The following is a 54,749-nucleotide window of genomic DNA, read 5'->3' on the forward strand; positions in this document are numbered from 1 at the left end:
TAGGACGCCGCCGAACTTCTTTTACAGCTCTGGCTCTTGGGCACACCGCCCGAGAGCCAGAGCTTTTTTGCGTTGAGGTAGGGTCAGGGGGCATCGTTCGCACGTTTCCCACAGGAGGCCCCCGGGTGGAGGTCCAGGAGACCCGAGTCCAGACGGACCGGGTGCTCACCATCCCCAACATCCTCAGCATGGCGCGGCTCGCTGGCGTACCGCTCTTCCTGTGGCTGATTCTCAGGCCAGAGTTCGGAGGACCGGAGAGCGACGGCTGGGCTCTTCTGGTGCTGGCGCTGAGCGGGATCAGTGACTACCTGGACGGCAAGTTGGCGCGGCGCTGGAACCAGATCAGCAGCCTCGGCCGGCTCCTGGATCCCGCTGCAGACCGGCTCTACATTCTCTCGACTCTGGTCGGACTGACCTGGCGCGAGATTCTGCCGCTGTGGTTGACCGCCGTACTTCTTGCCCGAGAACTGGTTCTGCTGGTGATGGTGGGCATCCTCAGACGCCATGGCTATCCGCCGCCCCAGGTGAACTTCCTGGGCAAGGCGGCTACCTTCAACCTGATGTATGCCTTCCCGCTGCTCCTGCTCAGCGACGGAAGCGGGTGGCTCCCGACGCTTGCTGCTATTTTCGGATGGGCGTTCGCCGGATGGGGTACAACGCTGTATTGGTGGGCAGGAGTCCTCTACGTGGTTCAGGTCCGCCGCCTGGTTCGTGCGGACACCATGGCCGATTGACCCCGCCCAATGATGCGCCCCAGCGGCTCGATGGCCCGCGGCGGAAAAGTGCGGGACAATCTGGACGGGTGAAGTCGGCTAGACCGTCGTCTCTTCGAGGAGGACGCTTCCGACATGAAGGCCGTCGTGATGGCCGGAGGCGAAGGCACACGCCTTCGCCCCATGACCTCAAGCATGCCCAAACCGCTCCTGCCGGTGGCCAACCGGCCGATCATGGAGCACGTTCTGAGGCTGCTCAAAAGGCATGGGCTCAACGAGACCGTCGTAACTGTCCAGTTCCTGGCCTCGCTGGTCAAGAACTACTTCGGTGACGGTGAAGAGCTCGGAATGGAGCTCAGCTATGCCAACGAGGAGAAGCCACTCGGTACCGCCGGAAGCGTCAAGAACGCCGAAGAGGCGTTGAAGGACGATGCCTTCCTCGTTATCTCCGGCGATGCGCTGACCGACTTCGACCTCACCGAGCTGATCAATTTCCACAAGGAGAAGGGCGCGCTCGTCACCGTCTGTCTGACGCGTGTACCCAATCCGTTGGAATTCGGCATCACCATCGTCGACGAAGAGGGCAAGGTCGAGCGGTTCCTGGAGAAGCCGACCTGGGGTCAGGTCTTCTCGGACACCGTGAACACCGGCATCTACGTCATGGAGCCCGAGGTCTTCGACTATGTCGAGGCCGACGTTCCCGTCGACTGGTCAGGCGATGTCTTCCCGCAGTTGATGAAGGAAGGCAAGCCGATCTACGGGTATGTGGCGGAAGGCTACTGGGAGGACGTAGGCACCCACGAGAGCTACGTGAAGGCGCAGGCCGACGTCCTGGAGGGCAAGGTCGAGGTAGAACTCGACGGCTTCGAGATCTCTCCGGGCGTGTGGGTGGCGGAAGGCGCAGAGGTTCATCCGGACGCCGTTCTTCGGGGCCCTCTCTACATCGGGGACTACGCCAAGGTCGAGGCCGGGGCCGAAATCCGTGAGCACACGGTTGTCGGTTCGAACGTCGTCGTGAAGAGCGGGGCCTTTCTGCACAAGGCCGTTGTGCACGACAACGTGTACGTCGGGCAGCAGAGCAATCTGCGGGGCTGTGTCGTCGGGAAGAACACCGACATCATGCGTGCGGCGCGGATCGAGGACGGTGCCGTCATCGGCGACGAGTGCCTCGTCGGCGAAGAATCGATCATTCAGGGCAATGTGCGGGTCTACCCGTTCAAGACCATCGAGGCCGGCGCCTTCGTCAACACGTCGGTGATCTGGGAATCCAGGGGCCAGGCGCATCTCTTCGGCGCCCGGGGAGTCTCCGGAATCCTGAACGTGGAGATCACGCCGGAGCTGGCGGTCCGTCTGGCCGGGGCGTATGCGACGACCCTGAAGAAGGGCTCCACCGTCACCACTGCCCGAGACCACTCGCGTGGTGCGCGGGCGCTGAAGCGAGCGGTGATCTCCGCGCTCCAGGCCAGCGCCATCGACGTACGCGACCTGGAGAACGTACCGCTGCCCGTTGCCCGGCAGCAGACCGCGCGGGGCAGTGCGGGCGGGATCATGATCCGGACGTCGCCCGGAGTGCCGGATTCCGTGGACATCATGTTCTTCGACGGTCAGGGTGCCGATCTTTCGCAGGGCAGTCAGCGGAAGCTCGACCGGGTGTTCGCGCGGCAGGAGTACCGGCGTGCCTTCCCGGGTGAGATCGGGGATCTGCACTTCCCGGCCAGCGTCTTCGACTCGTACACCGGCTCGCTGCTGCGCAATGTCGACACGACCGGGATCGCCGAGTCCGGGCTCAAGGTCGTCGTCGACGCCTCCAACGGCAGTGCCGGGCTCGTTCTGCCCAGCTTGCTCGGGAAGCTCGGGGTGGACTCGCTGACCATCAATCCCGGTCTTGACGAGTCCAGGCCCACCGAGACGGCGGACGCGCGGCGGTCGGGGCTGGTGCGGCTGGGCGAGATCGTCGCGTCCGCGCGGGCCGCGTTCGGGGTGCGGTTCGATCCCGTGGGCGAGCGGCTCTCCCTCGTCGACGAGAAGGGGCGCATAGTCGAGGACGACCGGGCGCTGCTGGTCATGCTCGACCTGGTGGCCGCGGAGCGGCGCAGCGGACGTGTGGCGTTGCCGGTGACCACCACGAGGATCGCCGAGCAGGTGGCGGCGTACCACGGGACCCAGGTGGAGTGGACGACGACGTCCCCCGACGACCTGACGCGGGTCGGGCGGGACGAGACGACGATCTTCGGTGGGGACGGCAAGGGCGGCTTCATCGTTCCCGAGTTCAGCAGTGTCTTCGACGGTACGGCGGCTTTCGTACGGCTCATCGGGCTGGTGGCCCGGACGCAGCTCACCCTCAGCCAGATCGACGCGCGGATTCCGCGGGCGCACGTCCTCAAGCGCGATCTGGCGACTCCCTGGGCGGTCAAGGGGCTCGTCATGCGGCGGGTCGTCGAGGCGGCCGGAGACCGCTTCGTGGACACCACGGACGGCGTGCGGGTGGTGGAGACCGACGGGCGCTGGGTGATGGTCCTGCCGGATCCCGCCGAGGCGGTCACCCATCTGTGGGCCGAGGGCCCGGACGACGCCTCCGCGCAGGCCCTGCTGGACGAGTGGTCGGCGGTCGTGGACAGCGCCGGCCGCTGAAACACGGAGCACGCGCGCGTGCCGGACAAGTGTCCCCAAGGGGGCCTGTCCGGCACGCCGGTGGGGCCATTCGGAGGTAGGCGGCGCGACGTGCGACGATGTGCGGCATGCCGCAGCAGCCCCCCGTTCGGAGCACACCTACGCGCGCCTCGCGCCCGGACGCATCCATGTCGCTGCTCACCAACGTCATGGACCACAGCCTCGACGACGGCTATGCCGAGGCGGCCGCCCGGAAGCGGGCCGCGGGTGACGGTGGGCTGCCCAAGACGCTGCGGGCGAAGCTGGGGCTCGCCGCCGGACTGGTGCTGGCGGCCCTCGTCGTCACCGTCGGGGCGGCGCAGGCGCGCGTGGCGGCTCCCGTGGTCGCGAAGGAGCGCGAGGAACTGATCGACCGTATCGATCAGGAGACCGAGCTCGCGGACGGGCTGGCGGATGCCGTCGACGAGTTGCGGGACGACGTGAACGCGCGCCAGCGCGAGGCCCTCAAGGAGAGCGGGGGCAGCGAGCAGGGGGAGCTCGTGGGCATCCTGTCGGGTGCCGTCGAAGTCCATGGCCCGGGTGTGAAACTGGTCGTGGACGACGCCAAGCAGTCCGGTGGGGGCGGGAGCGGGGACCCGCGCGAGACCTCCGGTTTCTCCGACACCGGGCGGGTTCGCGACCGGGACATGCAGCGTGTGGTCAACGGGCTGTGGGAGTCCGGGGCCGAGGCCGTCTCCATCAACGGGCAGCGGCTGACGGCGTTGTCGGCGATCAGGGCCGCGGGCGACGCGATACTGGTCGACAACAAGCCGCTGGTACCGCCGTACACGGTGCTCGCGGTGGGGGACGGCGAGCGGCTGAGTACCCGGTTCCAGAACAGTGCCGACGGGCTGTATCTGGACGCCCTGCAGGACAGCTACGGCATCAGGACCGCCATCTCGGTGGAGGGCGACCTCCGGCTGCCCGCCGCGCCGAGTGTGACCGTACGTACAGCACAGCCGTACACCGAGAAAACCGAGAAGGGCACATCGTGATCGCCGTACTGGGCCTCGTCGTGGGAGTCGTGGCCGGCCTGTTGGTCCGGCCTGAGGTTCCGGCGGTCGTCGAGCCTTATCTGCCGATCGCCGTCGTGGCGGCGCTGGACGCCGTGTTCGGTGGTCTGCGGGCCATGCTCGACGGCATCTTCGACGACAAGGTCTTCGTCGTGTCGTTCCTGTCCAATGTGGTCGTGGCCGCGCTGATCGTCTTCCTGGGGGACAAGCTGGGCGTGGGGGCCCAGCTGTCCACCGGCGTGGTCGTCGTCCTGGGGATCCGCATCTTCTCGAACGCCGCGGCGATCCGTCGGCACGTCTTCCGGGCGTGAGGCCGATGAGCGACCAGGACGGGACGCCGGAGAGCCGGCTGCGCAAGGAACTGCCCGACGAGGTGCCGGCCGCGGCCGAGGAGACCACCGGGCCGGTAGCTGCCCCGAAGCCGCAGCCCGGGCCCGGGCTGAGCGGTCGTCAGCGGCTGGTGCAGGGGCTGTGGCCGCCGCGGGTGACCAGGGCCCAACTGATCGTCGCCCTGCTGCTGTTCGGCCTCGGCTTCGGCCTGGCCGTCCAGGTGGCCTCGAACAGCGAAGGGGACAGCGCCCTGCGCGGAGCACGTCAGGAGGATCTTGTCCGGATCCTCGATGAACTGGATGACCGTACTCAGCGTCTTGAGGACGAGAAGCAGGGCCTTGAGAAGCAGCGGGACGAGTTGGAGAACAGCTCGGACCAGGCCGAGGAAGCTCGCAGACAGACGGTCGAGAAGGAACGGCAACTCGGCATTCTGGCGGGCACGGTGGCCGCGCAGGGACCCGGCATCACGATGACCATCGAGGACACGAAGGGGACGGTCGAGGCGAGGATGCTGCTCGACGCCATTCAGGAGTTGCGTGCGGCCGGCGCGGAGGCGATCCAGGTGAATGGTGTGCGGGTCGTGGCCGGCACTTACCTGACGGACTCGGGCAACAGCGTGCGCGTCGACGGGAACAAGATCAACGCGCCGTATCGTTTCAAGGTCATCGGCAACCCGCAGGACCTGGAACCGGCGCTCAACATCCCTGGAGGCGTGGTGCAGACTCTCGAGAAGGAGCAGGCCACCGTGATTGTCGAGCGTTCCGACAAGATCGTCGTGGACGCCTTGCGGGCGGCGGAACGGCCTGACTACGCTCGGTCGTCCTCCCAGTGAGCCGGGGGTGCATGGGGGACGTCCGGCGAGGGCATGAGGTTGCGGGGGGTCGGCGCACCGAATGGGTGGTGCGTGGTGGAAACTGTCTGGTGGAGACGGACGTTGTCAGGATGTCCGGGTCGGCCGGTAGGTGCAGTCAGGGTTCGTCCTGCCCCACGGGCGGGTCTGTTTCAGTCAAGGGGAATCGCCCGTGAAGTTGTTTGCGAAGTTGTTCGGCAAGAGCGCGCGACAGGGGAGCGAAAACGCGACCGCCCGTCATCGCGCACAGCCTGACGCGGAGGGCCAGCGGCCGCTGTTCCGGGACCAGGTGGCTGGTCCGGGCGGTGACATTTCCGGAGGTCAGGGCGTGCCGTCTGTTGACCCTGCCCAGTCCGGAGGCATAGGTTTCGGGCAACCGTCAACCTCAAGTACGGGTGGAGGGTTCTCCGCCGACCCGTACGCGTCCAATGCCCCGGAGGGGCAGCCGCGGCAGGAGGATCCGTCCATGTCGGCCCTGGTGTGTACGAGGTGCGGTAACCGCAACGCGGAGAACAGCCGCTTCTGTTCCAACTGCGGTGCTCCGCTGCGGCCCGGTGCCGTGCCGGAGCGTCCGTCCGAGACGACGTCCACGATCTCCATCTCCGGCCTTGAGGCCTACGACGCCGAGGCCACCGGCCAGACGGCGATGCCGGCGCTCTCTCCCGAGGCACAGGCGGCCGTCGAGGCGCTGCCGCTGGGTTCCGCGCTTCTGGTGGTGCGCCGTGGACCGAACTCGGGCAGCCGCTTCCTGCTGGACGGTGACCTGACCACGGCCGGCCGTCATCCGCAGAGCGACATCTTCCTGGACGACGTCACGGTCTCCCGTCGGCACGTGGAGTTCCGTCGGAGTCCGGACGGTTCGTTCACGGTGGCGGACGTGGGCAGCCTGAACGGCACGTATGTCAACCGTGAGCGGATCGACCAGGTCGCCCTGTCGAATGGCGACGAGGTGCAGATCGGCAAGTACCGGCTGGTCTTCTACGCGAGCCAGCGGGGCTACTGACGCTCCCCCGGACCCGTTCCGGGCGGACCCCAGGGAAGGTCCATGCTTCAAACACCGAGCGGCGGTGCCGGGCACGGCACCGCCGCCCCGGACAGTGGGCTGATGAGCATCGGCACGGTGCTGAACGTGCTGCGGGACGAGTTCCCCGAAGTGACGATCTCCAAGATTCGCTTCCTGGAGTCGGAGGGCCTCATCGAGCCGCAGCGGACTCCTTCCGGGTACCGCAAGTTCAGCGCCAGGGACGTCGAGCGGCTCGGCCACGTCCTGAGAATGCAGCGGGACCACTATCTGCCGCTCAAGGTGATCCGCGAGCATCTGGACGCCATGGAGCGCGGTGAGGCCATTGCGCTGCCGACCGTGGGTCGGCAGCGCGACGGCGAGGCCGTCCCGGAGTTCTCCGAGGCGCAGACGGCGGCGCGCATCGGACGGGCCGAGTTGCTGGCCGCGGCCGAGATCGGCGAGCAGGAGCTCGAGGAGTGGGAGTCGTACGGACTCATCGCTCCGCTGCCGGACGGGGTGTACGACGCGGAGGCGGTCACCGTGGCCTCGCTCGTGGCCGAGCTGGGGCGCTTCGGGATCGAGCCGCGGCATCTGCGGGTGATGAAGGCCGCCGCCGACCGGGAGGCCGGGCTGGTGGACCAGGTGGTGGCCCCGCTGAGGCGCCACCGGAACCCGCAGACCAGGGCGCACGCCGAGGCGCGTACGAAGGAGCTGGCGGGGCTCACGGTGAAACTGCACGCCGCGTTGGTCAAGACCGCCCTCGGGGTGCGGCTGCCCTGAGTCGGGCTGTTCCTGGACGGCCGGACGGGCCGCGTTTCCTGCCCGACTACCCAAACGTCCCGGGCACGGCCTAGGGTTGCTGTGTGAACGAGCTCGATGTCGTAGGTGTCCGGGTCGAAATGCCCTCCAACCAACCGATCGTGCTCCTGCGTGAAGTGGGAGGCGACCGTTACCTCCCCATCTGGATCGGGCCGGGGGAGGCGACGGCGATCGCCTTCGCCCAGCAGGGCATGGCCCCCGCGCGACCGCTGACCCACGACCTGTTCAAGGACGTGCTGGAGGCCGTCGGCCAGGAGCTCACCGAAGTGCGCATCACTGACCTGCGTGAGGGCGTCTTCTACGCGGAGCTGGTCTTCGCCAGCGGCGTCGAGGTGAGCGCCCGTCCCTCCGATGCCATAGCGCTGGCCCTGCGCACCGGTACGCCGATCTACGGCAGCGACGGCGTGCTCGACGACGCGGGTATCGCGATCCCCGACGAGCAGGAGGACGAGGTGGAGAAGTTCCGCGAGTTCCTCGACCAGATCTCGCCCGAGGACTTCGGCACCAGCAGCCAGTGAGGGGCCGTCGGCGGACGATCGGCACGGGTGGTGTCGGTGGCTGACGTCGATTCGGTGCGGGTGGTCGCCGGCTGGGCGTTGGGTCGGCAATTGCCAGGGGCGAGTGAGAGCGTCCTGCGGCCCGGTCCGAGCGCATTCGGCTAGCCTTTCCCCGCGGTGGGATACGGGAAACCACTCCTAGGGTGATTATCACTCGGCGTGCCGAGTGTGGCGATCGTTGACGCACCCCTGGTGACTGCCTACCGTCGAGAAGGCAGGTCAAGGACGGAGGTCGGCGTGAGAAGCAGCGGCGACGGTACGGCGGGGGGTGCCCCCGGACGCGGTCTCGGGGCGAGCGGTCCGTACCCGCTTCACGGCAGCGCGGCCGACCATGCTCCGCAGCGACCGGCGGCCGTGCCGAGCAGCGGAGGGGCGACGTCCATGGCGTCCGAGCAGATCGGCTATCGCGGCCCGACGGCCTGCGCGGCCGCGGGCATCACCTACCGGCAGCTGGACTACTGGGCGCGCACCGGGCTCGTCGAGCCGAGCGTGCGGCCTGCGTACGGGTCGGGGACGCAGCGTCTGTACAGCTTTCGTGACGTCGTCGTTCTGAAGATCGTCAAGCGCTTCCTCGACACCGGTGTGTCGCTGCAGAACATTCGTACCGCGGTGCAGCATCTGCGGGAGCGCGGGTTTCGCGACCTGGAACGCATGACGCTGATGAGCGACGGCGCCACGGTCTACGAGTGCACCTCTCCCGACGAGGTCCACGCGCTGCTCCAGGGCGGGCAGGGGATCTTCGGGATCGCCGTCGGTGTGGTGTGGCGGGATGTCGAGAGTGCGCTGTCGCAACTGCACGGGGAGCGGATCGACACCGGGGAGACGCTCGTCGGGCGCAATCCGGCGGACGAGCTGGCGCGGCGGCGCAACCGGGCGGTCTGACAGCGGGCGCTCCTGGTCGTAGCAGGGGCATTGTCAGTGGCGTAGGGCAGCATCGGAGATGTGAGAAGCGCGCCGACGATCCTGCACCTCGACATGGATGCCTTCTTCGCCTCGGCGGAGCAGGCATCCAAGCCGAGCCTGCGGGGGAAGGCCGTCATCGTGGGCGGGCTGGGGCCCCGGGGTGTGGTGGCGACGGCGTCGTACGAGGCGCGGGTCTTCGGGGTGCATTCGGCGATGCCCATGGCGCAGGCGCGGCGGCTGGCGCCCAATGCCGCGTATCTCGTGCCGAGGTTCGGCTTCTACCGGTCGATCAGCGAGCAGGTGATGGGGCTGCTGCGGGAGCTGTCGCCGCTGGTGGAGCCGCTGAGCCTGGACGAGGCGTTCGTGGATCTGGAGGCCGGGGGCGCGGCCTGGGACGAGGAGTCCGCGCGGCTGGTGGGGGCGCGGCTGCGGGCCGACATACGGGCGGTCACGGGGCTCACCGGGTCCGTAGGGCTCGCTGCCTCCAAGATGCTGGCGAAGATCGCCTCTGAGCAGGCCAAACCGGATGGGCTCGTGGTGATCGAGCCGGGGACCGAGCGGGCGCTGCTCGGGCCGATGCCGGTGCGGACGCTGCCGGGGGTGGGGCCGGCTACGGGGGACCATCTGCGGCGGGCCGGGATCACCACGGTCGGGGAGATCGCCGAGGCGGGGGAGGACGAGCTCGTGCGGCTGCTCGGGAAGGCGCACGGGCACGCGTTGTACGCCATGGCGCTGGCGCACGACGAGCGGGCTGTGGTGGCCGAGCGGGAGACGAAGTCGGTGTCGGTGGAGGACACGTACGACGTGGACATCCACGATCGGGTTCGGGTGGGGCTTGAGGTGCAGCGGCTGGCGGATCGGTGTGTGCGGAGGTTGCGGGGGGCCGGGTTGTCGGGGCGGACCATCGTGCTGAAGGTGCGGCGGTACGACTTCTCCACCTTGACGCGGTCCGAGACGCTGCGGGGGCCGACGGATGATCCGGCGGTGGTGCGGGAGGCTGCGGCGCGGTTGCTGGAGGCGGTGGATACGACGGGAGGGGTGCGGCTGCTGGGGGTCGGGGTCAGTGGGCTGGCCGACTTCACGCAGGAGGACCTGTTTGCTCAGGCGGCGGGGGAGCGGGGGGTGGAGGGGTTCTTGGAGGAGGACGCTTCGGAGGTGGTTGCGGAGGAGCGGATGGGAGTGGGAGTGGGAGTGGGAGTGGGGGAGCGCCTGGAGGTGGCGGAGCGGCGGTGGGTGGCCGGGCACGATGTGCGGCATGCCGAGTATGGGCATGGGTGGGTGCAGGGGAGTGGGCTGGGGCGGGTGACGGTGAGGTTCGAGACGCCGGGGTCCGGGGTGGGGAGGGTGCGGACGTTTCGGGTTGACGACCCTGGGTTGGAGGTGGCGGATCCGTTGCCGTTGGTGTCGTTGAGGGGGGTTGCGGCGGGGGGTGGTGTGTGACTGAGGGGGTGGAGTGAGGTTTGGGTGCGCGGTGGGGGCGGGTGGGCGTTGGGGGTGGTGCGGGCCGGGTGGCGGTGGCGGGCCGGGGTGGTGCTGGCCGGGGGTGGGTCGCGCGGCCCGGCGCTGGCGGGGTGCCGCCTGCGCCCACCCGTGCCGCCCCAGGCGGCACGCATGCCCGCAGGCTTGGCGGCGTGGGCCGGCACCGTCTGCTGGGGTGGGCGTCGTGCCAGGTGGTGCGGGTGTTCGTGGTGGTGCGGGTGTCCGCAGGCTTGGTGGTGTGGGCCGGTGGCGGCTGTGTCGGCTCAGGTGGTGCGGGTGTTTGTGGGTGGGGTTAGGGTTCTGCGTCTTCTGTGCCTGCTACGTGGCCGAAGTTGTGGTCGGGGAGGGGTGGGGGTGGGGCTACGTCGAGGCCGTAGTGGTGGTAGAGCTGGAGTTCTTGTTCGGGGGAGAGGTGGCGGCCGACGCCGAAGTCGGGGGCGTCCTTGATCAGGGCGCGGTCGAAGGGGACGTGCAGGGTGCCCTCGACCAGTTCGCTGGGCTCCAGGGGGACGAACGCGTCCCTGCTGAACAGGCCGGTACGTATGGCCGCCCACTCCGGTACGCCGGTCGCGTCGTCGAGGTAGACCTCGTCGATCGTGCCGATCTTGGTGCCGTTGCGGTCGAACGCCTTGCGGCCGATCAGGTTGCGCGGATCGATGTCGGTCTGCACGGGCCCTCCACTTGGTCGCAACTCATCCGTAAGCACTACGAAAGAGCACATTCGGGCGCCTGGCCACTCGAACGCCTGGGCGTTGACCTCGCTGGTACGCTGACAGCGGCTGCTGACCCCGTGCGGGAGAGTCCTCCGGACCCCATCCGGAGGCGCCGAAGGAGCAAATCCTCCCCGGAATCTCTCAGGCCCACGTACCGCACGGACGAGGTCACTCTGGAAAGCAGGGCGGGTGTCGACGGCGTCCGCTCTCACCGACGGTGAAAGCCGGGTGCCCTTGCGCGACCCGGTGAAGCTCTCAGGTTGAGATGACAGAGGGGGAGGCCGTCCGGGTACCCGTGCCGTGGTGCCCCTCGAAGGTCGCGTCAGACCAGGAGGCCTCCGCAATGACCGCCCATCGTATTCCGCTCTCCGAGCTCGAACAGGGGATTCCCTTCGAGCAGCGTCACATCGGTCCTGATCACGAGGCGCGGGCCAAGATGCTGGCCCAGGTCGGGTACGGCTCGCTCGACGAGCTCACCGCCGCCGCCGTGCCGGATGTGATCAAGAACGCTGACGCGCTCGATCTGCCGGGTGCGCGCACCGAGGCCGAGGTGCTGGCCGAGCTGCGCTCGCTGGCCGACCGGAACCAGGTGCTCGACTCCATGATCGGACTCGGGTACTACGGGACCTTCACCCCGCCGGTCATCCTGCGCAACGTCATGGAGAACCCCGCCTGGTACACGGCCTACACGCCGTACCAGCCCGAGATCTCGCAGGGGCGCCTCGAAGCCCTGCTGAACTTCCAGACCACGGTTGCCGACCTGACCGGACTGCCGACCTCCGGCGCCTCGCTGCTCGACGAGGGCACCGCGGCTGCCGAGGCAATGGCGCTGTCCCGGCGCATGGGCAAGAACAAGAAGGGCCTCTTCCTGGTCGACGCGGACGTTCTGCCGCAGACCATCGCCGTGATCGAGACGCGGGCCGAGCCGACCGGCGTGGAGGTCGTCGTCGCCGACGTCAGCGGCGGCATCCCGGCGGAGATCGCCGCGCGTGAGATCAACGGCGTGCTCCTTCAGTACCCTGGCGCCTCCGGTGTCGTACGCGACCTCAAGCCCGTCATCGAGCAGGCCCACGAGCTGGGAGCGCTGGTGACCGTGGCCGCCGACCTGCTCGCGCTGACGCTGCTGACGTCGCCGGGCGAGCTCGGGGCGGACATCGCGGTCGGTACGACGCAGCGGTTCGGTGTGCCGATGGGCTTCGGCGGTCCGCACGCCGGCTACATGGCCGTACACGAGAAGTTCGCGCGCAGCCTGCCCGGGCGGCTGGTGGGCGTGTCCGTCGACGCCGACGGGAACCGGGCGTACCGGCTCGCGCTGCAGACGCGTGAGCAGCACATCCGTCGGGAGAAGGCGACCAGCAACATCTGCACCGCGCAGGTGCTGCTCGCCGTGATGGCCGGGATGTACGCCGTCTACCACGGGCCCGACGGGCTGAAGGCGATCGCCCGCAGGACCCACCGGTATGCCTCGATCCTCGCCGCGGGGCTCACCGCGGGCGGGGTGGAGGTCGTGCACGGCTCCTACTTCGACACGCTCACCGTGCGGGTTCCGGGGCGGGCCGCCGAGGTCGTCGCCGCTGCCCGGCAGAACGGGGTCAACCTGCACCTCGTCGACGCCGATCTGGTGTCCGTCGCCTGTGACGAGACCACCGGGCGGGCGCAGCTCGCGGCCGTGTGGAGTGCGTTCGGGGTCGAGGGGGACATCGAGGCGCTGGACGCCCGGGCCGAGGACGCGCTGCCGCGGGAGCTGCTGCGGGGGGACGAGATCCTGACGCACCCCGTCTTCCACCAGCACCGTTCCGAGACCGCCATGCTGCGCTACCTGCGCAAGCTCGCCGACCGCGACTACGCGCTCGACCGCGGCATGATCCCGCTGGGCTCGTGCACGATGAAGCTCAACGCGACGACCGAGATGGAGCCGGTGACCTGGCCCGAGTTCGGCCAGCTGCACCCCTTCGCGCCGGCCGAGCAGGCGCAGGGCTACCTCACGCTCATCCGCGAGCTGGAGGAACGTCTCGCCGAGGTGACCGGGTACGACAAGGTCAGCCTGCAGCCGAACGCCGGGTCGCAGGGTGAGCTCGCCGGCCTGCTCGCCGTACGCGGATACCACCGGGCCAACGGGGACGAGCAGCGGACCGTGTGTCTGATCCCGTCCTCCGCGCACGGCACGAACGCGGCGAGTGCCGTGATGGCCGGCATGAAGGTCGTCGTCGTGAAGACCGCCGAGGACGGCGAGATCGACGTGGACGACCTGCGGGCCAAGATCGAGCAGTACCGTGACGAGCTGGCGGTGCTGATGATCACGTACCCGTCCACGCACGGCGTGTTCGAGGAGCATGTCGCCGACATCTGCGCGCAGGTGCACGAGGCCGGCGGCCAGGTGTACGTCGACGGGGCCAACCTCAACGCCCTGGTGGGGCTGGCCAAGCCGGGTCACTTCGGCGGTGACGTCTCGCACCTGAACCTGCACAAGACCTTCTGCATCCCGCACGGCGGCGGCGGTCCGGGCGTCGGGCCGGTGGCGGTGCGCGGGCACCTCGCGCCGTACCTGCCGAACCACCCCATGCAGGAGGCCGCCGGCCCGGAGACGGGTGTGGGGCCGGTCTCGGCCGCGCCGTGGGGTTCCGCGGGGATCCTGCCCATCTCGTGGGCGTACGTCCGGCTCATGGGCGGCGAAGGGCTCAAGCGGGCCACGCAGGTGGCCGTGCTCAGCGCCAACTACATCGCCAAGCGGCTGGAGCCGCACTACCCGGTGCTCTACACCGGCCCCGGCGGGCTGGTCGCGCACGAGTGCATCATCGACCTGCGGCCGCTGACCAAGGCGACCGGGGTGAGCGTCGACGACGTCGCCAAGCGGCTCATCGACTACGGCTTCCACGCGCCGACGATGTCCTTCCCGGTGGCCGGCACGCTGATGATCGAGCCGACGGAGTCCGAGGATCTGGCGGAGCTGGACCGGTTCTGCGAGGCGATGATCGCCATCCGTGCGGAGATCGAGAAGGTCGGTTCCGGGGAGTGGGCCGCGGACGACAACCCGCTGCGGAACGCTCCGCACACCTCTGGCGCGCTGAGTGGGGAGTGGGAGCACGCGTACGGGCGTGACGTCGCCGTGTTCCCGGGTGGGGTTTCCGCCGCGGACAAGTACTGGCCGCCGGTGCGTCGGATCGACCAGGCGTTTGGTGACCGGAACCTTGTCTGTTCGTGCCCGCCGTTGGATGCGTACGAGGACTGAGTGAGCTGTAGCGCAGGGGGCTCCGCCGGATGGGCGGGGCCCCTTTCGTGTGTTACGGGGATGTCGTCGTCCTGGTTGCTGCTCGGTCGCGCCTTCGCGTCTTTACGCCGGGTAGGCGTGTGTCTGCGTTGCCTTGACCGTGGCCCACACCGAGGCGCCGGGGTGCAGGTCGAGTTCGGCGGCGGCGACCGTGGTGAGGTCTGCGGCGAGGGGGAGGTCGCCGGTGAGGTCGGCGCGGATCTGGTCGCCGTGGGTTTCCAGGCCGGCGACCTGGCACTGCCAGAGGTTGCGGGCGCTGGCGCCTGACGGGCGGTCGCGGAACAGGGTTACGGCGCTGGGGGGGAACGCGACGAAGACCGGGCCGGCGAGGTCTTCCGTGGTGGTGATGGCGGGGCCCGTGTCGAGGTGGACCGTGTGGCCGTCCGCCTGGCCCTTGTAGAGGTTCAGGCCGACGAGTTGGGCGATGTAGTCGGTGCGGGGGTGGCGGGCGATGTCCGCCGGGGTGCCTTCCTGGACGACTCTGCCGTCCTCGATGACGATCAGGCGGTCCGCCAGGACCATCGCGTCCAGGGGGTCGTGGGTGACGAGTACGGCGACGGCCTCGAACTCCGCGAGGTGGTGGCGGAGTTGGGCGCGGACTTCCAGGCGGGTGCGGGCGTCCAGGGCGGCGAGGGGCTCGTCGAGGAGGAGTAGGCGGGGGTGGGTGGCCAGGGCGCGGGCCAGGGCTACGCGTTGGGCCTGGCCGCCGGAGAGGTGGCGGGGTTTGGTGGTGGTGTGGTCGGCGAGGCCCATGCGGGTGAGCCAGGTGGTGGCCTGGGCGCGGGCCTCTGCCTTGGGGGTGCCGTGGCAGCGGGGGCCGAAGGCGACGTTGTCGAGGGCGGAGAGGTGGGGGAAGAGGAGGTAGTCCTGGAAGACGACGCCGACCGGGCGGGCCTCTGGGGGAGTGTGGTCGAGGGGGGTGCCGTCCAGGTGGAGGTGGCTGCCGGGGGAGAGGGGGATGAGGCCGGCGAGGGCGCGTAGGGCGGTGGTTTTGCCGGCGCCGTTGGGGCCGAGGAGGGCGAGGACGTCGCCGGGGGTGGCGGTGAGGGTGATGTCCAGGTGGAAGGTCTTTCGGTGGATGACCAGGTGGGTGTCCAGGCCTTGGGGGGTGGTCATGTGAGGTGTGTCCAGGGGTGGGGTGGGGTGTGGGGTGGGTTTGGGGTGGGGTAGGGCGGGGCGGTGGGGTGTGGTTGTGCTGGGGGTTGCGCGGTTCGGGGTGTGCGGGGGCCGCTGGTTGCGCCGGCGGGGGTGGGTGCGCAGCCCGGCGTGGCGGGGTGCCGCCTGCGCCCACCCGTGCCGCCCCAGGCGGCACGCATGCCCGCAGGCTGGGTGGGTGGGGTGGGGGATGGGGGCGCGCATGGCTGCAGGGTGGGTGGGGTGGTGCCTGGTTGTGTGGGGGTCATCTTGGGGTTAGCCAGCGGTCCCTGAGGGCTGCCAGGACTGTGATGGAGACGGCGAGGAGGACGAGGCTCAGGGCGATGGCTGCTGCGGGGTCGTTCTGGAGGGCCAGGTAGACCGCTAGGGGCATGGTTTGGGTGCGGCCGGGGAAGTTGCCGGCGAAGGTGATGGTCGCGCCGAACTCGCCGAGGGCGCGGGCCCAGGCCAGGACCGCGCCGGCTGCGATGCCGGGGGCGATCATGGGGAGGGTCACCCGGCGGAACGCGGTGAAGCGGGAGGCGCCGAGGGTGGTGGCTGCTTCCTCGTAGCGGGGGTCCGCGGCCCGTAGCGTGCCCTCCACGCTGATGACCAGGAACGGCATCGCCACGAAGGTCTCCGCCAGGATCACGCCCGCCGTGGTGAACGGCAGCGTGATGCCGAACCAGGAGTCCAGCCACTGGCCGACGACGCCGTTGCGGCCGAGGGCGAGGAGCAGGGCCACGCCTCCGACCACGGGCGGCAGGACCAGGGGCAGGGTGACCAGGGCGCGTACGAGACCTCGCCCGGGGAATTCCGTGCGGGCCAGCAGCCAGGCCAGGGGGACGCCGATCAGCAGGCTGAGCGCGGTCGCGGCCGTGGCGCAGACCAGCGACAGGCGCAGGGCCTCCCAGACCTCGGGGCTGGTCAGTTGGTCGGGCAGGGTGCGCCAGGGGGCGCGGACGAGCAGGGCGGCCAGGGGGAGCAGCAGGAAGGCCAGTCCCACGAGGGCGGGGAGGAGGAGGGGCAGGGGGACGGTTCGGGTCCGCCGGGCGGTGGGGGTCGGGCGGGTCATGGGCGGAGGAATCCGGACGCGGTCAGGACCTTCTGGCCCTCGGCGGACCGCACCAGCTCGATGAACGCCTCGGCCGCCGTCGGGTTGGGCGCGTTCCTGAGCTGAGCGATCGGGTAGTCGTTCACGGCCTCGGCCGACTCGGGGAAGTCCACGCCCTCCACCTTGTCACCCGCCGCCCTCACATCCGTCCGGTAGACGAGCGCGGCGTCGGCCTCCTTCAGCTCGACCTTGGTCAAGGCGCCCTTGACGTCCTGCTCGTAGGAGACCGGGGTGACGTCGAGGCCCGCGGTCCGAAGTGCCGTCCGGGCGGCAGCGCCGCACGGGACCGTCTCCTCGCAGAGGACGACCTTGAGCCCGGACTTGGTGAGGTCCTTCAGGGAGGAGATGCCGTCGGGGTTGCCCGGCAGAGTGGCGATCTGCAGCTCGTTGCGGGCGAAGGTGGCCGGCGTGCCGGTGACGTCTTCTGCGTCCGTGACGATCGCCATCGTCTTGGGGCTCGCCGCGGCGAACACGTCCGCCGGGGCGCCGCCGGTGATGTTCGCGGCGAGCGTGTCGCTGCCGCCGAAGCTGAACGTGACCTTGGTGCCGGGATGCTCCTTCTCGAACCGTGCGCCGAGCTTCGTGAAGCTCTCCTGGAGGGAGGCGGCGGCGAAGACGGTGACCGTGCCGGCGGACTCGGAGGATTCGGAGGACGAGGAGCAGGCGCTCAGCAGGAGCAGTACGGCGGCTCCGGCGCCGGTCGCCTGCAACGTCCGGCGGGTTCGGCGGGCGTAGCGGATCGTCACGGTGGTGCTCCCTCTGTCTCCCCGGCTGTCTCCCCGAGGCGGAGTCCGAGGCCGTCGCGCCTCCGCCCGTGCGCCGATCATTCTTGCGCATCTGCGAGGCGGAAGTCTTCTGTCTCATCGCACGAGCCAGTCAGAGGATGCGTGGATGTTTGTATGTGCGGAGCTGGCCTCGGGGTGGGTCAAGTGCGGTCGATATGTACGTTTGTCGACTTCACCCTCGCTGTGGCCTCCATGCCCACCTCCAGGCCCAGCTCCTCCACCGCCTCGCGGGTCAGCAGGGAGACGAGGCGGTGCGGGCCCGCCTGGATCTCGACCTGGGCCGCCACGTCGCCGAGCTTGATCGCGGTCACGATGCCGGGGAAGGCGTTGCGGACCGAAGTGTGCGGAGTTTCCTCGTCGGCGGCTCCCGACTTGGCGAGCTCGACCGAGAACGCGGCCAGGGCCCGGCCGTCGATGAGCCGCCGACCGCTGTCGTCGCGGTGGGTGGCCATCCGGCCCGCGTCCGCCCAGCGGCGGGCGGTGTCCGGGCTGACGCCGAGAAGTCGTGCGGCCTGGCCGATCGTGTAGGACTGCATGCCGATCACGATAGGTCGTCAGCCACGGGTGGGTGTGTGTCCGCTTCGTAATGTTCGCCGACGGAGTCGAATGTTTCGGTTGTTCTCCGGAAGGGCGGCGCCGCGGGGGCGCATGGCAGCCCCCTCGGGACGCTCAGTGACGGAGGGGGAGGCTAGCTCGGCGCGGTCCCCGCGTGCCTCGGGAGCGGCCCGGCCCGGGCGGTGCGTCGCCGCACACGCCGTAGCGCCGGGCCGCTCGGGACGGCCGGCGAAACCCCTGCCGCAGGCCTGCCGCCGCCACTCCCCGGCCGTCCCGACACGATCGTCTCCTTCGGCGGAACCCCCGAAGGCGCGGTCCGGTCGGCCGAACCCCGACGGGTGCTCCCCATCCGCTCGGGTGGTCGGCGGCTTCGTCGGTCGGGTGGGTGGAACGTGCGTCGCCGAAGGCGGCGCGGCCTTCGGTGGGTTCGTGTGCCGACGCGGGGCGCGGCGGTCGACCGGCCCAACTGGCGGATGCCGTGGATGAGTCGGTGGCGGATTCCCTGTGTACGAGGGGTTGCCACCCGTCAGGCGCTGTCTCTAGGGTGCGGCAGCAGCGAACCTTTCTGGATTCGTGGCGAAAGTTTCGAAATTCCCGCGTGGGCGGAGTGGACGCCGTCCCGTATCTCAAGGAGCGCATGATGGGCGACCCGGCACTGTCCCGCCGCGGCTTCCTGGCGGTCTCCGCCGCGGCCGGTCTCGGTATGACGGCACTGAGCGGCTGTGGCGGCGACTCGGACGAAGGGTCGTCCGACGGAACGACCACGATCGAATGGTGGAACATCACCACGACCCAGCCCTCGAAGGACGTCTGGGAGGCCCTGGCCAAGAAGTTCGAGGCCCAGAACCCCAAGGTCAAGGTCAAGATCGTTCAGCTGGAGAACGACGCCTACAAGTCGAAGATGACGGCGCTGACAGCCTCCGGCAAGCTCCCCGACATCTTCCACACCTGGGGCGGCGGCGTCCTCAAGCAGCAGGTGGACGCGGGCCTCGTCGAGGACCTCACGGACCGCACCAAGGACTGGTCCGACAGCCTGCTGCCGGTCACCAAGGAGCCGTACCTGATCGACGAGAAGCTCTACGGCATCCCGTTCGACATGGGCATGATCGGCTTCTGGTACAACAAGGCGCTCTTCAAGAAGGCGGGCATAGCCGAGCCCCCGACCACCTGGAGCGGCTTCCTCGACGCCGTCGGCAAGCTGAAGTCCGCCGGGACCACCCCGATCGCCCTGGCGGGCAAGGAGAAGTGGCCCGGCATGTACTACTGGGCCTACCTCGCGATGCGCACCGCCGGTGCCGAGGCCGTCCAGAAGGCCAGCGACGACAAGGACTTCACCGCCCCCGAGCTGGTCCAGGCCGGCGAGCACCTCCAGCAGCTGGTCGACCTCCAGCCGTTCCAGAAGGGCTTCCTCGGCGCCACCTACTCGGGCCCCACCGGCCAGGCCGCCGCCGTCGGCAACGGCAAGGCCGCGATGGAGCTGATGGGCCAGTGGGCGCCCATCGTCCAGGCGGACGTGGGCAAGGGGCTCGGGGACGACCTCGGGTTCTTCCCGTTCCCCGAGGTCGAGGGCGGAAAGGGCGCGATCACCGAGGTGTTCGGCGGGGGCGGCGGACACGCCCTGCGCAGGGACGCCCCGCAGGCGGCGGTGGACTTCCTGAAGTTCTTCTCCTCCGAGCCCACCGTCCTGGAACTGGTCAAGAAGACCAGCGTGCTGCCGGTCCTGCCGTCCGCCGAGAACGCCATCACCGACCCCAACATCAAGGCCGTACAGGCGCAGTTGAAGGCCGCCACCGGCTTCCAGCTCTACCTCGACCAGGCGTACGCGCCCGCCGTCGGCCAGGAGGTCAACGACAGCGTCGCCGCGCTCATCGCCGGCTCCAAGTCGGCCGAGCAGGTCACCGCGTCGATCACCAAGGTCGCGAAGGAAGAGCAGTAGTCGCCGATGACCTCCACCTCGCTCAAGGACAAACGGAGCGGTCCCGGCCCCGACCTCTCGCCCCCGCCCGCCGACGCGGCGCGGGGGCGGGCCAGGCGGCGGGCGCTCAACTGGCTGACGGCGGTCGCCTTCCAGGTGCCGGCGCTGGTGCTGTTCGGCGTCCTGGTGCTGCTGCCGGTCCTGTTCGCGCTGTACGCCGCCTTCTTCCGGTGGGGCGGCTTCGGCATGCCCTCGGACTTCATCGGCTTCGAGAACTTCACCCGGCTCCTGGACGACCCGGTCTTCCTCGGGGACCTGTGGCGCTGTCTGCTCCTGGTCGTGCTGTCGCTGGCGCTGCAACTGCCGTTCGCGCTCGCCATGGCCGTCGCCCTCAACCAGCGCATGCGCGGCCGGGCCGTGTACCGGATGCTCTTCTTCGCGCCGTACGTGCTCTCCGAAGCCATCACCGGCGTGTTGTTCAGCATGATCTTCGCGCCGGGCGACGGCCTCGCCGACGAGATCCTCGACGGCGTCGGCCTCAGCGGTCTGGGCGGTGAGTGGTTCGCCGATCCCGACATGGTGATGGCGACCCTCTTCCTGGTCATGACCTGGAAGTACTTCGGCTTCCACATGATGCTCTACCTGGCCGGACTCCAGGCCATTCCGAAGGAACTGCACGAGGCCGCGCTGATCGACGGCGCCGGACCCTGGCAGCGCTTCCGCAACGTCACCCTGCCGCTGCTCGCGCCCACCCTGCGGATCAGCGTGTTCCTGTCCGTCATCGGCGCGATCCAGCTCTTCGACCTGGTGTGGGTGGTCACCGCGGGCGGCCCCGACCACCACTCCGAAACCATGGCCGTGACCATGTTCCAGTACGGCTTCAAGCGCTACCAGGTCGGCTACGCCAGCGCGATCAGCGTGGCCATGTTCCTCATCTGCCTCGTCTTCGCCCTGGCCTACCAGCGGTTCGTGCTCCGCCGCGACCTGGAAGGCGCGACCACCACCATGCGGGGAGGCAGCAAGTGACGATCCGACGGAACAACCGAGGGCGCACGCTGCCGCTGCACCTCCTGCTGATCACGGTCGGCGCGCTGATGGGCGTACCCCTGCTCTACGCGGTCATCTCCGGCTTCAAGTCCACCGACCAGCTCTCCAGCAACCCCATCGGGCTGCCCGACCCGTGGGTGACCGGCAACTACACCGCCATCCTCGCCGACGGGGACTTCTGGCGGATGGTCGGCAACAGCACCCTGATCGCGGTGGCCACCACGGTGCTCGTCGTCGCGGCCTCCGCGCTCGCCGCCTTCTCCTTCGCGCGGTTCGCCTTCCGGGGGCGGGAGGTGCTGTTCACCGTGTTCACGATCGGGCTGATGTTCCCCTTCGCGGTGGCGGCCCTGCCGCTGTTCCTGCTGCTGCGTTCGATGGACCTGCTGGACAACCCGCTCGGGGTGATCCTGCCGCAGGCCGCCTTCGGACTGCCGATGACGATCATCATCCTGCGGGGCTTCTTCCGGCAGATCCCCGGCGAGCTGGAGGAGGCGGCCACCCTCGACGGCTGCGGGCCGCTCGGGTTCTTCTGGCGGGTGCTGCTGCCCATGGCGCGCCCCGCGCTCGGCACGGTCTCGGTGCTCGCCGTGGTCACCAGCTGGAACAACTTCTTCCTGCCGCTGCTCGTGTTCAACGAGCCCACCTGGTGGACCATCCCGATCGGCGTCCAGCAGTTCCAGGGCCAGTACTCGCAGGACGTGGCCCGCGTCTTCGCCTACCTCGTCCTCGCCATGGTCCCCGCCCTGGCCTTCTACTCCGTCGCCGAGCGCCAGCTCGTCGGCGGCCTCACCGCCGGCGCCACCAAGGGATGACCCGCGCCCGCGGACGTACGGCTCGCCCACTGTTCTCTGTTTCGTGAGGAGTCGCACCATGCGCAAGAACCGTCTCAGACTGGCCGGCGTCCTGGCCGCCGTGCTGGTCGCCGTCACGGCTCCGGCCGTGCAGGCCAAGGACGAGCCGCCCACGCTCGCCGAACTCGCCCAGCGCCACGGCCGCTACTTCGGCAGCGCCACCGACAACCCCGAGCTGACCGACGCCCCCTATGTGTCGCTCCTCGGCAGCGAGTTCGACCAGATCACCCCCGGCAACGGCATGAAGTGGTACGCCACCGAGCCCCAGCAGGGTGTCTTCGACTTCTCCGCCGGCGACGAGGTCGTCAACCTCGCCCGCGCCAACCACCAGAAGGTCCGCGGCCACACCCTGGTCTGGCACAGCCAGCTGCCCGACTGGCTGACCAGCCGCGAATGGAAACCGCGCGAGCTGCGGGCCGTGCTGAAGAAGCACATCCAGACCGAGGTGCGGCACTACCGCGGCAAGGTCTTCGCCTGGGACGTCGTCAACGAGGCCTTCAACGAGGACGGCACCTACCGGGAGACGATCTTCTACAAGACGCTCGGCCCCGGCTACATCGCCGACGCACTGCGCTGGGCCCACCAGGCCGACCCGCGCGTGAAGCTGTACCTCAACGACTACAACATCGAGGCGATCGGCCCGAAGAGCGATGCCTACTACAAGCTCGCCAAGAAGCTGAAGGCCCAGGGCGTGCCGCTGCACGGCATCGGTCTCCAGGCCCACCTCGCCCTCCAGTACGGCTATCCGACCACACTGGAGGACAACCTCCGCCGCTTCTCCCGGCTCGGCCTGGACACCGCGCTGACCGAGGTCGACATCCGCATGTACCTGCCGGCGGACGAGGAGAAGCTCGCCACCCAGGCCGAGTGGTACCGCGACGTGACCAAGGCCTGCCTCGCGGTGCGCCGGTGCGTCGGAATCACCCTGTGGGACTACACGGACAAGTACTCGTGGATCCCGGCGTTCTTCGAGGGCGAGGGCGCAGCCCTGCCCTGGGACGAGGAGCTCAGGCCGAAGCCTGCGTACTACGCGATCCGGGACGCGCTGAAGTAGGGCTCACCGCACGGCTGGTGGTGCGGTGCTCGCCCGCACCACCAGTTCGGTGCCCAGCTCCACCCGCGGTGAGTCCGGCCGTTCCCCGGCGGCCAGCCGCAGGACCGTGCGGACGGCGAGCTTGCCCATGTCCGCGAGCGGCTGGCGCACGGTGGTCAGCGGCGGCGCCGACCAGCGGACCTCCGGAAGATCGTCGAAGCCGACCACGCTCATGTCCTCCGGCACCCTGAGACCCCGCCGGCGCAGCGCCTCGATCGCGCCGAGCGCCATCTGGTCGCTGGCCGCGAACACGGCGGTCGGCGGCTCGGGCAGGTCCAGCAGCGCCGTACAGCCCGTGCACCCGGACTCGGGGCGGAAGTCGCCGGGCACCACCAGGGAGTCGTCCACCGTGATGCCCGCGCCCTCCAGGGCCGCCCGGTAGCCGTCGAAGCGGGCCCGCGAGCACAGCAGCCGCGGCGGCCCCGCGATCAGGCCGATCCTGCGGTGGCCGAGGGCCAGCAGATGCTGGGTGGCGGCCAGCCCGCCGGCCCAGTTCGCGGCGCCGATCGTGGGTACGTCGAGCACGGGGGAGCCCGCCGGGTCGACCACCACCAGCGGTACGCCCAGCGCCCGCAACTCCTCGTGCAGGCCCGGCTCCAGCGCCGAGGTGACGAGGACGACCCCGTCGGAGGCGCGCGCCCGGAGATTGCGCATCCACTCCCGGGCGTCGCCCGACCGCCCGTGGATCGCCGACACCACGATGCCGACGCCGGCCGCGTGCGCCACCTCCTCCACCCCGCGGATGATCTCCACCGCCCAGGGGCTGTCGAGGTCGTTGAAGACGAGGTCGAGGAGGGCGGCGCTCTGCCCGGAGCCCGCGGGGCGCCTGCGGTAGCCGTGCAGGCGCAGCAGTTCCTCGACGCGCGCCCGGGTCTTGGGCGACACGTCGGACCTGCCGTTGACCACCCGTGACACGGTCGGCACCGAGACGCCGGCCTGGCGCGCGATCTCCGTGATGGTGACCTTGCCCCCGGGATCGGTCTCCTGTGCTGTCAACTCCCCACCTCCGTCGACCTGCTGTCGAAAACTTCCAGAAGTCTTCCGGAAAGTGGGGGGTGGTGGGAAGTCCGTCCGGACATGCGTCGGGGCCGGTGCGCAGAGCGGGTCTGCGAGCCGGCCCCTGATTCACCGGGCGGCTCGACGGGCCGCCCGGACGGCCTGCTTAGGCCGCGGTCACCACCTGGTCGGCGCCCAGCGGGCGGTGCGGGGCGATGATCCGGCCGTCGGGCAGCAGCTCACCGGTGTCCTCGAAGAGGAGAACGCCGTTGCACAGCAGACTCCATCCCTGCTCCGGGTGGTGCGCCATGAGGCGCGCGGACTCCCGGTCGGCGGAGGCTGCGGACGGACACGGTGGCTGGTGCTGGCACATGGGTGGGATCTTCCGCTCTGATGTGATGTTCATGGCCTGCCCCCGTTGTGATAAGTCGGCTCGAACCCAGTGTTGCCCTACGGGCGTCAATCCGCAGGGATTTCGGAGCACCGCTTCTCACAGGTTGAGGACGCATCACCCGCGCGGACGGTTCAGTCCAACCGCACTGTCACTTCGGATGGTTCGGGATGGCCGGATGGGGCTAGTCCGTACCGGCCAAAGGCTCGTGGGAGCGCTTTTGTGCTCGTACGAGCGGAGCGTACGAGCGGCTCGTGCGGGTGGACAGTGTCGTACCCCGCGACCGGGGCCTCCGGCGGCGGGGTACGGGGTGGCGCGAGGGGCTTCAGGCCGGTGAGCCGAGGAGTCGTGCCGGGGTCACCCGGAGCGTGAGTACCGGGAGCAGGTCGGCGGCCCGGTGCGGCCGGTGGGCGGCGATGCCGGGCGGGGCCGGGGCCAGGGGGACGAGCAGGTCGGTGGGTGCGGGATGGCCGGTGGTGGCGTCGGCGGCGCAGTCGCCGTGCAGCCACAGCGTGAGCATGTACAGGCCGGGGATGGACAGCAGGCGCGGCTGGTAGGGCTGTGCCATCGTCTCGGCCTGGCGCAGCGCGCGCTCGGTGGAGGCGATGTAGGGGCCCTCGAAGAAGTGCGAGAACGCCCAGCCGTCGGGGGTCAGCCGGGTCTCGGCGGCGGCCACGGCGCGGTCGCCGCAGCGGATCAGGAAACGCCAGCCGGCCAGCCGGGCGGCGGAGGGGCTCGTCGCGGTGATGTCGTCCAGGACATGTACCGGCAGTGGCAGTTCGGGTGTGGCGGGTCCCTGGGGGGTGCGCAGGGAGGGGGTTCGGGCCTCGCGGACCGCGGTGGGAGACCCGAGTGCGGTGAGGACGGAGCGCAGTGCGGGGGCGGGAGCCGGGGGGACATGCAGCGGCATGGTGGGTCGCCTCTCTCATTCGACAGGCACGGTGGCGCGAGGGCGGGGCGGACGGCGCTGTCAGCTCGCGGGGGTGCAGAGGTGATGGTCGAGGCCCGGGAACGTGGGTGCGCGTGAGGCCTGCCGCACGTCATCTCCTACGGCAGGTTCTCCGAACGGGCATCAACCTTCTGCCTTGTTCGCGGAGTTTATACGACAAGTGTTCAGTCGGTGTTTCGTCTAGCCGTTTCCGGCCCACTCGGCAAGGGCGTATTCGGTCGGCGACACGCGGGAATCATCCCGATTCCGGGCGGGCGGGGAGGTGGTGACCTCGGAAAATGCGCGAGGCGCGGTCGGCCAATTCTCGTCGGCGTTTTTCACGAGATCGTGCACCACTCGAAACGGCGTTGTGCTCCATGCCCGGCGAATGTGCCGCCGGTCACGTGCCACAGCGTAGCGGGCGACTGGTCCGTCCGGGACGTTATCGATCGCTTCGGCTGGGCATCATCCCATCCGGACCCGGGACGCCGGCGGCCGGATCGCCGGTCCGCCCATTCGAGGAGGGACACTTCGATGGGGGAGAAGGTCGTGGCAGGCCGGTTCGACCTGTCCGATCGGCAGCTCTACCGGGACAAGCTCCGGCAGTGCCTGACGGGCCTGGAGCGACTCCTGGCGCAGCAGCGGTTCGATCGCCCCAAGAATCTCATGGGGCTCGAGATCGAATTGAATCTCGCCGGAGCCGACGGCATGCCGAGAATGTTGAATGCACAGGTTCTCGAGCGGATCGCGAGTCGCGATTTCCAAACAGAACTCGCCATGTTCAATCTGGAAGTGAACATAGCCCCACACCGGCTGGGTGGTCGGGTATTCGACCGGCTCGCCGAGGAACTCCGCACCTCCTTGGCATATGCCGACCGGAAAGCCGGGGAGCTGGACGCGGGAATCATGATGATCGGCATTCTGCCGACGCTCGACCGGGACGACCTGGTCTCCTCCAACCTCTCCGCCGTCGACCGCTACACGCTGCTCAACGACCAGATCGTCGCGGCCCGCGGCGAGGACTTCGTGCTCGACATAGCCGGTGTGGAGCACCTCAACTGCACCTCGAAGTCCATAGCGCCCGAGGCGGCCTGTACCTCCGTCCAACTGCACCTCCAGGTCACCCCGGCCCGCTTCGCCGACGTCTGGAACGCCGCGCAGGCCGTCGCCGCCGCCCAGGTCGCGGTCGGCGCCAACTCGCCCTTCCTGTTCGGCCGGGAGCTGTGGCGTGAGTCCCGGCCCCCGCTGTTCCAGCAGTCCACCGACACCCGCCCGCCCGAGCTCCAGGCCCAGGGGGTACGCCCGCGCACCTGGTTCGGGGAACGGTGGGTGTCCTCCGTGTACGACCTCTTCGAGGAGAACCTGCGCTACTTCCCGGCCCTGCTGCCGATCTGCGGCGACGAGGACCCGCTGCGGGTGATCGACGAGGGCGGTGTCCCCACGCTCGCCGAACTCGTCCTGCACAACGGCACCGTCTACCGCTGGAACCGCCCGGTCTACGGCATCGCCGACGGCGTCCCGCACCTGCGCGTCGAGAACCGCGTCCTGCCCGCGGGCCCCACCGTCACGGACGTCGTCGCCAACGCGGCCTTCTACTACGGCGTCGTCCGCGCCCTCGCCGAGGAGCCGCGCCCGGTGTGGACCCGGCTGCCGTTCGAGGCGGCCGCCGCCAACTTCGACGCCGCCTGCCGGTACGGCATCGACGCCCGACTGCGGTGGCCCCGGCGCGGTCGGCACGGCGGTACGGCGGAGGTCGACGCCGTGAGCCTGGTGCGCGAGGAGCTGCTGCCGCTGGCCGAGGCCGGCCTGGACGCCTGGGGCGTCGAGCCCGCCGACCGGGACCTCTACCTGGGTGTGATCGAGGAGCGGTGCCGCCGCCGCTCCAACGGTGCCTCCTGGCAGTCCGCGACCTTCCGCCGTCTCCTGGAACAGGGGCTGTCCCGCCAGGCCGCCCTGGCCGCCACGACCCGGCGCTACCGCGAGCTGATGCACCAGGGCGAGCCGGTCCACACCTGGCCGGTGGGGCTGCCGGAGCCGGTGCCGCTGGGGTGAGGGGGCGCGGCTCGGCGCGTCGGTCCGGTCGGGGCTGTTTGGGGTTCGTGCGGGGGTGGGGGTGTGGCCGGGTGTGCCGGTTTGGTTGGGGCCGCCTGGGGGTTCGTGCGGGGGTGAGGGTGTGGCCCGGTGCGCCGGTTCGGTCGGGGCTGTTTGGGGTTCGTGCGGGGGTGGGGGCGTGGCCGGGTGTGCCAGTTCGGTCGGGGCTGCCTGGGGGTTCGTGCGGGGGTGAGAGTGTGGTCCGGTGTGCCGGTCCGGTCTGGGCAGCTGCGTATGTGCGCGGGGGCGTCTGCCTCGATCGCATCGCCCGGGTGTCCGTACGGGGGTCGCTGCCGCCCGCCTCATACTGGTCGGGCAAGCTGTGACGTCCGTGACGGTGGTGCCCCTCCAGGTCGGCCCCCTGTCACAGAGGATCTTCGTGAGTTCTGTCGGGCCCCTGGCGGGGCGAGGACGGGGCCGGATTTCTCAACTGGAGGCAGGTGTGCAGGCGGAGGCGGGCCCGGCGGCCGGATCTTATCCGCAGGAGCGGCCCTCGCGGCGGATCCTCCGTGACGAGACGCTGCTCGTCCTGGGGCTCTCGCTGGGGGCGAGCGGTGTGTCCGCCCTGATCAGTTTTGTCGGATCGGTGACCAAGCCAGGAGGCCTCAAGGACCAGGCGGCCACCCTCAACGCCTCGGCCGCGCCCGGGCGCCCCTGGCTGGATCTGGCCTGGCAGCTCTTCGGGATCAGTACGGCGCTGATCCCCGTGCTCCTCGTCGCGCACTTCCTGCGGCGCGAGAACCAGAGCCTGCGGACCCTCGGCTTCGACCGCACCCGGCCCTGGCCGGACCTCGGCCGCGGCGCGGCGATCGCCGCAGTCATCGGCAGCTCCGGCATCGCCTTCTACCTGGCCGCACGGGGCCTCGGCTTCAACCTGACGGTGGTGCCCGAGGCGCTGCCCGAGGTCTGGTGGAAGTACCCCGTCCTGATCCTGTCCGCGCTGCAGAACTCGATCCTCGAAGAGGTCATCGTCGTCGGCTATCTGCTGCGCCGGCTCGACCAGTTGGGCTGGACGCCCGGCGCCGCGCTGCTGGGCAGTTCCGTGCTGCGCGGCTCGTACCACCTCTACCAGGGCATCGGCGGCTTCATCGGCAACATGGTGATGGGCGTGGTGTTCGTCTACCTCTACCGCCGCTGGGGCCGGGTGGGCCCCCTGGTGGTGGCGCACTCGCTGCTCGACATCGGCGCCTTCGTGGGCTACGCGCTGCTGGCCGGCAAGGTGGGGTGGCTGCCGACGGCGTGACCGGTGGGGCAGGGGGCGTACGGCGTCGTCGTACGCCCCTTTTCGTGCCCCTGGGTACTCAGGCCGTCAGCTCTCCGTCGATGACCGTCACCGCGCGGCCGCTCAGCAGGGTGCGGTCGCCGCGCAGCTCGGTGTGGACCCGGCCGGAGCGCGGGGAGGCCTGGAGTCCGGTGAGCTCGGCGCGGCCGAGGCGCTCGGACCAGAACGGGGCCAGCGCGGTGTGGGCGCTGCCCGTGACCGGGTCCTCGTCGATGCCGACGTTGGGGAAGAAGCAGCGGGAGACGAAGTCGTAGCCCCGGGAGGGGCCCTCGGCGCGGGCGGTGGCGATGATGCCGCGTTCGGAGAAGGCGCCGAGTGCCTTGTGGTCCGGTGTCAGGGCGTGGACCGTCTTCTCGTCGGCGAGCTCGACCAGCAGGTCACCCACGTTCGGGCCGGTGTCGAAGGCGGACAGCGGCCGGGCGCCCAGCGCGTCGGCGACTCCGGCCGGGACCGGGGCCGGGGTCAGCGGGGCCGTCGGGAAGTCCAGGGTGAAGGAGCCGTCGGCGCGGGGCGTGGCGACGAGCACTCCGCTTCGGGTGGCGAACCGCACCGGGCCCTCATGGGCGCCGGTGACGTGCAGGACATGGGCAGTGGCGAGCGTGGCATGGCCGCACATCGCCACCTCGGTGGCGGGCGTGAACCAGCGCAGCGCCCAGTCGGCCTCCGAGTCCTCGGACAGCCGGTGGGCGAACGCGGTCTCGGCGTGATTGACCTCCATGGCCACCTTCTGGAGCCAGTCGTCCGCCGGGAAGGCGTCGAGGAGGAGGACTCCGGCCGGGTTCCCGGAGAACGGGCGATCGGTGAAGGCGTCGACGATTCGGATGCGCATGGCCCGACGGTAGAGGGCCGGGAAAGTCGCAGGCCAAGGCCAATGGGGAGGGTCTGGACCGACTTGGTCGGGCGGTCGCTCCGGTCTGACTCTTGCCGTACGACGTATTCCGATATATCGTTGAGGCATCGCGACTGATCAACGACTGAATGGAGTGATGGCGATGCGTAGCCATGGATTCGAACGTGGACACGGTGGTGCCGGTCGTCAGGGCCGTGGTGGTTTCGACGGGCGGCGTGGTGCCTTCGGGCCGTTCGGGCCCGGTGGGCCCGGTTTCGGCGGGCCGGGCTTCGGGCCGGGCTGGGGCCCCAGGGGGCGCGGAGGGCCCAGGGGGAGGGCGCGGCGCGGAGACGTACGTGCCTCGATCCTCGCCCTGCTCAAGGACCGGCCGATGCACGGGTACGAGATGATCCAGGAGATCGCCGAGCGCAGCGGCGGGGCGTGGAAGCCCAGCCCCGGCTCGGTGTACCCCACGCTGCAGCTGCTGGAGGACGAGGGGCTGATCATCAGTGAGAGCGAGGGCGGCAAGAAGCTGTTCTCGCTCACCGAGGCCGGGCGCGCGGCGGCCGACGAGGGGCCCGAGGCGCCCTGGGAGGAGGCCTCGCGCGGGGTCGACTGGGAGGCCGTGAACGACATACGGCAGGCCGGCTTCGGTCTGACGGAGGCCTTCGGCCAGGTCTGGAAGACCGGCAGCAAGGAGCAGCGCGAGAAGGCGCTCGCCGTCGTCAACGAGGCCCGCAAGAAGCTGTACCTGATCCTCGCCGACGAGGACTGACGGCCCGGCGCCCCGCGGATCACTCCGCGGGGCGCCTTCGTCGTACCGCCGTCAGGTCACCAGTGCGGCCAGTTTGCGCAGCGACTCGTTCAGGGCCGCCGTCCCCGAGTCCTTGAGGCGGCCTGCCATCAGGGATACCGCGGCGCCGGTGAACTCGCCGTCGATGCGGACGGTCGTGGCGTCGCCGTCCGGTGTCAGGGTGTAGCGCGTGGCGACGCTCACGGCCATGGGGCCCTTGCCGCGCAGGGCCATCACCCGGGCCGGCTCCAGCTCCTCGATCGTCCACTCGACCTCGGCCGGGAAGCCCATCAGCTTCATGTTCTCCTGGAAGGTGCCGCCCACTTCGAGGGCCGTCGGGCCGCCCTGCGGGAAGCTGGTGTGGGTCGCGTTCCACTCGCCGTACGCAGACCAGTCCGTGAGCTGTGCCCACACCTTGTCGGCCGGTGCCCCGATACGTGCCTCCGCGCTGACTTCGGCCATGCGACCACCTCTTCGTCTCGGGCTGTGGTGTCGCGGAACGTAGCCGCAGCGCCCGGAACATTCAATACTGATGAACCGTCAGGAAGGGTGGGTCCGCGAGTGGGCCGGCGTCCTCAGCCGACGAGGTGTATCACTGCCGCATCGAACAGGTCCCACGCGCGCGGGAAGGTGCTCTCGTCGTGGCAGTGCCAGGCGTCCCAGAACAGGTCGGCGGGCAGTGCGTCCTCCGGGGCATAGACCCGGTAGACGTACTGTCTGCCGTCGACGGCCGGTAACGCCACCAGCCAGCACCTGCTCTCCATACCCGTGTTGGACGGACGAGGGCGGCCCACGGTTGCGCGCGGGGCGCGTGGCAAGTGGGCGCGCGCCCCGGGGAGAAAACGGCGTGATCTCCTCCCCAAGGAGGAGATTCCGGCCCGTCGGGTCCACTCTGTGTGGGACGCGAGAATGCATCCCTCCGGGGATGACCCGGCGGCAAGAGGCTGATGAGGTGGGGATGTGCAACCCCGTATCCCCCGCCAGCCGGCCCGTGACCAGGTCGGACGGCGCCCGGAAGACGATGCCAGGCTCAGTGCCGAGCTGGCAGCGGTGATCTCCGGCGCGCGCCGCCGTGCGGTGCGGGACGCGGACCGTCAGATCGACACGGCCCATCTGCTGCACTCCCTGCTGGAGTACGACCCCGAGGTGCGTGCCGTGTTCGACGGTGCCCCGCAGATCGCCCGGCTGCTCGGCTATCTCGTCCAGCGCAGCATCGGCTACGGGCTGCGGTGGCAGAGCAGCGTCGAGGACTCGGGGGCCGTGCCCGTGGTGACCGAGGTCGAGGGGTTCTCGCCGCTGGCCGCGGGGGCGATGGAGTACGCCTGCGAGCGCGCCGCACACCGGGGTGACGAGTCCGCCCGCGGGGTCGACCTGCTCGCCGCGATCGTCGTGGACAAGGAGGCGCGGGCGGTGGAGGTGCTCGCCCGCGCCGGGATCGACCCGGGCGAGGTGTTCGAGCGCGTCGACAGGCGGCCCGACGAACGGGTGGAGCCCGGCTGCTGAGCCTGGCGAGCGCGTGTGGCTGCAGGGCGTGCCGGACGGGTGGAGCCTGGCGAGCGTGTGCGGCTGCGTGGCGTGGCGGGCGGGTGGAGCCTGGCTGCTGAGCCTGGCGAGCGTGTGCGGCTGACGGGTGTGACGTGCGCGTGGCGCCCCGCTGCTGAGCGGGCCCGGTGTCGTCCAGCCGGTGAGACAGGTGTCATTGGGGGTGACGGTCATGTCGTCCCCTGTCATCATGTGCCGGTGCGTACGTCAGAGAGCAGTCAGGGCGGCCGGGGAAGGGGCATGGGGCTCGGCCTCGCCCTGGTCTCCGCGCTCGCCTTCGGTGGGTCCGGTGTCGCGGCCAAGCCACTGATCGAGGCGGGGCTCGACCCGCTGCACGTGGTGTGGCTCAGGGTGGCCGGCGCGGCCCTGGTGATGCTGCCGCTCGCCGTGCGTCACCGCGCCCTGCTGCGCCGCCGTCCCGCGCTGCTCGCCGGGTTCGGACTGCTCGGCGTGGCCGGCGTCCAGGCCTTCTACTTCGCTTCCATCTCCCGCATCCCGGTAGGCGTCGCGCTGCTCGTCGAGTACCTCGCTCCGGCGCTGGTGCTCGGCTGGGTGCGGTTCGTGCAGCGGCGGCCGGTGACCCGTGCCGCCGCTCTCGGGGTGGTCCTCGCGGTCGGCGGCCTCGCCTGTGTCGTCGAGGTCTGGTCCGGCCTCGGCTTCGACGCCCTCGGCCTGCTGCTCGCCCTCGGCGCCGCCTGCTGCCAGGTCGGCTACTTCGTCCTGTCCGACCAGGGCAGCGACGCGGCCGACGAGGCGCCGGACCCGCTCGGCGTCATCGCCTACGGCCTGCTCGTCGGCGCCGCCGTGCTGACCGTCGTGGCCCGCCCCTGGACCATGGACCGGTCCGTCCTCACCGCCACCGTCGACATGAACGGCACCCCGGTCGCGGCCGGAGCGCTGCTGGCCTGGATCGTGCTCGTCGCCACGGTCCTCGCCTACGTCACCGGCGTGGTCTCGGTGCGCCGGCTCTCTCCGCAGGTCGCGGGCGTCGTCGCCTGCCTGGAGGCGGTCATCGCGACCGTGCTCGCCTGGGTGCTGCTCGGCGAGCACCTGTCGGCACCGCAGATCATCGGCGGCGCGGTCGTCCTCCTCGGCGCCCTCATCGCCCAGTCCACGGCCCCCTCCAAAGGGGCGGCGGAGCCGGTCGCGAGCGGTGCCGGGAGTGCCGGGGAAAAGGAGTTGTCCGTCCGTGGCACCGCGTCCTAGGGTCGCGATCATGCACGCGTACACGCTCGTCCTTCCGCCGCCGGCCGCCTAGGCGGGCGTCCGGTCGTCACCCCGGCATGCCGCCGGGGTGACCGGTGCTGCCCGCAGACGCAGTCCGCGGACCCCGCCGAGCGGGCGTCCTTCCGATCTTCTGCGTATCTGCGGAGAGAACGCGTGTCGCACACTTCTTCCGGCCTGCCCATCGGGCGAGGCCTCCTCTGTCTGATCGTCGCCGGTGTCGCCTGGGGCACCGCGGGCGCGGCCGCCTCCCTGGTCTACCGGACCAGTGACATGGGGCCCGTCGCCCTTTCCTTCTGGCGCTGCGCGACCGGACTCGCGCTGCTGCTCGCCGTCCACCTGCTGCGACCGCGTACGGTCGCGGCCCGGCCGGCGCCGCGCGGCCGGCGGCTCCGGCGGGCGGGCGCCACGGGCGTCGGGCTGGCCGTCTTCCAGACGTCCTACTTCGCCGCCGTCGAGGTCACCGGCCTCGCGGTGGCCACCGTCGTCACCCTCGGCGCCGGTCCCGTGCTCATCACGCTGGGCGCCCGGCTCACCCTCGGGGAGCGGCTCGGGCGGGGCGGCCTGGCCGCCGTCGCCGGAGCGCTCGCCGGACTGGCCGTCCTCGTGCTCGGCGGCGGGGGCGCGACCGTGCGCCCGTTCGGCGTGCTGCTCGCGCTGGTCTCGGCAGCCGGATACTCCGTCATGACCCTGCTCGCCCGCCACTGGGGCGGTGACGGCGACGTCTCCGGGGCGACGGTGGGGGCGTTCGCGGTCACCAGCCTGTGCCTGCTGCCGTTCGCGCTGGCCGAGGGGCTGCTGCCGCAGACCGCGGAACCGCTCCGGCTGGTGGGGCTGCTGGCCTACATCGCGGCCGTGCCCACGGCGCTCGCCTACGCCCTCTACTTCGCGGGCGCCGCGGTCGTACGGTCCGCCACGGTCTCGGTGATCATGCTGCTGGAGCCCGTCGCCGCGGCGGGGCTCGCCGTCGTCCTGCTCGGTGAACGACTGACCGCCGCCACGCTGGCCGGCACCCTGCTGATGCTGGGGTCGGTCGCCGGGCTGGCGGCGGCGGAGACGCGCCGCGCGGGGCAGCTCACAGTGTCCTGACGAGGTACTCGGGGACCTCGGTGCCCGGGGCGAGGCCGGCGTCGGCGACGGGTGCGTCGTAGCCCTTGCGCAGGGGGACGACGCCGGCCCAGTGCGGGAGCGCGAGGTCCTCGGGCTCGTCGTTGACGCCGCCGGTGCGGAGCTTGGCGGAGACCTCGTCGAGGTCGAGGCGGATGACGGCGGTGGCGGCCAGTTCCTTCTTGTTGGCGGGCCGGGAGTCCGCGGAGCGGCCCGGTACGACGTGGTCGACCAGGGCGTCCAGGGCGATCCGCTTCTCCTCGGGGTCCGTCACCTGGTGGGCGACGCCGTGCACGACCACCGACCGGTAGTTGATCGAGTGGTGGAAGGCGGAGCGGGCCAGGATCAGCGCGTCGACGTGCGTGACGGTCAGGCAGACCGGCAGCCCCGGGTCGGCCTGGCCCGTCATCCGCAGCGGGCGCGAGCCGGTCGAGCCGTGGACGTAGAGGCGGTCGTCGACCCGGGCGAACAGCGTCGGCAGTACCACCGGCGCGCCATCCCGGACGAAGCCGAGATGGCAGACGTAGGCCTCGTCGAGTATCGAGTGCACCAGATCCTTGTCGTAGGCGGCCCGCTCGGCGGCGCGGGTGGGGACCGTGCGGTCGGTCGGCGTGTAGGTGGCGGGCTGTGACGTCGGTTGCCGGGTCTCCTGCATTGCACTCTCCATTGCACTAGTGCATACTCTTGTTTGTGCTAGGAGGATATCGGATCACAGGTCGGCGCGCTGCGGAGATTTCGGCGAGCGTCGAGGCGGCGGTGGGGTCGGGCGAGCTGGCGCCCGGGCAACTGCTGCCGCCCATGCGGGAGTTGGCGGTCGAGCTGGGAGTGAACCCCAACACCGTCGCCGCCGCGTACCGCATCCTGCGCGAGCGCGGGGTCATCGAGACCGCCGGGCGGCGGGGCAGCCGGGTGCGGCCCCGGCCCGCGACCACCGGGCGCGAGTACGTCAGGGTCGACGTGCCCGAGGGAGTGCGCGACGTGGCCGACGGCAACCCGGACCCGGCGTTGCTGCCGCCGCTGGCCGGGGTGTTCGCGGCCGCGGCGGAGGAAGCCGACCGGCATCCGGTGCTCTACGGCGACGAACCCGTGGACCCCGCGCTGGCCCGTATCGCGCGGGCCGAACTGGACGCGGACGGTGTGCCGGACGGACCCCTCGCCGTCTCCTCCGGCTCGCTCGACGCCATAGAACGCGTCCTCGCCGCCCATCTGAAGCCAGGTGACACCGTCGCCGTCGAGGATCCCGGCTGGGGCAGTGTCCTCGACCTGATCCCGGCCCTCGGCCTGCGCGTCGCCCCCGTCGGCGTCGACGACGACGGACCGCTTCCCGACGACGTCCGCCGCGCCCTCGACGCCGGGGCGCGCGCCCTGATCGTCACCGACCGGGCGCAGAACCCGACCGGCGCCGCGGTGAGCGCCCCACGCGCGCGCGTGCTGCGATCCGTCCTGCGCGAACACCCCGACACCCTGCTCATCGAGGACGATCACGGTCACGCGATCGTCGACCAGCCCCTGCACCCGCTGGCCGGCACCACCCGCCACTGGGCCTTCACCCGCTCCGCCGCCAAGGCCTACGGCCCCGACCTGCGGCTCGCCGTGCTCACCGGCGACGCCGTCACGCTCGACCGGGTGCGCGGCCGGCAGCGGCTCGGGCCCGGCTGGGTGAGCCGGATCGTCCAGCGCGCGCTGGTGCGGCTGTGGAGCGAGGGTGCGGTCGACGCGAAGGCGGTGGCCGCGGCGTACGGCCGACGCCGCGACCTGCTGATCGACGCGCTCGCCGCGCGGGGGATCGAGGCCCGGGGGCGCAGCGGCATGAACGTGTGGATCCCGGTCCCGGACGAGACGGGGGCCGTCGCGCGGCTGCTGCACGCGGGGTGGGCGGTGGCGCCGGGGGCCCGCTTCCGGATGGGGGCACGGCCCGGCATCCGCGTCACCGTCTCGACGCTCACCGAGGGGGAGACGGTTGCCCTGGCGGACGCGGTGGCCGCTGCGGCGAGGCCGGTGCCGGGGCGTGGTGGGGTGTAGGGAGGCGGGTTTGATTTTCCGACCCGCCGCGCGTTGCGGGGGCCGACGATCCGGGTCCGGATTTCCGACCCGCGTCCAGCTGGGCGTCAGCTCAGCGGTCAGCGGCTAGGTACTGCGCTGCAAGATCCGCGCGCCCTCCGCGGGGCCGTCGTGCCCCGGTGCGCCGCTGCCGCGCTCCCGCGGCCGGAGCTGCGTCAGTGCCGCTCCCGCCAGGACGATCGCCGCGCCTACCGGTGTCGACCAGGTCAGGGACTCGCCCAGCAGGGTCACGCCCGCGGCTGTCGCGATGACGGGGATGAAGTAGGTGACCATCTGGGCCGTCGTCGGGCCGACCTCGGCGACCAGGCCGTACTGGAGGAGTACGGCGAAGCCGGTGCCGAGGGCGCCCAGGGCGGTGACGGCGAGCAGGGGCAGGAGTGGGAAGGCGGTGGGGACGGAGGTGAAGAGCGGGGTGACGACGGCCAGTTGGAGCGTGGCGAGCAGCAACTGGGCCCCGGTCAGGGACAGGTGCGAGCGCCCGGACCCGGCGAGGGTGCGGCGGACGTAGATCCAGCCGATCGGGTAGCTGAGCGAGGCCAGCAGGGCCATGCCCGTGCCCCTGGCGTCGAGGCCGGTGAAGCCCTGCCAGGCGCCGAGCACCGTCAGGACGCCGAGGAAGCCCAGGCCGAGGCCGGCGACCCGCAGCCGGGTGGGCCGGTCCTCCGAGAGGGCGACGAGGGACAGGGCCATGCCCCACAGGGGTGAGGTCGCGTTGCAGATGCCCGCGAGCGTCGACGGGATCGTCAGCTCCGCGTAGGCGAACAGCGAGAACGGCAGGGCGTTCAGCAGGAACGCGGCGACCGTCAGATGCGCCCAGGTGCGCGTCCCGCGCGGGAGCCGCTCCCGCTTCACCGCCATCGCCACCGCCAGCACCGCCGTACCGAACAGCAGTCGGCCGAGGGTGACCTGGAACGGGGCGTAGCCCTCGGTGCCCACCTTGATGAGCAGGAAGCTGAAGCCCCAGATCAGGGAGAGGGCGGCGAAGCGCAGGCGCCAGTCGAGCGCCGCGCGGGGAGCGGTGGCGGTGGTCATGGGATCACCTTGCGGCCCCACAACTTCGTAGCACAAGCGAGAATTCTCGAGCCATATCTCGTAGCATTGCTTACATGTTGAACCTGGAGCGCCTGCGCACCCTGGACGCCCTCGCCCGGCACGGCTCGGTCAGCGGCGCGGCCGAAGGGCTGCACGTCACGACGTCCGCCGTCTCCCAGCAGATGTCCAAGCTGGAGCGCGAGGTCGGCCAGCAGCTCCTCGCCAAGAACGGCCGGGGCGTGCGCCTCACGGACGCAGGCCGGCTGCTCGCCGAGCACGCGGCGCGGATCCTGTCCCAGGTCGAGCTGGCACAGTCCGATCTGGAGGCGCAGCGCGGGCAGGTGGCCGGCGAGCTGAGACTGTCGGCCTTCCCGACCGCCGCGCGCGGACTGTTCCCTACGGCCCTGGCCGCGCTGCGCGCTCAGCACCCGGCGCTGCGGCTGCGCTCGTGCGAACTGGAACCGGAGAACGGCGTCGCCGGAGTGGTGCGCGGCGATCTCGACCTCGCCGTGGTGCTCGACTGGTACAACAAGCCGATGCCGCTGCCGGACGGCCTGGTCAAGGCACCCCTCCTGGACGACCCCGCCGACGTGGCGATGCCGGTCGGCCACCGGTTCGCGGGCCGGGACGAAGTGGACCTCGCCGAGTTCGCCGAGGACGAGTGGATCACCTGGGGCCAGGGCGAGTTCTGCCACGAGTGGCTGATGTTCACGCTGCGCTCCAAGGGCATCGAACCGATCGTCGGCCACCGCGCCGCCGAGACCCACACCCAGCTCGGCCTGGTCGCCGCGGGCCTCGGCGTCTGCGTCGTCCCGCTGCTCGGCCGTCACCCGATGCCCGCCGAGGTCGTCACCGTGCCGCTCAAGCAGCGGGTGCGGCGGCATGTGTACGTCGTCTGGCGCGCGGACGCCGACCGCCGCCCCTCGATCCGGGCGGCGGTGAAGGCGCTGCGGGCGGCGGGGGAGCGGGTCGGGGCCAGGGGGTGAGGGGGCGGGAAGACGGCCGTCCACATGCCTCGTGGTCCCCCGGGACACGTCCTACAGGGGCGCCAGCTTCCTGAAGTCCCAGGACACGACCTTGGTGGGGGTCAGCCGCAGCCAGGCGTGCCGGCCGTCGTGCGGCATCTCCTCCAGGCCGAAGTTCTTGCGGGCGAACAGCGTCTCCGGGACGTCGAGTTCGGCGCACAGCTCCCCGGTGCGGGGGCACTCGCCCACGAACTCGACGGTCCCCGACAGCTCGACGCCGCGCAGCTCGTCGTACTGCTCACCGCTGTCGATCGCGACCGCCACCCGGGGGTCGCGCCGCAGGTCCGCCCAGCGTTTGCTGCGCACCACCGAGTACAGCCAGAGCGAGCTCCCGTCCCAGGCGAACCACAGGGCGCTCACGTGCGGTGAGCCGTCCGCGGACACCGTGGCCAGCCGACAGGTGCGCTGGGTGGTCAGAAACTCGTCCAGTTCGCCGGGTGTCATCATGATCTTCCGGCCCCGGCGCTGAGTGGCGGTCATACGGCCCCCTCTTCTCCCACGTCGTGCCAGAGAAGGGCCTCCCCGATGAGGAGATCCTCTGACATCACGTCAGAAAAGGATGGGTCGTCTTCCGCCGTCGCGCAATGGTGGCTAGTCTCGCCCGCCCCACACCGTCGGCGCCCAGGGGGGAACCATGCCGTCGAACGACCAGCTCAGCGAGCTCCTCCGCCCGGACCGCACCGTGCTGCTCACCGTCGAGTGCCAGCAGGGCGTCGTCGGACCGGACGCCGCCCTGCCCGAACTCGCCCGGCAGGCCCGCTCCTCGGGCGCCCTGGCCAACGTCGCCCGGCTGGTGGAGGTGGCCCACCGGACCGGTGTGCAGGTCGTCCACGCCGTCGCCGAGCGCCGCCCCGACGGACGCGGCGCGAACCGCAACGCCCGCCTGTTCCGCGCCGCCGAACGGCTCCCCGTCCGGCAGCTCTCCGGCACCACCGCGGTCCGCGTCGCCGCGCCCATCGAGGTCACCGGGGAGGACTTCGTCGTACGACGGCTGCACGGGCTGTCGCCGATCCAGGGCACCGACGTCGACGCCCTGCTGCGCAACCTGGGCTGCCGCACGCTGGTCGTGACCGGGGTCTCGGCCAACGTGGCGATCCCGAACGCCGTGTTCGACGCCGTGAACCGCGGCTACACCGTGGTCGTGCCCACGGACGCCATAGCCGGGGTTCCCGCCGAGTACACCTCCGCGATGATCCGGCACACGCTCGCCCTGGTCGCCACCCTGGTCACCACCGACGAGGCGATCGGCGCGCTGAGGCGGTCGCGCGGCCGGGTCGGCCCGGCGTGATCGGGCTCAGGCAGGCGTGGTCAGGTGAGCGTGATCGAGTCCCCGTCCACGGTGACCTCGCGCGCGGGGAGCGGTTTGGGCGCGGGACCGCCCTGCACGCTGCCGTCCGCGATCGAGAACCTGCTCTTGTGGCACGGGCAGGTGATGGCACCGTCGGAGACGCCCGTGACCGGGCATCCCTGGTGGGTGCACTCGTAGGAGAAGGCCTTGAACGTGCCCTGCGTCGGCTGGGTGACCACCACCTTGTGGTCCTTGAGCACCTTGCCGCCGCCCTCGGGGATGTCCGAGGTCTTCGCGACGACGGTCCCGGCGGACGCGGAGGGGGAGTCGTCCTCCGACCCGCACGCGTTCAGCCCGAAGGAGAGTCCCACGGCGCCGACTGCCGCCACGACGGTACGGCGGCTCGGGGTTGCGACGGGCTGGGGCGATTCGCTGGTCATGCGGGCCTTCCCTTCCATGTTCGACTCACGCCCACAGGTACGGGCGCCGCGCCTGTGCCGTTCAGACGGCCGCTAACCTGGGGCGATGCTGAGGGAAGTCATCGCGACCCGTTTCATCACGCCCCTGCGTGAGGGCGGCTCGCTGCCGGGGCTGGTCGAGGCGGACGACTTCGGGACCTACGTCCTGAAGTTCACCGGCGCCGGACAGGGCCGCAAGACGCTGATCGCCGAGGTAGTCTGCGGTGAACTCGCCCGCCGCCTGGGGTTCCGGATGCCGCGGCTGGTGACGGTCGCGCTCGATCCGGTGCTGGGCCTCGGCGAACCCGAGCAGCAGGTGCAGGACCTGCTGCGCGCCAGCGGCGGCACCAACCTCGGCATGCACTTCCTGTCCGGCGCGCTCGGCTTCGACCCGCTGGCCTTCACCGTGAGCGGTACGGAGGCCGGGCGGATCGTCTGGTTCGACGCGCTGGTGAACAACGTCGACCGTTCCTGGCGCAACCCCAACCTGCTGATGGTCCAGGGGGAGTTGTGGCTCATCGACCACGGCGCCACGATGATCTGGCACCACAACTGGCCCGGCGCCGAGGCCTCCGCGGCCCGTCCCTACGACGCATCCGACCACGCCCTTGCTTCCTTCGGGCCCGATGTCGCGGCGGCCGCCGCAGAGTTGGCGCCCCTCGTCACCGAGGACCTCCTCGCCGAGGTCACCGCCGAGATCCCGGACGACTGGCTCGCGGGCGAGCCCGGCTTCGAGAACCCGGACGACCTTCGCCGGGCCTACGCGCGCCCGCTGCTGGCCCGGGCCGCCGTCATCCACGAACGCATCGAGGGGACCAAGTGAGCGACGACCGCCATTTCATCAAGGGCGGACCGGGGGACCGCGAGGTCTTCGAGTACGCCGTCCTGCGCGTCGTACCCCGCGTGGAGCGCGGCGAGTGCATCAACGCCGGGGTGCTGGTCTACTGCCGAGCCCGGGCCTACGTCGGTGCCCGCACCCACCTGGACGAGGCGCGCCTGCTGGCCCTCGACCCCGACGCGGACCTGCCCGGCGTACGCGCGGCCCTCGACGCGGTCCAGCGAGTCTGCTCGGGCGGCGCCACCGCGGGTCAGGCCGCCTCGGACGACGCCGGCCGCCGCTTCCGCTGGCTCATCGCCCCCCGCTCCACGATCGTGCAGCCCGGCCCGGTCCACACCGGCCTGACGACCGACCCGGCGGCCGAGACGGAACGGCTGCTGGGGCTGCTGGTGCGGTGAGTCAGACGCGGCGGCGCCTCAGCGCGTAGCCGGCGGCGCCCGCGGTGCCGAGGACGAAGGCCGCCCCGACCCCGGTCTCCCAGTCGCTCGGTCCGGAGGACGACGATCCGCCGAGCCCGCCTCGGACGCCGAGCGTCGGGGTGACGGCGGAGGGGGTGGACGTGCCGGTCGCGGCGCCGCGCCGGGGCAGCCACTCGCAGGCGATGCCGTCGTCCGGGCCCCGGTCCTCGTCGAGCCGGTGCGGGTCGCCGGGTGTCGCCTCGTACACGGCCTGCGCCTCCTCCTGGTAGGTGAAGTCGACGCAGTCCAGGTCCTGGGCGTGCGCGGTGCCGGCCAGGGGCAGGGCGGTGGCTGCGGCGATCAGTATGCCGAGGGCGCCGGTGCGGCGGTGCATGGGTTCCCCCTTGGGCTGTCGGGCGGCTCGCGGTCCGACGCTATGGGCCGTACGGCCGTAGGAACGCGCGGGGATGAGCTGATGGGGTGACTCCGGGGGCGGCCGCCGTTCGGGGAATGGATCACATGCGTGCGGTGTGCCGTTGACACCGCGTGCCAGGGCTTCTAGCGTCACGTCTGCTGAAGGTACTAAGCGGTCGCTCATCTGGGGGCGAGCCGCTGGGCCGCACCCCAAGGGCGAGGAGAAGCAGCCATGTCCAGCACTGAGCAGAGGGTCGCCGTAGTCACCGGCGGAGCGCGCGGAATCGGTGCCGCCACCGCCGTACGCCTGGCCGCCGAGGGCCGCGCGGTCGCCGTGATCGACCTCGACGAGGCCGCCTGCAAGGACACTGTGGAGAAGATCACCGCGGCCGGCGGCAAGGCCCTCGCGGTCGGCTGCGACGTCTCCGACGAGGCGCAGGTCGAGGCGGCCGTGGCGCGGATCGCCGCGGAGCTCGGCGGGCCCACCATCCTTGTCAACAACGCGGGCGTGCTCCGCGACAACCTCCTGTTCAAGATGAGCGCCTCCGACTGGGACACCGTCATGAACGTCCACCTGCGCGGCGCCTTCCTGATGTCCAAGGCCTGTCAGAAGCACATGGTCGACGCCGGCTTCGGCCGGATCGTCAACCTGTCCTCCTCCTCCGCCCTCGGCAACCGCGGCCAGGCCAACTACTCCGCCGCCAAGGCCGGCATGCAGGGCTTCACCAAGACCCTCGCCATCGAGCTCGGCAAGTTCGGCGTCACCGCCAACGCCGTCGCCCCCGGCTTCATCGCCACCGACATGACGGCCGCCACCGCCGAGCGCGTCGGCATGGGCTTCGACGACTTCAAGGCCGCGGCCGCCACCCAGATCCCCGTCCAGCGCGTCGGGGAGCCGGACGACATCGCCAACGCCGTCGCCTTCTTCACCGGCGAGGCCGCCGGATTCGTCTCCGGCCAGGTGCTGTACGTCGCCGGCGGACCGCTCGACTAGAGGATCACGGACATGACTGAACTGCCTGAACTCTCCGGCAAGGTCGCCCTCGTCACGGGCGCCAGCCGCGGCATCGGCTACGGCGTCGCCGAGGCGCTGGTCGCCCGCGGTGACCGGGTCTGCATCACCGGCCGCAACGAGGACGCCCTCAAGGAGGCCGTCGAGGCACTCGGCGCCGACCGGGTCATCGGCGTCGCCGGCAAGGCCCACGACGAGGCCCACCAGGCCGTCGCCGTGGAGCGCACCATGGAGGCCTTCGGCCGCGTCGACTTCCTGGTCAACAACGCCGGAACCAACCCGGTGTTCGGCCCGATCGCCGACCTGGACCTGGGCGTCGCCCGCAAGGTGTTCGAGACCAACGTGATCTCGGCGCTCGGCTTCGCGCAGAAGACCTGGCACGCCTGGCAGAAGGACAACGGCGGTGCGATCGTGAACATCGCCTCCGTCGCGGGCATCGCGCCCTCGCCCTTCATCGCCGCCTACGGCGTGAGCAAGGCCGCCCTGATCAACCTGACCGCGCAGCTCGCGCACGAGTTCGCGCCCACGGTGCGGGTCAACGCGATCGCCCCGGCCGTCGTGAAGACCAAGTTCGCCCAGGCGCTGTACGAGGGCCGGGAGGCGGAGGCGGCGGCCGCCTACCCGCTGGGCCGTCTCGGGGTGCCGTCGGACATCGGCGGCGCCGCCGCGTTCCTCACGTCCGAGCAGTCCGCGTGGGTCACCGGCCAGACGCTCGTCGTCGACGGCGGTATCTTCCTCAACGCCGGCGTCGGCTGACCCGCCGAGCCCCGTCGGCTGACCCGCCGAGCCCCGCCGCGGGCGTCGTCGCGCAGCACGCGGCGACGCCCGTTTTGCCCTGTACAGAAGAGCCTTGCGCGTCCATAGAGACGCAGATCACACGGTGCTGACAACGTAGTCACGGTTTATCGATCAAGTGCCGCCGTGAGACACCGGTTCAATTCGCGAAGCTCTGCGGTATGGTCTGCCGACCCTTGGTATGGCAGATCGAGGAGCGTGCGCGTGTTCAACCGGATCCGACGCCTGCGGCAGGTGGCGGCCATCGCGTCCATATCGTCCCTGATGGCGGGATGCGGAATCCTCTCTTCGGAATCCTCCGAGGGGGAGGGGCCGATCGTCGTGGGGACGACCAGCGCGCCGAGCACGCTGGATCCCGCGGCCTCCTGGGACAGCTCCTGGGAACTGTTCCGCAACATCTACCAGACGCTGCTCAGTTACCCCTCGGGCGCGACCAAGCCCGAGCCCGACGCCGCCGAGAGCTGCAAGTTCACGGACAGCTCCAGCACCGTGTACCGCTGCGAACTGCGCGAAGGGCTGGAGTTCTCCAACGGCAGCGCCCTCGACGCCGAGGCCGTGAAGCACTCGATCGACCGGATCCTCAAGATCGACGTCAACGGCGGCCCGGCCGGTCTGCTGGGCAGCCTCGACAAGATCGAGGCGCCGAGCGAGCGCGAGGTCGTCTTCCGCCTCAACAGGCCGGACGCGACCTTCCCGTTCGTGCTCGCCACGCCCGCCATGTCGATCGTCGACCCGGCCGGCTACCCGATGGACTCCCTGCGCGAGGACGGCGCGGTCGTCGGCTCCGGGCCCTACACGCTGGCGTCGTACAAGGAGGGCGAGAAGGCCGAACTCCTGCGCAACGACAAGTACAAGGGCTACGCCGAGCGCAAGAACAGCGCCGTGACCATCCGCTACTTCGACGACTCGGCCACCATGGTCAGCGCGCTGCGCCGGCACGAGCTCGACGTCGCCTTCCGCGGCCTGGCCGCCGACGACATCCTCGATCTCCAGACGCGCGAGGCGCGCAAGGAGTTCCAGCTGATCGAGAGCGCCAGCACGCAGATCAGCTACCTGGTGTTCAACCCGAAGGACCCGTGGGCCGCCAAGCCCGCCGTCCGCAAGGCCGTCGCCCAGATCGTCGACCGTCCGGCCATCGCGCACAAGGTCTACAAGGACACGGTCGAGCCGCTGTACTCCATGGTCCCGAAGGGCCTGACCGGCCACACCACGGGCTTCTTCGACGACTTCGGCGAGCCCAGCCCCGACAAGGCCGCCGAGATCCTCACCAAGGCCGGCATCACCGAACCCGTTCCGCTCCAGCTCTGGTACACCACGGACCGCTACGGCTCCGAGACGAAGGCGGAGTTCGAGGAGATCAAGAAGCAGCTGGAGGCCTCCGGCCTGTTCGAGATCACCCTCAAGAGCCGCCCCTGGAAGACGTACGTGACGGGCTACCAGAAGGGCGAGTACCCGGTGTTCGGCCGCGGCTGGGCACCCGACTTCCCGGACGCCGACAACTTCATCGCGCCCTTCGTCGGCAACCAGAACGCCCTCGGCACGCCCTACCCGGCGCCCGAGATCACCGGCAGCATCCTGCCCCGCTCCCGCCAGGAGAGCGACCGCTCCAACGTGGAGAAGGACTTCGAGGAGGCCCAGCAGATCCTCGTCGACGACGCGCGGCTGCTGCCGCTGTGGCAGGGCCGGCAGTTCGTGGCGGCGGACAACGACGTCTCCGGCGCCGAGCGGGCCCTGGACCCGTCGACGATCATGATGATGGGCGAGTTCTACCGCAAGACCAGCTGGTAGCCCTTCCGAGTCCCTCCGTGCGGCCGGCGACGACCGGCAGCGACCACCGGCCCGGCCCTTCGCCGGGCCGGTTGTCAGTGGTCGCCGGTAGGTTCTGTGGTCAGGAAGCGACCGCACGTCGTAGTGACCCAGATCGTAAGGAAGTTGACGTGACCGACATCGCCATGCTGCCCGAGTCCTGGCGCGGGGTTCTGGGCGACGAGCTCCAGCAGCCCTACTTCAAGGAGCTGACGGAGTTCGTCGAGGAGGAGCGAGCGAAGGGTCCCGTCTACCCTCCGCGCGAGGAGGTCTTCGCCGCGCTGGACGCGACGCCCTACGACAAGGTGAAGGTCCTGATCCTCGGCCAGGACCCGTACCACGGCGAGGGCCAGGGGCACGGCCTGTGCTTCTCGGTCCGCCCGGGCGTGAAGACCCCGCCCTCGCTGCGCAACATCTACAAGGAGATGCAGGCGGAACTCGACCTGCCCGTCCCGGACAACGGCTATCTGATGCCATGGGCCCAGCAGGGCGTCCTGCTGCTCAACGCGGTGCTCACGGTCCGCTCCGGCGAGGCCAACTCCCACAAGGGCAAGGGCTGGGAGAAGTTCACCGACGCGGTGATCAGGGCCGTGGCGAGCCGTCCCGACCCGGCGGTCTTCGTGCTGTGGGGCAACTACGCGCAGAAGAAGCTCCCCCTGATCGACGAGACGCGGCACGTGGTGGTCAAGGGCGCGCATCCCTCCCCGCTGTCGGCCAAGAAGTTCTTCGGCTCCCGCCCGTTCACGCAGATCAACGAGGCGGTGGCGCGGCAGGGCCACGAGCCGATCGACTGGCGCATCCCGAACCTGGGCTGACCTGGAGCGGGGGCCGGTCCGGCGGGTCGGCCCCGCCTCGCGGCGATTGTCCGTGCCTGCGGTTAGCGTCGGGGGTGAAGCGGGCGAGAGTGCGGAGGGCGCGGTGGCGGAGCGACAGGGGCAGACGGTGCCGGATGCCGTACTGACACGGATCGGGCAGGTGGTCATGCTGCATCACGCGGGGGACCGCGAGGAGGCCCGGCACCGCTTCCTGGATCTTTGGGCGGAGATCGGCGAGCACGGCCACCCGCTGCACCGCTGCACCCTGGCCCACTACCTGGCCGACACCCAGGACGACCCCTCGGACGAACTGGCCTGGGACCTGCGGGCGTTGACGGCCGCGGAGGAGCTGACCGGCGACCGGCCCGCCGAGCGGGAAGGGGCACTCGCGGTGCGCGCGCTGTACCCCTCGCTGCATCTCAATCTCGCCGCCGACTATGTGAAGCTGGGCCGTTCCGAGGCCGCCCGGACCCATCTGCGCCGGGCTCGCGGAGCGGCCGCCGCACTCGCCGACGACGGCTACGGCAACGGGGTGCGGGCCGCGATCAGCCGGCTGGAGCTGCGGCTTGCCGAGGAAGGCCCGGCCGCGGGCGGTGGGTGGGGGCCGCCGCGGCAGCGGCCCTGAGTCCCGCGCCGTCCAGCGCCGCCCTGCCCCGCCCCGCGCGGCCCTGAGCCCTGTGCCGCCCCGCCGCCCTGCACGGTCCTGCGCCCCACGCCGTCCCGTGCCGTCCTGCCCAGTCCTGGGCCGTCCTGTGTCGTGGAACGGGCGTGCGATGCCGTATAGTTGACCTTGAGCCGGTCGCCGCGAACGCGGGGAAACCGGCACTGCGTTGGTGGTCCAAGGAAAGACGTCCCGCTTCCTGCGGGGAGATGCAGGTGCAAGGCCTGCCCGGCGCTCGGATCGTACGGCCCGTCCCTCATGGGGCGGGCCGTACGCGTTGTGCCGTACCCCCCTCGCCCGGCGGGAGCCGCGGCGGGCCGTGGCGTCAACGGCCGTACGCCCGCTCGCAGATCGCCGCCTCGGGACTGTCCTTGTGCCAGCCGCCGTACTTCCTGCCCAGGCCGCACACGTCCGCGTTCTTGCGGACCGACTCCTCGATGTCGGGAACCTCGACGTGCGGCTGCGGCGGCCGTACGTCGGGCAACTGCCGCTTGGGGTGCGGGTGCGGGCGACGCGGCTGCGGGTGGGAGACCGACGGCCGGTTAGCCGGTGCCGGGGTGTCGGCCTGCGGTGCCGGGGGCTGCTCGGGCACGGGCTTCTTGTCGTCGGGGCGACGGGGCGGCCCGATCAGCTCCAGTGCCTCCTGTGCGGGCGCCTGCACGATCCGGGGCTCCGCCCGGCCGTTCGTCTCGGGCGCCGGTGGCCGGGACGGCGGCGCCGTGGGCGCGGTCACGGGCGGGCGCTGGACCGTCACACACCCCGAGAGGGCGGAGACGGCCACGGTGACCAGGAGCGCTGCGGTGGTCGTCGTTCGATGCACTCGCGCAACTCTGCTGGTTCCGGCCCCTTCGGGGACAGCGGACAAGCGGAGGATGCCCCGCACGGGTGATCTCCGCCCCCGTACGGAGGGCGTGCGCCCCCGCAGGGTGACGTCAGTCGCCGGTGCTGCCGTCGACGCGCTCGCGCAGCAGGTCGGCGTGGCCGTTGTGGCGGGCGTATTCCTCGATCATGTGGGTGTAGATCCAGCGCAGGTTGAAGGGTTCACCGGCCCGGTTGGTGCCCTTGGAGAGGTCGTCGAGGCCGCGGCCCGCCGTGTTGCCCCGGGCCCTGTCGATCTCGGCCCGCCAGGTGGTGCGCGCCTCTTCCCAGGTGTCCGTGTCGGAGCAGTGGAAATCGCCGTCCGGGTCCTGCTCCGAGGAGTAGAGCACCCCCAGGTCCTCGCCGACGAGGATCTCGTGGAACCAGTAGCGCTCCACCTCGGCCATGTGCCGCACCAGCCCCATCAGGGTCAGCTCGGACGGCTCCACGGAGGCGGTCCTGAGCTGGGCGTCCGTCAGGCCCTCGCACTTGTGGGCCAGTGTCTGCCGGTGGTAGTCCAGCCAGCCCTCCAGCATGCCGCGTTCGTCGGCGGTGGCGGAGGGCTCATGGCGTTCGATTGCCATGGGCGCATCCTCGCGCAGGCTCATCCCGGTCCACCAGCGGTTTTACGGTCGCCGAGCATGCCGGCGAGCAGCTCGCGCAGTCCGTCCCGCATCTGCTCCGGGCTCGGCACCTGCGTGCTGAAGGAACCGGCGACGCAGGAGAACAGCAGTCCGTCCGCCCAGGCGACCAGGGACAGCACGTGCCGGGCGGGATCGGTCGACCCCAGCGCTGTGAGCAGTGCGGTGAGCCGGTCGCGGAACCGGGCGCCCGCGGTGTCGTAGTACGCGCGCAGTTCGGGGCGGCGGGTGGCCTCCAGGGCCAGTTCGTAACGGGCGAGCGTCAGGTCGCGGTTGCGGGTCAGGGAACGGTGGGCCGCCAGGGCCAGTGCGTCCACGACCGCGTCCGCGTCGCCGCGCGGGTCCGGCAGCTCGTCCAGGGCCAGTACGCGTGCCTCCCGCTCGGCGAGCCGCCGCACCGCCAGTTCCAGGAGCGCCTGCCGGGTGCGGGCGAGGTTGGACGTCGAGCCCTGGGGGAGTCCTGCCGCCTCGTCGACCGCCCGGTGGGTCAGGCCCCGCATCCCGCGCTCGGCGAGCAGGGCGAGGGCGGTGTCGGCGACGAGGTCGGCGCGGGGGGCGCTCGTGGTGCGTACGGACATGGAGGTCAACCTACCGGTCGAACTACAGATGTAGTACGGTCGGCGCAGTGCGTCACTACACCTGTAGTTCGACGGGGAGGGACCCATGGCAAGCACCGAGCGGGTCGTCGTGATCGGCGGCGGCATCGGCGGCCTGACCGCGGCGGCCGCACTGCACCGCAGGGGGTGCGAGGTGACCGTGCTGGAACGTGCCCCGTCCCTCGAACCCGTCGGCGCGGCCATCTCGCTCGCGCCCAACTCCCTGCGCGCCCTGGACGTCATCGGCCTCGGCGACGAGATCCGGGACCTGGCCGCCTGGCAGGGCGACGGGGGACTGCGCGCCCCGTCCGGCCGCTGGCTCGCGCGCACCGACGCGGCCGCCGTCGCCGCACGCTTCGGCGGCCCCCTGGTCCTGCTGCACCGGGCCACCCTCGTCAACAGCCTGGCCGCCGGCCTCCCGAAGGGCGCCATCCGCACGGGCGTCAGCGCGACCGTCGCCGACCCCGGCGACGCCCGCCGCCCCGCCCGCGTGACCACCCCGGACGGCGAGTTGGCGGCCGACCTGGTGGTGGCGGCCGACGGCATCCGCTCGGCCGTACGCGGGGCACTGTTCCCGGACCACCCCGGGACCGTGTACAGCGGTTTCACCACCTGGCGGGTCGTGGTTCCGCTGCCCGGCGTGGGGTTCGCCTCGCACGAGACCTGGGGGCGCGGCCGCGTCTGGGGCTCGCACCCGCTCAAGGACGGCCGGGTGTACGCGTACGCGGCAGCGGTGGCGCCCGCCGGGCAGCGCGCGCCCGACGAGCGGGCCGAACTCCTGCGCCGCTACGGCGACTGGCACGACCCGATCCCCGCGATCCTCGCCGCCACCCGCCCCGAGGACGTCCTGCGCCACGACGTCCACCACGTCGCCGAGCCCCTTCCGGCCTACCACCGCGGCCGCGTCGCCCTGGTCGGCGACGCGGCCCACGCCATGCCGCCGCTGCTGGGACAGGGCGGCAACCAGGCGATCGAGGACGCGGTCGTGCTGGCCCACCGGATGGACGACCTCCCGGCGTACACCGCGGACCGGCTGCCCCGTGCGACCGCCGTGGCCCGCAAGTCGGCGCGGGTCGCCCGTGTCAACCTGATGACCGGCCGGGCCCGGATCGCCGTACGCGACACCGCGATGGCCGCGCTGTCCAAAGCCGCACCGGGCCTGCTGGTGCGGGGCTTCGACGGCATCGCCGACTGGCGGCCGCCGCAGCCGCCGTATGCTTCGGTCCTGTCACACCCAGGCACACGTAGGGAGCGCCAGTGAAGGTCGGCTGCATCGGACTCGGGGACATCGCGCAGAAGGCATACCTGCCGGTGCTCGGCCATCAGCCCGGTGTCGAACTGCATCTGCAGACCCGCACGCCCGCCACCCTCGCCCGGGTCGCCGACGGCCTCCACCTTCCCGAGGGGCAGCGGCACACCGACCTCGACTCGCTGCTTGCCCAGGGCCTGGACGCCGCGTTCGTGCACGCGCCCACCGCCGTGCACCCGGAGATCGTGACGCGGCTGCTCCAGGCGGGCGTGGCGACGTACGTCGACAAGCCGCTGGCGTACGAACTCGCCGACTCCGAGCGGCTGGTCGGGCTCGCCGAGGAGCGCGGGGTCAGCCTCGCGGTCGGCTTCAACCGGCGCTACGCCCCCGGGTACGCGCAGTGCGTCGACCACCCGCGCGAGCTGATCCTCATGCAGAAGAACCGGATCGGGCTCCCGGAGGAGCCGCGCTCGATGATCCTCGACGACTTCATCCACGTCGTGGACACGCTGCGGTTCCTGGCGCCCGGCCCGGTCGACGACGTCACCGTGCGCGCCCGTACCGAGGGCGGGCTGCTGCACCACGTCGTGCTCCAGCTCGCCGGGGACGGCTTCACCGCCCTCGGCGTGATGAACCGGCTCAGCGGCTCGGCCGAGGAGATCCTGGAGGTCTCCGGCCAGGACACCAAGCGGCAGGTGGTCAACCTCGCCGAGGTGATCGACCACAAGGGGCAGCCGACCGTGCGCCGGCGCGGCGACTGGGTCTCGGTGGCCCGGCAGCGCGGCATCGAGCAGGTGGTGCTGGCGTTCCTGGACGCCGTACGCGCGGGGAAGGTGCTCAGCGCCCGGGACGCGCTGGCGACCCATGAGCTGTGCGAGCGGGTGGTGCGAGCGGTCCAGGAGCAGGCCGCCGGCTCCTGACCGCCCGCGCGGCCTCACCGGCGCACCACAGGGCCAGGGCGAGCAGCGCGGCCTGCACCGTCCAGTCGCCGAACCGGACGTAGAGCGTGGTGCCGCCGGCCAGCGGGACGTCGTAGACCGCCGCCGTGCTCGCGCTCGTACCCAGCGGCGGGCCGACGCGCCGCCCGCTCGCGTCGTACACGGCGGAGACACCGGTCAGCGTCGCGTGCGCCATCGGGCGGCCGGTCTCGGCGGCGCGCAGGGCGGCGAGCGAGGCGTGCTGCTCGGGGGCCCAGCTCTGCTGGAACGTCGACGTCGCCGACTGGGCGATGAGCAACTCGGCGCCGTCGTGGACGAGATGGCGGCTCATGTCCGGGAACGCCGACTCGAAGCAGACCATCGGGCCTACGCGGAGGCCGCCCCCGGCGTCCATCACCACCTGCTCGGAGCCGCGTCGCCGGTCCTCGCCGGCCGCCTCGCCCACCGAGGTCGCCCAGCCGAGCAGCGACCGGAACGGGACGTACTCGCCGAACGGCACGAGCCGCATCTTGTCGTAGCGGTCGCCGGTCAGACCGTCCGGGCCGACGAGCACCGAACTCTTGTAGATGCCGGGCTTGTCGGAGCGCTTGGCGTCGACATTGACCAGGAGGTCGGTGTCGGTCTCCCGGGAGAGCGCGGCGAGGCGCTCCGCCAGGTCGGGCCGGGCGCCCAGGTCGAAGCCGACGCTGCTCTCGCCCCACACGATCAGGTCCAGGTCCTGGCCGGCCAGCTCACGGGTGAGCTGCTCCTCGCGCGCGAAGCGCCGCTCGCCGCTGTCGGCCCCTTGGACGACGCCCGGCTGGACCACGGCGATCCGCGCCCGCCCCTGTGTGTCCGGGCGGGGTGACCACACCCAGACCGTGGAGGTCACGGCCGCGGTGGCGACGAGACCGGCCACGGCCGGGACGCGGGAGCGGCGGACCGCCGCCAGGACGGTTACGGCGACGTTGACCGCGACCACCAGGAAACTGAGCAGCCACACCCCGCCGACCGAAGCGAGCCGCAGCGCCGGTTCCACCTGCCACTGACTGGAGCCGAGCATGCCCCAGGGGCCGCCGAGCCCCTGCCAGGAGCGCACCAGCTCCACCGCCAGCCAGCCCGACGGCAGCACCGCGAGCGCGGCCGCCACCCGGCCGGGGCCGGGCGCCCCCGCCAGCAGGCGGTGCGTCAGCCAGCCCCAGGGGGCCCACAGCGCGCCGAGGAGCGCGGCGATGACGAAGGTGAACACATGCAGGTTCGGCAGCAGCCAGTGGTGCATCGCCAGCATGAAGCCGAAGCCGCCGCTCCAGCCGTCGTACAGCGCCCGGCGGCCGGTCGGCGCCGAGCGCAGCAGCAGGAGCCAGGGGACCAGGGCGACGTAGGCGAACCACCACAGGGACGGGGCCGGGAAGGCGAGCACGGGCAGCGCGCCGGCGAGCGCGGCGGCCAGTGATCGCCGCCACGGGGAGACGAGCCAGTGGCCGAACCTCTTCATGCAGCGCCTCCTACCCCGTGGTCCCTCCAGTGTGCGCGCTGGGGACGCGCGCGGGACAGAGCGCACGGGGCGAATCGATCATCGTGTCGCCGGGCGGGGTCGGTCATCGTGGGAGGGACGGGTCGGTCATCGTGGCGCGGGATGGGTCGGTCATCGTGCAGCGGGGCGGGTCGGTCATCGTGGCGCGGGATGGGTCGGTCATCGTGCAGCGGGGCGGGTCGGTCATCGTGGCGCGGGATGGGTCGGTCATCGTGCAGCGGGGCGGGTCGGTCATCGTGGGCGGGATGGGTCGGTCATCGTGGCGCCGGGCGGGTCGGTCATCGTGGGCGGGACGGGGCCGTCATCGTGGCGCCGGGGGAGTCGGTCATCGTGTCGGCCCGGGTTCGGGGAGCCGCCGCCACTTCTCCTGCACGACCACCTCGCGCAGCCGCCAGCCGTCGTCCGTGCGGGTCAGTTCGAAGGAGTAGCGGCCCCCGCACACGAAGTCCGGGGCGGCCGAACCGCCGTCCGACCGGTCCAGGCGCATCGGATTGACGTAGTCCGCCTGGACCTGGGCGGTGTCTCCGGTGTCCTGCTCCAGGACGCCGAACCGCACCCGGCGGTTGACGATCAGATGCTGCCGCATCGGGAACAGCCGCATGCTCTCGGCGAGCCACGCCGCGACCTTGCCGGCATCCCCCTCGATGCCGCCCGCCGAGCGGTAGTCCGCGCGCCCATCGGGTGTGAAGAGCCCCCGGTACGTCTGCCAGTCACCGTCGTCCACCGCCACCGCGTACTCGGTGACCAGCCCGTCGACGGCCAGCCGGTCCATCACGGTCGCGAGCTCCACACGCTGTGTCATCGGCTCAGTGTTGGGCACGGGGCGGCCGGGGCCAAGAGGTGTGCGGCGACGCGATGATATTCGGTGGCGACGGACCGGCCCTCGGCCCGAGGCTGACGGGATGAACGATCAAGTGACAGAGCCCGAACCCAAGTTCCGCGTACGGGCCCGGCACACGGAGTCCACGATCACCGTCTACCAGGCGTACCGCCCGGAGATCGGCGTCCCCGCCGCCCGGGACGGCCGCTTCCCGGCGTCCTGGAAGCGGGACCGGATGACCTGGATCAAGCCCTCCTTCCGGTGGATGATGTACCGCTGCGGCTGGGGTACGAAGGAGGGGCAGGAGACCGTGCTGGCCGTGGAGATCACGCGGGAGGGGTTCGTCTGGGCGCTGCGGAACGCGTGTCTGTCGCACTATGTGCCGGAGCTGCACGGTGACCGGGCGGCCTGGAAGCGGCAGTTGAGGCGGGCGCCTGCGCGGGTGCAGTGGGATCCGGAACGCGATCTGCAGCTCAATCCGCTGCCCCACCGGTCGCTGCAACTGGGCCTCGCGGGAGAGGCGGCGGGGCGGTATGCCGACGACTGGATCGTCGGCATCGAGGACGTGACCCCGTTGGCGACTGAGGTCCGCTCTCTGGTGCGGGCGGGCCGGACGGCACAGGCTGTTGGGTTGCTGCCGCAGGAGCGGCCGTATCCGCTGGATGACGAGGTCCTCGCCCACTTGAGGGCATAGCGGGTCAGGCCGCCGTGATGACCTCGCCGCGGATCGCGGCCGCCCACTCCACGACCAACAGCTCGTACTCCGTGCGCTCCTGGGCGGACAGGGTGCCGCCCGCGCGCACCCACAGGGCGCGGATCTGCTCGTTCACCTCGGCAGCGGAGCGCACGGAACCATCGGCTACGGAATCGGGGGACATGCGGACAAGCCTAGGGGCAAGCACTGACAGTGCGCTACCGAACGGCTACTCATCCTTATGCGATGAGTCACTGAACTTCCGCTCTCAGTGCGCGGGTTCGCCCGCGTCCGGGCTCAGCGCACCCGTGGCCACCAGCACGATGATGACGATGCCGAGGGCGATGCGGTACCAGACGAACGGCATGAAGCTCTTGGTGGAGATGAACTTCATGAACCATGCGATGACCGCGTATCCCGACACGAACGCGATCACCGTCGCGAAGGCCGTGGGGCCCCAGTCGACATGGCCGGTCTCCATCGCGTCCTTGAACTCGAACAGGCCGGAGGCGAGCACCGCGGGGATGGCGAGGAGGAAGGAGTAACGGGCCGCGGACTCGCGGGTGTAGCCCATGAACAGGCCACCGCTGATGGTGGCGCCGGAGCGGGAGACGCCCGGAATCAGGGCCGCGGACTGGCACAGGCCGAAGATCAGGCCGTCGCGGACGTTGAGGTCCTGCAGGCCCTTGCGCTCCTTGGCGGCGCGGTGCCGGCCGCCGCTCTCGTCGCGTGCCGCCATGCGGTCCGCGATGCCGATGATGATGCCGACCACGATCAGCATCGTCGCGGTGATCCGCAGATCGCGGAACGGTCCCTCGATCTGGTCCTTGAGCGTCAGGCCCAGGACCCCGATCGGGATCGAA

The 54,749-nt window shown here is 71.0% G+C and carries 57 protein-coding genes and 1 riboswitch (1 of these 58 running past the window's edge); of the genes, 34 read left to right on the plus strand and 23 right to left on the minus strand.

Going from position 1 to position 54,749, the window contains the following annotated elements:
• Positions 1-125: 125 nt before the first annotated feature.
• From ICC28_RS37945 to ICC28_RS37990, 10 genes are all read left to right on the plus strand, one after another.
• Positions 126-734, plus strand: coding sequence for a CDP-alcohol phosphatidyltransferase family protein (locus tag ICC28_RS37945; RefSeq protein WP_188293411.1), 609 nt, complete (start codon positions 126-128; stop codon positions 732-734).
• A 114-nt stretch (positions 735-848) separates the two neighbouring features.
• Entirely contained in the window at positions 849-3,344 is a 2,496-nt protein-coding gene (locus tag ICC28_RS37950) for a mannose-1-phosphate guanyltransferase (protein ID WP_188293412.1), read from the plus strand.
• Between the two features lie 98 nt (positions 3,345-3,442).
• Positions 3,443-4,357 carry a DUF881 domain-containing protein gene (locus ICC28_RS37955; protein ID WP_188293413.1) on the plus strand — a complete coding sequence of 305 codons (915 nt, stop codon included), beginning with the start codon at positions 3,443-3,445 and terminating at the stop codon, positions 4,355-4,357.
• Positions 4,354-4,686, plus strand: a complete 333-nt coding sequence (locus ICC28_RS37960) for a small basic family protein (RefSeq protein WP_003988855.1) — start codon at positions 4,354-4,356, stop codon at positions 4,684-4,686. Before ICC28_RS37955 ends, ICC28_RS37960 begins: the two co-directional genes overlap by 4 nt.
• Positions 4,687-4,691: 5 nt before the next feature.
• A complete protein-coding gene (locus ICC28_RS37965) occupies positions 4,692-5,537 on the plus strand; it encodes a DUF881 domain-containing protein (RefSeq protein WP_188293414.1) in 846 nt (281 codons plus the stop codon).
• Between the two features lie 130 nt (positions 5,538-5,667).
• Positions 5,668-6,558, plus strand: coding sequence for an FHA domain-containing protein (locus tag ICC28_RS41620; protein ID WP_411158643.1), 891 nt, complete (start codon positions 5,668-5,670; stop codon positions 6,556-6,558).
• Positions 6,559-6,600: 42 nt separating this feature from the next.
• Positions 6,601-7,338 carry a MerR family transcriptional regulator gene (locus tag ICC28_RS37975; protein ID WP_188293416.1) on the plus strand — a complete coding sequence of 246 codons (738 nt, stop codon included), beginning with the start codon at positions 6,601-6,603 and terminating at the stop codon, positions 7,336-7,338.
• An 83-nt stretch (positions 7,339-7,421) separates the two neighbouring features.
• The gene (locus ICC28_RS37980; protein ID WP_004002801.1) at positions 7,422-7,895 is read left to right on the plus strand and encodes a bifunctional nuclease family protein; all 474 of its coding nucleotides are present in this window, start codon (positions 7,422-7,424) and stop codon (positions 7,893-7,895) included.
• A 276-nt stretch (positions 7,896-8,171) separates the two neighbouring features.
• Entirely contained in the window at positions 8,172-8,816 is a 645-nt protein-coding gene (locus tag ICC28_RS37985) for a MerR family transcriptional regulator (protein WP_188293417.1), read from the plus strand.
• A gap of 60 nt (positions 8,817-8,876) precedes the next feature.
• Positions 8,877-10,277, plus strand: coding sequence for a DNA polymerase IV (locus ICC28_RS37990; RefSeq protein WP_188293418.1), 1,401 nt, complete (start codon positions 8,877-8,879; stop codon positions 10,275-10,277).
• Positions 10,278-10,608: 331 nt separating this feature from the next.
• Here the strand turns inward: ICC28_RS37990 and ICC28_RS37995 are convergent, their stop codons facing one another.
• Complete coding sequence (locus ICC28_RS37995; protein WP_188293419.1) at positions 10,609-10,986, minus strand: PRC-barrel domain-containing protein; 378 nt, start codon at positions 10,984-10,986, stop codon at positions 10,609-10,611.
• A 113-nt stretch (positions 10,987-11,099) separates the two neighbouring features.
• Positions 11,100-11,196, plus strand: a riboswitch (glycine riboswitch).
• Positions 11,197-11,372: 176 nt separating this feature from the next.
• Here ICC28_RS37995 and gcvP point away from each other — a divergent pair.
• The gene (gene gcvP / locus ICC28_RS38000) at positions 11,373-14,258 is read left to right on the plus strand and encodes an aminomethyl-transferring glycine dehydrogenase (RefSeq protein WP_188293420.1); all 2,886 of its coding nucleotides are present in this window, start codon (positions 11,373-11,375) and stop codon (positions 14,256-14,258) included.
• 102 nt (positions 14,259-14,360) lie between these two features.
• Here gcvP and ICC28_RS38005 read toward each other — a convergent pair whose 3' ends face one another.
• The 4 genes from ICC28_RS38005 to ICC28_RS38020 form a co-directional block, all read right to left on the minus strand.
• Positions 14,361-15,413, minus strand: coding sequence for an ABC transporter ATP-binding protein (locus ICC28_RS38005; protein ID WP_188293421.1), 1,053 nt, complete (start codon positions 15,411-15,413; stop codon positions 14,361-14,363).
• A 283-nt stretch (positions 15,414-15,696) separates the two neighbouring features.
• Entirely contained in the window at positions 15,697-16,506 is an 810-nt protein-coding gene (locus ICC28_RS38010) for an ABC transporter permease (protein WP_188293422.1), read from the minus strand.
• Positions 16,503-17,291, minus strand: coding sequence for a molybdate ABC transporter substrate-binding protein (gene modA / locus ICC28_RS38015; protein ID WP_317454173.1), 789 nt, complete (start codon positions 17,289-17,291; stop codon positions 16,503-16,505). The genes ICC28_RS38010 and modA overlap by 4 nt, the downstream gene beginning before the upstream one ends.
• A 179-nt stretch (positions 17,292-17,470) precedes the next feature.
• Positions 17,471-17,875, minus strand: coding sequence for a molybdopterin-binding protein (locus tag ICC28_RS38020; RefSeq protein WP_188293424.1), 405 nt, complete (start codon positions 17,873-17,875; stop codon positions 17,471-17,473).
• Between the two features lie 650 nt (positions 17,876-18,525).
• Here ICC28_RS38020 and ICC28_RS38025 point away from each other — a divergent pair.
• The 4 genes from ICC28_RS38025 to ICC28_RS38040 all read left to right on the plus strand — a co-directional run bounded on the left by ICC28_RS38025 (position 18,526) and on the right by ICC28_RS38040 (position 22,752).
• Positions 18,526-19,821 carry an extracellular solute-binding protein gene (locus ICC28_RS38025; protein ID WP_188293484.1) on the plus strand — a complete coding sequence of 432 codons (1,296 nt, stop codon included), beginning with the start codon at positions 18,526-18,528 and terminating at the stop codon, positions 19,819-19,821.
• 6 nt (positions 19,822-19,827) lie between these two features.
• Positions 19,828-20,826, plus strand: a complete 999-nt coding sequence (locus ICC28_RS38030) for a carbohydrate ABC transporter permease (protein ID WP_188293425.1) — start codon at positions 19,828-19,830, stop codon at positions 20,824-20,826.
• A gap of 68 nt (positions 20,827-20,894) precedes the next feature.
• A complete protein-coding gene (locus tag ICC28_RS38035; protein WP_223190632.1) occupies positions 20,895-21,659 on the plus strand; it encodes a carbohydrate ABC transporter permease in 765 nt (254 codons plus the stop codon).
• Between the two features lie 58 nt (positions 21,660-21,717).
• Positions 21,718-22,752, plus strand: a complete 1,035-nt coding sequence (locus tag ICC28_RS38040) for an endo-1,4-beta-xylanase (protein ID WP_188293427.1) — start codon at positions 21,718-21,720, stop codon at positions 22,750-22,752.
• Positions 22,753-22,755: 3 nt separating this feature from the next.
• Here ICC28_RS38040 and ICC28_RS38045 read toward each other — a convergent pair whose 3' ends face one another.
• The 3 genes from ICC28_RS38045 to ICC28_RS38055 form a co-directional block, all read right to left on the minus strand.
• Positions 22,756-23,787, minus strand: a complete 1,032-nt coding sequence (locus ICC28_RS38045) for a LacI family DNA-binding transcriptional regulator (protein WP_188293428.1) — start codon at positions 23,785-23,787, stop codon at positions 22,756-22,758.
• 166 nt (positions 23,788-23,953) lie between these two features.
• A complete protein-coding gene (locus tag ICC28_RS38050; RefSeq protein ID WP_188293429.1) occupies positions 23,954-24,160 on the minus strand; it encodes a DUF5999 family protein in 207 nt (68 codons plus the stop codon).
• 343 nt (positions 24,161-24,503) lie between these two features.
• A complete protein-coding gene (locus tag ICC28_RS38055) occupies positions 24,504-25,088 on the minus strand; it encodes a hypothetical protein (protein WP_188293430.1) in 585 nt (194 codons plus the stop codon).
• Positions 25,089-25,640: 552 nt separating this feature from the next.
• Here ICC28_RS38055 and ICC28_RS38060 point away from each other — a divergent pair.
• Complete coding sequence (locus ICC28_RS38060) at positions 25,641-27,158, plus strand: glutamate-cysteine ligase family protein (protein ID WP_188293431.1); 1,518 nt, start codon at positions 25,641-25,643, stop codon at positions 27,156-27,158.
• A 481-nt stretch (positions 27,159-27,639) separates the two neighbouring features.
• The gene (locus tag ICC28_RS38065; RefSeq protein WP_188293432.1) at positions 27,640-28,440 is read left to right on the plus strand and encodes a CPBP family intramembrane glutamic endopeptidase; all 801 of its coding nucleotides are present in this window, start codon (positions 27,640-27,642) and stop codon (positions 28,438-28,440) included.
• A 58-nt stretch (positions 28,441-28,498) separates the two neighbouring features.
• Here ICC28_RS38065 and ICC28_RS38070 read toward each other — a convergent pair whose 3' ends face one another.
• Positions 28,499-29,308 (minus strand): PhzF family phenazine biosynthesis protein, encoded by an 810-nt coding sequence (locus tag ICC28_RS38070; protein ID WP_188293433.1) that lies wholly within the window; start codon positions 29,306-29,308, stop codon positions 28,499-28,501.
• 163 nt (positions 29,309-29,471) lie between these two features.
• Between ICC28_RS38070 and ICC28_RS38075 the strand changes: the two genes are divergently transcribed.
• The gene (locus ICC28_RS38075; RefSeq protein ID WP_188293434.1) at positions 29,472-30,083 is read left to right on the plus strand and encodes a PadR family transcriptional regulator; all 612 of its coding nucleotides are present in this window, start codon (positions 29,472-29,474) and stop codon (positions 30,081-30,083) included.
• A gap of 51 nt (positions 30,084-30,134) precedes the next feature.
• On the opposite strand, the gene ICC28_RS38080 is transcribed toward ICC28_RS38075, so the two are convergent.
• Positions 30,135-30,563: an SRPBCC family protein gene (locus ICC28_RS38080; RefSeq protein WP_188293435.1), complete on the minus strand. Its 429-nt coding sequence runs from the start codon at positions 30,561-30,563 to the stop codon at positions 30,135-30,137.
• 113 nt (positions 30,564-30,676) lie between these two features.
• Entirely contained in the window at positions 30,677-30,844 is a 168-nt protein-coding gene (locus ICC28_RS38085; RefSeq protein ID WP_317454174.1) for a hypothetical protein, read from the minus strand.
• Positions 30,845-31,061: 217 nt separating this feature from the next.
• Here ICC28_RS38085 and ICC28_RS38090 point away from each other — a divergent pair, with 217 nt between their 5' ends.
• The 3 genes from ICC28_RS38090 (at position 31,062) to ICC28_RS38100 (ending at position 33,956) form a co-directional block, all read left to right on the plus strand.
• Positions 31,062-31,604, plus strand: a complete 543-nt coding sequence (locus tag ICC28_RS38090) for a Clp protease N-terminal domain-containing protein (protein ID WP_188293437.1) — start codon at positions 31,062-31,064, stop codon at positions 31,602-31,604.
• A gap of 231 nt (positions 31,605-31,835) precedes the next feature.
• A complete protein-coding gene (locus tag ICC28_RS38095; RefSeq protein WP_188293438.1) occupies positions 31,836-32,849 on the plus strand; it encodes an EamA family transporter in 1,014 nt (337 codons plus the stop codon).
• A gap of 174 nt (positions 32,850-33,023) precedes the next feature.
• Positions 33,024-33,956 carry a DMT family transporter gene (locus ICC28_RS38100; RefSeq protein WP_188293439.1) on the plus strand — a complete coding sequence of 311 codons (933 nt, stop codon included), beginning with the start codon at positions 33,024-33,026 and terminating at the stop codon, positions 33,954-33,956.
• Here the strand turns inward: ICC28_RS38100 and ICC28_RS38105 are convergent.
• Positions 33,943-34,629, minus strand: coding sequence for a pyridoxamine 5'-phosphate oxidase family protein (locus ICC28_RS38105; protein WP_188293485.1), 687 nt, complete (start codon positions 34,627-34,629; stop codon positions 33,943-33,945). The two genes, ICC28_RS38100 and ICC28_RS38105, sit on opposite strands and share 14 nt — an antisense overlap.
• Before the next feature lie 35 nt (positions 34,630-34,664).
• Between ICC28_RS38105 and ICC28_RS38110 the strand changes: the two genes are divergently transcribed.
• Positions 34,665-35,996, plus strand: a complete 1,332-nt coding sequence (locus tag ICC28_RS38110) for an aminotransferase class I/II-fold pyridoxal phosphate-dependent enzyme (protein ID WP_188293440.1) — start codon at positions 34,665-34,667, stop codon at positions 35,994-35,996.
• Positions 35,997-36,101: 105 nt separating this feature from the next.
• On the opposite strand, the gene ICC28_RS38115 is transcribed toward ICC28_RS38110, so the two are convergent.
• Positions 36,102-37,067 (minus strand): DMT family transporter, encoded by a 966-nt coding sequence (locus tag ICC28_RS38115; protein ID WP_188293441.1) that lies wholly within the window; start codon positions 37,065-37,067, stop codon positions 36,102-36,104.
• Positions 37,068-37,141: 74 nt separating this feature from the next.
• Here ICC28_RS38115 and ICC28_RS38120 point away from each other — a divergent pair, with 74 nt between their 5' ends.
• Positions 37,142-38,053 carry a LysR family transcriptional regulator gene (locus ICC28_RS38120; RefSeq protein ID WP_188293442.1) on the plus strand — a complete coding sequence of 304 codons (912 nt, stop codon included), beginning with the start codon at positions 37,142-37,144 and terminating at the stop codon, positions 38,051-38,053.
• Between the two features lie 51 nt (positions 38,054-38,104).
• On the opposite strand, the gene ICC28_RS38125 is transcribed toward ICC28_RS38120, so the two are convergent.
• Positions 38,105-38,572, minus strand: coding sequence for a pyridoxamine 5'-phosphate oxidase family protein (locus ICC28_RS38125; protein ID WP_188293443.1), 468 nt, complete (start codon positions 38,570-38,572; stop codon positions 38,105-38,107).
• Positions 38,573-38,726: 154 nt separating this feature from the next.
• Here ICC28_RS38125 and ICC28_RS38130 point away from each other — a divergent pair, with 154 nt between their 5' ends.
• Entirely contained in the window at positions 38,727-39,380 is a 654-nt protein-coding gene (locus tag ICC28_RS38130) for a cysteine hydrolase (protein WP_188293444.1), read from the plus strand.
• Positions 39,381-39,400: 20 nt separating this feature from the next.
• Here the strand turns inward: ICC28_RS38130 and ICC28_RS38135 are convergent, their stop codons facing one another.
• Positions 39,401-39,820, minus strand: a complete 420-nt coding sequence (locus ICC28_RS38135; RefSeq protein WP_188293445.1) for a Rieske (2Fe-2S) protein — start codon at positions 39,818-39,820, stop codon at positions 39,401-39,403.
• Between the two features lie 85 nt (positions 39,821-39,905).
• On the opposite strand from ICC28_RS38135, the gene ICC28_RS38140 reads away from it, so the two are divergent.
• Positions 39,906-40,661 carry a HipA family kinase gene (locus ICC28_RS38140; RefSeq protein WP_188293446.1) on the plus strand — a complete coding sequence of 252 codons (756 nt, stop codon included), beginning with the start codon at positions 39,906-39,908 and terminating at the stop codon, positions 40,659-40,661.
• Positions 40,658-41,074, plus strand: a complete 417-nt coding sequence (locus ICC28_RS38145; RefSeq protein WP_188293447.1) for a DUF3037 domain-containing protein — start codon at positions 40,658-40,660, stop codon at positions 41,072-41,074. The genes ICC28_RS38140 and ICC28_RS38145 overlap by 4 nt, the downstream gene beginning before the upstream one ends.
• 1 nt (position 41,075) lies before the next feature.
• On the opposite strand, the gene ICC28_RS38150 is transcribed toward ICC28_RS38145, so the two are convergent.
• Entirely contained in the window at positions 41,076-41,468 is a 393-nt protein-coding gene (locus ICC28_RS38150; RefSeq protein ID WP_188293448.1) for an excalibur calcium-binding domain-containing protein, read from the minus strand.
• 252 nt (positions 41,469-41,720) lie between these two features.
• On the opposite strand from ICC28_RS38150, the gene fabG reads away from it, so the two are divergent.
• From fabG to ICC28_RS38175, 5 genes are all read left to right on the plus strand, one after another.
• Positions 41,721-42,482 carry a 3-oxoacyl-ACP reductase FabG gene (gene fabG, locus ICC28_RS38155; RefSeq protein ID WP_188293449.1) on the plus strand — a complete coding sequence of 254 codons (762 nt, stop codon included), beginning with the start codon at positions 41,721-41,723 and terminating at the stop codon, positions 42,480-42,482.
• A 12-nt stretch (positions 42,483-42,494) separates the two neighbouring features.
• Positions 42,495-43,256, plus strand: a complete 762-nt coding sequence (locus ICC28_RS38160; protein ID WP_188293450.1) for an SDR family oxidoreductase — start codon at positions 42,495-42,497, stop codon at positions 43,254-43,256.
• A 243-nt stretch (positions 43,257-43,499) separates the two neighbouring features.
• A complete protein-coding gene (locus ICC28_RS38165) occupies positions 43,500-45,083 on the plus strand; it encodes an ABC transporter substrate-binding protein (RefSeq protein ID WP_188293451.1) in 1,584 nt (527 codons plus the stop codon).
• 149 nt (positions 45,084-45,232) lie between these two features.
• On the plus strand, positions 45,233-45,916 hold the full coding sequence (gene ung / locus ICC28_RS38170) for a uracil-DNA glycosylase (protein ID WP_188293452.1): 684 nt from the start codon (positions 45,233-45,235) through the stop codon (positions 45,914-45,916).
• Between the two features lie 103 nt (positions 45,917-46,019).
• A complete protein-coding gene (locus ICC28_RS38175; protein WP_188293453.1) occupies positions 46,020-46,541 on the plus strand; it encodes a hypothetical protein in 522 nt (173 codons plus the stop codon).
• Between the two features lie 361 nt (positions 46,542-46,902).
• Here ICC28_RS38175 and ICC28_RS38180 read toward each other — a convergent pair whose 3' ends face one another.
• The 3 genes from ICC28_RS38180 to ICC28_RS38190 form a co-directional block, all read right to left on the minus strand.
• Entirely contained in the window at positions 46,903-47,397 is a 495-nt protein-coding gene (locus tag ICC28_RS38180; RefSeq protein WP_188293454.1) for a hypothetical protein, read from the minus strand.
• A gap of 112 nt (positions 47,398-47,509) precedes the next feature.
• On the minus strand, positions 47,510-48,019 hold the full coding sequence (locus ICC28_RS38185; RefSeq protein ID WP_188293455.1) for a DinB family protein: 510 nt from the start codon (positions 48,017-48,019) through the stop codon (positions 47,510-47,512).
• A gap of 20 nt (positions 48,020-48,039) precedes the next feature.
• The gene (locus ICC28_RS38190; RefSeq protein ID WP_188293456.1) at positions 48,040-48,654 is read right to left on the minus strand and encodes a TetR/AcrR family transcriptional regulator; all 615 of its coding nucleotides are present in this window, start codon (positions 48,652-48,654) and stop codon (positions 48,040-48,042) included.
• Positions 48,655-48,739: 85 nt separating this feature from the next.
• Between ICC28_RS38190 and ICC28_RS38195 the strand changes: the two genes are divergently transcribed.
• Together ICC28_RS38195 and ICC28_RS38200 are read left to right on the plus strand one after the other, a co-directional pair.
• On the plus strand, positions 48,740-49,933 hold the full coding sequence (locus ICC28_RS38195) for an FAD-dependent monooxygenase (RefSeq protein WP_188293457.1): 1,194 nt from the start codon (positions 48,740-48,742) through the stop codon (positions 49,931-49,933).
• Entirely contained in the window at positions 49,930-50,841 is a 912-nt protein-coding gene (locus ICC28_RS38200; RefSeq protein WP_188293458.1) for a Gfo/Idh/MocA family protein, read from the plus strand. Before ICC28_RS38195 ends, ICC28_RS38200 begins: the two co-directional genes overlap by 4 nt.
• Here the strand turns inward: ICC28_RS38200 and lnt are convergent.
• Together lnt and ICC28_RS38210 are read right to left on the minus strand one after the other, a co-directional pair.
• Entirely contained in the window at positions 50,759-52,333 is a 1,575-nt protein-coding gene (gene lnt / locus ICC28_RS38205; protein WP_188293459.1) for an apolipoprotein N-acyltransferase, read from the minus strand. The genes ICC28_RS38200 and lnt overlap by 83 nt on opposite strands.
• A 364-nt stretch (positions 52,334-52,697) precedes the next feature.
• Entirely contained in the window at positions 52,698-53,174 is a 477-nt protein-coding gene (locus tag ICC28_RS38210) for a nuclear transport factor 2 family protein (protein ID WP_188293460.1), read from the minus strand.
• A gap of 100 nt (positions 53,175-53,274) precedes the next feature.
• Between ICC28_RS38210 and ICC28_RS38215 the strand changes: the two genes are divergently transcribed.
• A complete protein-coding gene (locus ICC28_RS38215; protein WP_188293461.1) occupies positions 53,275-53,886 on the plus strand; it encodes a DUF4291 domain-containing protein in 612 nt (203 codons plus the stop codon).
• A gap of 4 nt (positions 53,887-53,890) precedes the next feature.
• Here the strand turns inward: ICC28_RS38215 and ICC28_RS38220 are convergent, their stop codons facing one another.
• Both ICC28_RS38220 and ICC28_RS38225 read right to left on the minus strand, forming a co-directional pair.
• The gene (locus tag ICC28_RS38220; RefSeq protein ID WP_188293462.1) at positions 53,891-54,070 is read right to left on the minus strand and encodes a hypothetical protein; all 180 of its coding nucleotides are present in this window, start codon (positions 54,068-54,070) and stop codon (positions 53,891-53,893) included.
• An 84-nt stretch (positions 54,071-54,154) separates the two neighbouring features.
• Positions 54,155-54,749, minus strand: the 3' portion of a protein-coding gene (locus ICC28_RS38225; protein WP_188293463.1) for an undecaprenyl-diphosphate phosphatase. 281 nt of this gene lie beyond the right edge of the window; the window shows 595 of its 876 coding nt (coding positions 282-876); its start codon lies beyond the right edge, outside the window; the stop codon is at positions 54,155-54,157.

The sequence above is a fragment of the Streptomyces sp. TRM68416 genome, assembly GCF_014596915.1.
Classification (GTDB): domain Bacteria; phylum Actinomycetota; class Actinomycetes; order Streptomycetales; family Streptomycetaceae; genus Streptomyces.

Excerpts from the sequence above, each read along its gene's own strand:
- ICC28_RS38070 (WP_188293433.1), bottom strand. The coding sequence starts at position 29,308 with ATGCGCATCCGAATCGTCGACGCCTTCACCGATCGCCCGTTCTCCGGG.
- ICC28_RS38120 (WP_188293442.1), top strand. The coding sequence starts at position 37,142 with ATGTTGAACCTGGAGCGCCTGCGCACCCTGGACGCCCTCGCCCGGCAC.
- ICC28_RS37975 (WP_188293416.1), top strand. The coding sequence starts at position 6,601 with ATGCTTCAAACACCGAGCGGCGGTGCCGGGCACGGCACCGCCGCCCCG.
- ICC28_RS38185 (WP_188293455.1), bottom strand. The coding sequence starts at position 48,019 with ATGGCAATCGAACGCCATGAGCCCTCCGCCACCGCCGACGAACGCGGC.
- ICC28_RS38030 (WP_188293425.1), top strand. The coding sequence starts at position 19,828 with ATGACCTCCACCTCGCTCAAGGACAAACGGAGCGGTCCCGGCCCCGAC.
- fabG (WP_188293449.1), top strand. The coding sequence starts at position 41,721 with ATGTCCAGCACTGAGCAGAGGGTCGCCGTAGTCACCGGCGGAGCGCGC.
- ICC28_RS38125 (WP_188293443.1), bottom strand. The coding sequence starts at position 38,572 with ATGACCGCCACTCAGCGCCGGGGCCGGAAGATCATGATGACACCCGGC.
- ICC28_RS37965 (WP_188293414.1), top strand. The coding sequence starts at position 4,692 with ATGAGCGACCAGGACGGGACGCCGGAGAGCCGGCTGCGCAAGGAACTG.
- ICC28_RS38105 (WP_188293485.1), bottom strand. The coding sequence starts at position 34,629 with ATGCAGGAGACCCGGCAACCGACGTCACAGCCCGCCACCTACACGCCG.
- ICC28_RS38220 (WP_188293462.1), bottom strand. The coding sequence starts at position 54,070 with ATGTCCCCCGATTCCGTAGCCGATGGTTCCGTGCGCTCCGCTGCCGAG.
- ICC28_RS37955 (WP_188293413.1), top strand. The coding sequence starts at position 3,443 with ATGTGCGGCATGCCGCAGCAGCCCCCCGTTCGGAGCACACCTACGCGC.
- ICC28_RS38150 (WP_188293448.1), bottom strand. The coding sequence starts at position 41,468 with ATGCACCGCCGCACCGGCGCCCTCGGCATACTGATCGCCGCAGCCACC.
- ICC28_RS38040 (WP_188293427.1), top strand. The coding sequence starts at position 21,718 with ATGCGCAAGAACCGTCTCAGACTGGCCGGCGTCCTGGCCGCCGTGCTG.
- ICC28_RS38190 (WP_188293456.1), bottom strand. The coding sequence starts at position 48,654 with ATGTCCGTACGCACCACGAGCGCCCCCCGCGCCGACCTCGTCGCCGAC.
- ICC28_RS38035 (WP_223190632.1), top strand. The coding sequence starts at position 20,895 with ATGGGCGTACCCCTGCTCTACGCGGTCATCTCCGGCTTCAAGTCCACC.
- lnt (WP_188293459.1), bottom strand. The coding sequence starts at position 52,333 with ATGAAGAGGTTCGGCCACTGGCTCGTCTCCCCGTGGCGGCGATCACTG.
- ICC28_RS38060 (WP_188293431.1), top strand. The coding sequence starts at position 25,641 with ATGGGGGAGAAGGTCGTGGCAGGCCGGTTCGACCTGTCCGATCGGCAG.
- ICC28_RS38025 (WP_188293484.1), top strand. The coding sequence starts at position 18,526 with ATGGGCGACCCGGCACTGTCCCGCCGCGGCTTCCTGGCGGTCTCCGCC.
- ICC28_RS38195 (WP_188293457.1), top strand. The coding sequence starts at position 48,740 with ATGGCAAGCACCGAGCGGGTCGTCGTGATCGGCGGCGGCATCGGCGGC.
- ICC28_RS38075 (WP_188293434.1), top strand. The coding sequence starts at position 29,472 with ATGCGTAGCCATGGATTCGAACGTGGACACGGTGGTGCCGGTCGTCAG.
- ICC28_RS38055 (WP_188293430.1), bottom strand. The coding sequence starts at position 25,088 with ATGCCGCTGCATGTCCCCCCGGCTCCCGCCCCCGCACTGCGCTCCGTC.
- ICC28_RS38135 (WP_188293445.1), bottom strand. The coding sequence starts at position 39,820 with ATGACCAGCGAATCGCCCCAGCCCGTCGCAACCCCGAGCCGCCGTACC.
- ICC28_RS38140 (WP_188293446.1), top strand. The coding sequence starts at position 39,906 with ATGCTGAGGGAAGTCATCGCGACCCGTTTCATCACGCCCCTGCGTGAG.
- ICC28_RS38005 (WP_188293421.1), bottom strand. The coding sequence starts at position 15,413 with ATGACCACCCCCCAAGGCCTGGACACCCACCTGGTCATCCACCGAAAG.
- ICC28_RS38050 (WP_188293429.1), bottom strand. The coding sequence starts at position 24,160 with ATGTGCCAGCACCAGCCACCGTGTCCGTCCGCAGCCTCCGCCGACCGG.
- ICC28_RS38010 (WP_188293422.1), bottom strand. The coding sequence starts at position 16,506 with ATGACCCGCCCGACCCCCACCGCCCGGCGGACCCGAACCGTCCCCCTG.
- ICC28_RS38215 (WP_188293461.1), top strand. The coding sequence starts at position 53,275 with ATGAACGATCAAGTGACAGAGCCCGAACCCAAGTTCCGCGTACGGGCC.
- ICC28_RS38210 (WP_188293460.1), bottom strand. The coding sequence starts at position 53,174 with ATGACACAGCGTGTGGAGCTCGCGACCGTGATGGACCGGCTGGCCGTC.
- ICC28_RS38130 (WP_188293444.1), top strand. The coding sequence starts at position 38,727 with ATGCCGTCGAACGACCAGCTCAGCGAGCTCCTCCGCCCGGACCGCACC.
- gcvP (WP_188293420.1), top strand. The coding sequence starts at position 11,373 with ATGACCGCCCATCGTATTCCGCTCTCCGAGCTCGAACAGGGGATTCCC.
- ICC28_RS37950 (WP_188293412.1), top strand. The coding sequence starts at position 849 with ATGAAGGCCGTCGTGATGGCCGGAGGCGAAGGCACACGCCTTCGCCCC.
- ICC28_RS38080 (WP_188293435.1), bottom strand. The coding sequence starts at position 30,563 with ATGGCCGAAGTCAGCGCGGAGGCACGTATCGGGGCACCGGCCGACAAG.
- ICC28_RS38160 (WP_188293450.1), top strand. The coding sequence starts at position 42,495 with ATGACTGAACTGCCTGAACTCTCCGGCAAGGTCGCCCTCGTCACGGGC.
- ICC28_RS38115 (WP_188293441.1), bottom strand. The coding sequence starts at position 37,067 with ATGACCACCGCCACCGCTCCCCGCGCGGCGCTCGACTGGCGCCTGCGC.